The sequence below is a fragment of the Pseudomonas hunanensis genome (assembly GCF_013393325.1).
GTDB classification, from domain to species: Bacteria; Pseudomonadota; Gammaproteobacteria; order Pseudomonadales; family Pseudomonadaceae; genus Aquipseudomonas; species Aquipseudomonas putida_P.
On the sequence record NZ_QJRC01000071.1, the window covers coordinates 172494 to 230164 of the forward strand.

General features: G+C 60.4%; 52 protein-coding genes and 2 tRNA genes (2 of these 54 cut by a window edge). 37 read left to right on the forward strand and 17 right to left on the reverse strand.

Features of this window, described 5'->3' with window-relative positions; all coding sequences use genetic code 11:
• On the forward strand, positions 1–341 hold the 3' portion of the coding sequence (locus DM807_RS05100; RefSeq protein WP_060494187.1) for a lysozyme inhibitor LprI family protein. 61 nt of this gene lie to the left of the window's left edge; only the last 341 of its 402 coding nucleotides appear in the window; its start codon lies beyond the left edge, outside the window; the stop codon is at positions 339–341.
• Between the two features lie 81 nt (positions 342–422).
• Here the strand turns inward: DM807_RS05100 and DM807_RS05105 are convergent, their stop codons facing one another.
• Positions 423–1367: a GlxA family transcriptional regulator gene (locus DM807_RS05105; RefSeq protein ID WP_012270105.1), complete on the reverse strand. Its 945-nt coding sequence runs from the start codon at positions 1365–1367 to the stop codon at positions 423–425.
• Between the two features lie 146 nt (positions 1368–1513).
• Here DM807_RS05105 and choX point away from each other — a divergent pair, with 146 nt between their 5' ends.
• The 5 genes from choX (at position 1514) to DM807_RS05130 (ending at position 5462) form a co-directional block, all read left to right on the forward strand.
• Positions 1514–2458 carry a choline ABC transporter substrate-binding protein gene (gene choX / locus DM807_RS05110; protein ID WP_179027115.1) on the forward strand — a complete coding sequence of 315 codons (945 nt, stop codon included), beginning with the start codon at positions 1514–1516 and terminating at the stop codon, positions 2456–2458.
• A 125-nt stretch (positions 2459–2583) separates the two neighbouring features.
• A complete protein-coding gene (gene cdhC / locus DM807_RS05115; protein ID WP_012270103.1) occupies positions 2584–3468 on the forward strand; it encodes a 3-dehydrocarnitine:acetyl-CoA trimethylamine transferase CdhC in 885 nt (294 codons plus the stop codon).
• 18 nt (positions 3469–3486) lie between these two features.
• Positions 3487–4452, forward strand: a complete 966-nt coding sequence (locus tag DM807_RS05120; RefSeq protein ID WP_179027116.1) for an L-carnitine dehydrogenase — start codon at positions 3487–3489, stop codon at positions 4450–4452.
• Positions 4453–4462: 10 nt separating this feature from the next.
• The gene (locus tag DM807_RS05125; protein WP_012270101.1) at positions 4463–4939 is read left to right on the forward strand and encodes a thioesterase family protein; all 477 of its coding nucleotides are present in this window, start codon (positions 4463–4465) and stop codon (positions 4937–4939) included.
• A gap of 265 nt (positions 4940–5204) precedes the next feature.
• A complete protein-coding gene (locus DM807_RS05130; RefSeq protein WP_012270100.1) occupies positions 5205–5462 on the forward strand; it encodes a hypothetical protein in 258 nt (85 codons plus the stop codon).
• Positions 5463–5520: 58 nt separating this feature from the next.
• Here DM807_RS05130 and gbdR read toward each other — a convergent pair whose 3' ends face one another.
• A complete protein-coding gene (gene gbdR / locus DM807_RS05135; RefSeq protein WP_012270099.1) occupies positions 5521–6627 on the reverse strand; it encodes a choline metabolism transcriptional regulator GbdR in 1107 nt (368 codons plus the stop codon).
• 449 nt (positions 6628–7076) lie between these two features.
• Complete coding sequence (locus DM807_RS05140; RefSeq protein WP_012270098.1) at positions 7077–8453, reverse strand: L-serine ammonia-lyase; 1377 nt, start codon at positions 8451–8453, stop codon at positions 7077–7079.
• 442 nt (positions 8454–8895) lie between these two features.
• Between DM807_RS05140 and DM807_RS05145 the strand changes: the two genes are divergently transcribed.
• The 3 genes from DM807_RS05145 to choV all read left to right on the forward strand — a co-directional run bounded on the left by DM807_RS05145 (position 8896) and on the right by choV (position 11948).
• The gene (locus DM807_RS05145; protein ID WP_012270097.1) at positions 8896–9843 is read left to right on the forward strand and encodes a choline ABC transporter substrate-binding protein; all 948 of its coding nucleotides are present in this window, start codon (positions 8896–8898) and stop codon (positions 9841–9843) included.
• 81 nt (positions 9844–9924) lie between these two features.
• A complete protein-coding gene (gene choW / locus DM807_RS05150) occupies positions 9925–10773 on the forward strand; it encodes a choline ABC transporter permease subunit (protein WP_179027140.1) in 849 nt (282 codons plus the stop codon).
• On the forward strand, positions 10770–11948 hold the full coding sequence (choV, locus tag DM807_RS05155; RefSeq protein ID WP_012270095.1) for a choline ABC transporter ATP-binding protein: 1179 nt from the start codon (positions 10770–10772) through the stop codon (positions 11946–11948). Before choW ends, choV begins: the two co-directional genes overlap by 4 nt.
• A 119-nt stretch (positions 11949–12067) precedes the next feature.
• Here the strand turns inward: choV and hisF are convergent, their stop codons facing one another.
• The 6 genes from hisF to DM807_RS05185 all read right to left on the reverse strand — a co-directional run bounded on the left by hisF (position 12068) and on the right by DM807_RS05185 (position 16939).
• A complete protein-coding gene (hisF, locus tag DM807_RS05160) occupies positions 12068–12838 on the reverse strand; it encodes an imidazole glycerol phosphate synthase subunit HisF (RefSeq protein ID WP_008091498.1) in 771 nt (256 codons plus the stop codon).
• A gap of 10 nt (positions 12839–12848) precedes the next feature.
• Positions 12849–13586, reverse strand: a complete 738-nt coding sequence (gene hisA / locus DM807_RS05165; RefSeq protein WP_179027117.1) for a 1-(5-phosphoribosyl)-5-[(5-phosphoribosylamino)methylideneamino]imidazole-4-carboxamide isomerase — start codon at positions 13584–13586, stop codon at positions 12849–12851.
• Between the two features lie 27 nt (positions 13587–13613).
• Positions 13614–13874 (reverse strand): DUF2164 domain-containing protein, encoded by a 261-nt coding sequence (locus DM807_RS05170; protein WP_060494681.1) that lies wholly within the window; start codon positions 13872–13874, stop codon positions 13614–13616.
• The gene (gene hisH / locus DM807_RS05175) at positions 13875–14513 is read right to left on the reverse strand and encodes an imidazole glycerol phosphate synthase subunit HisH (RefSeq protein ID WP_060494682.1); all 639 of its coding nucleotides are present in this window, start codon (positions 14511–14513) and stop codon (positions 13875–13877) included.
• The gene (gene hisB / locus DM807_RS05180) at positions 14514–15107 is read right to left on the reverse strand and encodes an imidazoleglycerol-phosphate dehydratase HisB (protein ID WP_003255736.1); all 594 of its coding nucleotides are present in this window, start codon (positions 15105–15107) and stop codon (positions 14514–14516) included.
• 170 nt (positions 15108–15277) lie between these two features.
• A complete protein-coding gene (locus tag DM807_RS05185; RefSeq protein ID WP_060493521.1) occupies positions 15278–16939 on the reverse strand; it encodes an OFA family MFS transporter in 1662 nt (553 codons plus the stop codon).
• A gap of 307 nt (positions 16940–17246) precedes the next feature.
• On the opposite strand from DM807_RS05185, the gene DM807_RS05190 reads away from it, so the two are divergent.
• The 4 genes from DM807_RS05190 to DM807_RS05205 all read left to right on the forward strand — a co-directional run bounded on the left by DM807_RS05190 (position 17247) and on the right by DM807_RS05205 (position 20992).
• Positions 17247–19493: an AsmA family protein gene (locus DM807_RS05190; RefSeq protein ID WP_179027118.1), complete on the forward strand. Its 2247-nt coding sequence runs from the start codon at positions 17247–17249 to the stop codon at positions 19491–19493.
• Entirely contained in the window at positions 19490–20557 is a 1068-nt protein-coding gene (mutY, locus tag DM807_RS05195; RefSeq protein WP_179027119.1) for an A/G-specific adenine glycosylase, read from the forward strand. Before DM807_RS05190 ends, mutY begins: the two co-directional genes overlap by 4 nt.
• Positions 20554–20826, forward strand: a complete 273-nt coding sequence (locus tag DM807_RS05200; protein WP_003255742.1) for an oxidative damage protection protein — start codon at positions 20554–20556, stop codon at positions 20824–20826. The genes mutY and DM807_RS05200 overlap by 4 nt, the downstream gene beginning before the upstream one ends.
• A 90-nt stretch (positions 20827–20916) precedes the next feature.
• Positions 20917–20992, forward strand: a tRNA-Phe gene (locus tag DM807_RS05205).
• 136 nt (positions 20993–21128) lie between these two features.
• Here DM807_RS05205 and DM807_RS05210 read toward each other — a convergent pair.
• Positions 21129–21431, reverse strand: a complete 303-nt coding sequence (locus tag DM807_RS05210; protein ID WP_060493523.1) for an addiction module antidote protein — start codon at positions 21429–21431, stop codon at positions 21129–21131.
• Between the two features lie 9 nt (positions 21432–21440).
• A complete protein-coding gene (locus tag DM807_RS05215) occupies positions 21441–21731 on the reverse strand; it encodes a type II toxin-antitoxin system RelE/ParE family toxin (RefSeq protein WP_179027120.1) in 291 nt (96 codons plus the stop codon).
• 149 nt (positions 21732–21880) lie between these two features.
• Here DM807_RS05215 and ppk2 point away from each other — a divergent pair, with 149 nt between their 5' ends.
• Both ppk2 and DM807_RS05225 read left to right on the forward strand, forming a co-directional pair.
• Positions 21881–22861, forward strand: coding sequence for a polyphosphate kinase 2 (gene ppk2 / locus DM807_RS05220; RefSeq protein ID WP_060493525.1), 981 nt, complete (start codon positions 21881–21883; stop codon positions 22859–22861).
• Between the two features lie 60 nt (positions 22862–22921).
• Entirely contained in the window at positions 22922–23365 is a 444-nt protein-coding gene (locus tag DM807_RS05225; protein WP_012270086.1) for a hypothetical protein, read from the forward strand.
• Between the two features lie 76 nt (positions 23366–23441).
• On the opposite strand, the gene gabP is transcribed toward DM807_RS05225, so the two are convergent.
• Positions 23442–24827 carry a GABA permease gene (gabP, locus tag DM807_RS05230; RefSeq protein WP_179027121.1) on the reverse strand — a complete coding sequence of 462 codons (1386 nt, stop codon included), beginning with the start codon at positions 24825–24827 and terminating at the stop codon, positions 23442–23444.
• Between the two features lie 641 nt (positions 24828–25468).
• Here gabP and DM807_RS05235 point away from each other — a divergent pair.
• From DM807_RS05235 to DM807_RS05295, 13 genes are all read left to right on the forward strand, one after another.
• Positions 25469–26242, forward strand: a complete 774-nt coding sequence (locus tag DM807_RS05235) for an ABC transporter ATP-binding protein (protein ID WP_003257472.1) — start codon at positions 25469–25471, stop codon at positions 26240–26242.
• An 11-nt stretch (positions 26243–26253) separates the two neighbouring features.
• Positions 26254–27006 (forward strand): ABC transporter substrate-binding protein, encoded by a 753-nt coding sequence (locus DM807_RS05240; RefSeq protein WP_179027122.1) that lies wholly within the window; start codon positions 26254–26256, stop codon positions 27004–27006.
• A 54-nt stretch (positions 27007–27060) separates the two neighbouring features.
• A complete protein-coding gene (locus DM807_RS05245; protein WP_179027123.1) occupies positions 27061–27756 on the forward strand; it encodes an ABC transporter permease in 696 nt (231 codons plus the stop codon).
• On the forward strand, positions 27753–28442 hold the full coding sequence (locus DM807_RS05250; RefSeq protein ID WP_012270083.1) for an ABC transporter permease: 690 nt from the start codon (positions 27753–27755) through the stop codon (positions 28440–28442). The genes DM807_RS05245 and DM807_RS05250 overlap by 4 nt, the downstream gene beginning before the upstream one ends.
• Positions 28443–28506: 64 nt before the next feature.
• Positions 28507–29712 (forward strand): methyltransferase, encoded by a 1206-nt coding sequence (locus tag DM807_RS05255; RefSeq protein ID WP_179027124.1) that lies wholly within the window; start codon positions 28507–28509, stop codon positions 29710–29712.
• Between the two features lie 416 nt (positions 29713–30128).
• Positions 30129–30377: a hypothetical protein gene (locus DM807_RS05260; protein ID WP_060493557.1), complete on the forward strand. Its 249-nt coding sequence runs from the start codon at positions 30129–30131 to the stop codon at positions 30375–30377.
• 98 nt (positions 30378–30475) lie between these two features.
• A tRNA-Thr gene (locus DM807_RS05265) sits at positions 30476–30551 on the forward strand.
• 164 nt (positions 30552–30715) lie between these two features.
• Positions 30716–32044 carry a tyrosine-type recombinase/integrase gene (locus tag DM807_RS05270; RefSeq protein ID WP_179027125.1) on the forward strand — a complete coding sequence of 443 codons (1329 nt, stop codon included), beginning with the start codon at positions 30716–30718 and terminating at the stop codon, positions 32042–32044.
• Positions 32045–32936: 892 nt separating this feature from the next.
• Positions 32937–33917, forward strand: a complete 981-nt coding sequence (locus DM807_RS05275) for an integrase domain-containing protein (RefSeq protein WP_179027126.1) — start codon at positions 32937–32939, stop codon at positions 33915–33917.
• Positions 33918–34636: 719 nt separating this feature from the next.
• A complete protein-coding gene (locus tag DM807_RS05280; RefSeq protein ID WP_244965010.1) occupies positions 34637–35812 on the forward strand; it encodes a nucleoid-associated anti-phage protein in 1176 nt (391 codons plus the stop codon).
• A 34-nt stretch (positions 35813–35846) separates the two neighbouring features.
• Positions 35847–37523, forward strand: coding sequence for an AAA family ATPase (locus tag DM807_RS05285; RefSeq protein WP_179027128.1), 1677 nt, complete (start codon positions 35847–35849; stop codon positions 37521–37523).
• Positions 37516–38676, forward strand: a complete 1161-nt coding sequence (locus tag DM807_RS05290) for a hypothetical protein (protein ID WP_179027129.1) — start codon at positions 37516–37518, stop codon at positions 38674–38676. Before DM807_RS05285 ends, DM807_RS05290 begins: the two co-directional genes overlap by 8 nt.
• Before the next feature lie 852 nt (positions 38677–39528).
• On the forward strand, positions 39529–39735 hold the full coding sequence (locus tag DM807_RS05295; RefSeq protein WP_012270079.1) for a DUF3079 domain-containing protein: 207 nt from the start codon (positions 39529–39531) through the stop codon (positions 39733–39735).
• Positions 39736–39796: 61 nt separating this feature from the next.
• Here the strand turns inward: DM807_RS05295 and DM807_RS05300 are convergent, their stop codons facing one another.
• A complete protein-coding gene (locus DM807_RS05300; RefSeq protein WP_179027130.1) occupies positions 39797–42094 on the reverse strand; it encodes a TonB-dependent siderophore receptor in 2298 nt (765 codons plus the stop codon).
• A gap of 140 nt (positions 42095–42234) precedes the next feature.
• On the opposite strand from DM807_RS05300, the gene DM807_RS05305 reads away from it, so the two are divergent.
• From DM807_RS05305 to DM807_RS05315, 3 genes are all read left to right on the forward strand, one after another.
• On the forward strand, positions 42235–42957 hold the full coding sequence (locus DM807_RS05305; protein WP_179027131.1) for a response regulator: 723 nt from the start codon (positions 42235–42237) through the stop codon (positions 42955–42957).
• Position 42958: 1 nt separating this feature from the next.
• Positions 42959–44326: an ATP-binding protein gene (locus DM807_RS05310; protein WP_012270076.1), complete on the forward strand. Its 1368-nt coding sequence runs from the start codon at positions 42959–42961 to the stop codon at positions 44324–44326.
• A gap of 113 nt (positions 44327–44439) precedes the next feature.
• Positions 44440–46107 (forward strand): FMN-binding glutamate synthase family protein, encoded by a 1668-nt coding sequence (locus tag DM807_RS05315; RefSeq protein WP_012270075.1) that lies wholly within the window; start codon positions 44440–44442, stop codon positions 46105–46107.
• Between the two features lie 30 nt (positions 46108–46137).
• Here the strand turns inward: DM807_RS05315 and DM807_RS05320 are convergent, their stop codons facing one another.
• A complete protein-coding gene (locus tag DM807_RS05320) occupies positions 46138–47457 on the reverse strand; it encodes an OprD family porin (RefSeq protein WP_012270074.1) in 1320 nt (439 codons plus the stop codon).
• A 504-nt stretch (positions 47458–47961) separates the two neighbouring features.
• Between DM807_RS05320 and DM807_RS05325 the strand changes: the two genes are divergently transcribed.
• Positions 47962–50058, forward strand: coding sequence for a TonB-dependent receptor (locus tag DM807_RS05325; RefSeq protein WP_179027132.1), 2097 nt, complete (start codon positions 47962–47964; stop codon positions 50056–50058).
• A gap of 452 nt (positions 50059–50510) precedes the next feature.
• Here the strand turns inward: DM807_RS05325 and aguA are convergent, their stop codons facing one another.
• The gene (gene aguA, locus DM807_RS05330) at positions 50511–51617 is read right to left on the reverse strand and encodes an agmatine deiminase (protein WP_012270071.1); all 1107 of its coding nucleotides are present in this window, start codon (positions 51615–51617) and stop codon (positions 50511–50513) included.
• A 278-nt stretch (positions 51618–51895) separates the two neighbouring features.
• Between aguA and rfbC the strand changes: the two genes are divergently transcribed.
• From rfbC to DM807_RS05350, 4 genes are read left to right on the forward strand one after another with little or no spacing between them, the layout of a single operon-like run.
• A complete protein-coding gene (rfbC, locus tag DM807_RS05335; protein ID WP_012270070.1) occupies positions 51896–52441 on the forward strand; it encodes a dTDP-4-dehydrorhamnose 3,5-epimerase in 546 nt (181 codons plus the stop codon).
• Between the two features lie 42 nt (positions 52442–52483).
• A complete protein-coding gene (locus tag DM807_RS05340) occupies positions 52484–54298 on the forward strand; it encodes a sensor histidine kinase (protein WP_012270069.1) in 1815 nt (604 codons plus the stop codon).
• Positions 54295–55701, forward strand: a complete 1407-nt coding sequence (locus DM807_RS05345) for a sigma-54-dependent transcriptional regulator (RefSeq protein ID WP_060493554.1) — start codon at positions 54295–54297, stop codon at positions 55699–55701. Before DM807_RS05340 ends, DM807_RS05345 begins: the two co-directional genes overlap by 4 nt.
• Positions 55701–56156: a thioesterase domain-containing protein gene (locus DM807_RS05350; RefSeq protein ID WP_060493555.1), complete on the forward strand. Its 456-nt coding sequence runs from the start codon at positions 55701–55703 to the stop codon at positions 56154–56156. The genes DM807_RS05345 and DM807_RS05350 overlap by 1 nt, the downstream gene beginning before the upstream one ends.
• A 47-nt stretch (positions 56157–56203) precedes the next feature.
• Here DM807_RS05350 and cysQ read toward each other — a convergent pair whose 3' ends face one another.
• Positions 56204–57022, reverse strand: coding sequence for a 3'(2'),5'-bisphosphate nucleotidase CysQ (gene cysQ / locus DM807_RS05355; RefSeq protein WP_012270066.1), 819 nt, complete (start codon positions 57020–57022; stop codon positions 56204–56206).
• Positions 57019–57585 carry an ADP compounds hydrolase NudE gene (gene nudE, locus DM807_RS05360; RefSeq protein WP_012270065.1) on the reverse strand — a complete coding sequence of 189 codons (567 nt, stop codon included), beginning with the start codon at positions 57583–57585 and terminating at the stop codon, positions 57019–57021. The genes cysQ and nudE overlap by 4 nt, the downstream gene beginning before the upstream one ends.
• Before the next feature lie 64 nt (positions 57586–57649).
• Between nudE and yrfG the strand changes: the two genes are divergently transcribed.
• Positions 57650–57671: the beginning of a GMP/IMP nucleotidase gene (gene yrfG, locus DM807_RS05365; RefSeq protein WP_179027133.1), read on the forward strand. The gene runs 641 nt beyond the window's last position; only the first 22 of its 663 coding nucleotides appear in the window; it begins with the start codon at positions 57650–57652; the stop codon falls past the right edge of the window.

Genomic DNA, 57671 nt, shown 5'->3' on the forward strand with positions numbered 1-57671 from the left:
AAGAAAGCACCCCGTGCGACAACGTCGAAACCGACCAGCAGACCTACGCGTGCGCGGCGTTCAACAAGCAGACTGCCGAGCGCGAACTGAAAGCGGCGTATGACGACCTGATCCAGCGCATCCGCGATCAATATGCCGAAGAAGGCGACCAGGCCACCGCGCTGATCGGGCGCATGGACGCGGCCGAAAAACTGTGGACACAGTTGCGCGATGCGGATTGCAAGGTCGAGACCTATGCCGAAAAGCCAGGGAGCAAGGCGTTCCAGGCGGCTTGGGATACCTGCGTGGCGCAGCGCAGTGATGACCGGTCGGAATACCTGCAGAGCATTGGTCAGCAATAGGGGCTGCCGATGACGTGGGAGCGGCCCTGGGTCGCGAAAGGGCCGCAAAGCGGCCCCAGGTTTTGGGGCTGCCCAAGACCCTCATAGCGCCCGAGCCAAGCGATCCTCCCGCGGGCAACGCTGATACCGCGCCCGGTAGCAGCGGGTAAAGTACGAAGCGGACTCGAACCCGCAGGCTACCCCCACCTCCAGCACGCTCATGTCGGTCTGGCGCAACAGCTGCCGCGCCTTGTCCAACCGCAGGCGCAAATAAAACCCACTGGGTGTGTCGTCCAGGTGCACACGGAACAGCCGCTCCAGCTGGCGCCGGGTCACCTGCACCGCTTCAGCCAGCACCTGGGTATTGAGCGGCTGCTCGGTGTTGCGCTCCATTTCGCCAATCACCTTCACCAGTTTCTTGTTGCTGATGCCATAGCGGCTGGCAATCTGCATGCGCTGATGGTCCTGTCGCTGGCGGATACGCCCGAGCACGAACTGCTCCGACACCTGCACCGCCAGCTCGCTGCCATGGGCCTGTGCAATCAGGTCGAGCATCAGGTCGATCGATGCCGTGCCGCCAGCACAGGTGATGCGCCGTCGGTCGATCTCGAACAGCTCTTGGGTTGCCTGCAGGCTCGGGTAGTTTTCCTTGAACGCCTCCAGCGCCTCCCAATGCACGGTAGCCCGGTGGCCATCGAGCAAGCCAGCTTCCGCCAGCACCACAGCGCCGGTATCGATGCCGCCCAGAATCACCCCGTCATGGTCCAGGCGGCGCAGCGCCTGCTGCAGTGGCGGCCCATAGCAGGCCAACGGGTCGAAGCCAGCCACGATCAGCAAGATGCCGCCCGGCTCGCCGGCCGCCAACGCCGCATCGGCGTTCACCGACATGCCATTGCTGGCCTGCACAGCGCCACCGTCCAGGCTCAGCACCTGCCAGCGATAGGACGGGCCTTTGAAGCGGTTGGCCACCCGCAGTGGCTCAAGGGCACTGATGAAGCCCATTGCCGAGAAGCCTGGCAACAACAGGAAATGAATGATTTGCGGCATTGCATGCTCCACGGCAAAGGTGGTCGCCTCCGTGCAACTGTTGGTCGCCAGGGTGCGATTTTTCACCCTGCCAGCAGCGTAGCGTGTTCACACGGCCCAGAGAGGTCGGAACCCATAACAATATGCACTGCCGATGGAGAGCCACCATGCACAGCTTGATCCGCCGCAGCCTGTTGACCCTTGCCCTGAGCAGCATCGCCACTTCCCCGCTTTTCGCTGCAGAGCCTGCGGCCTGCAAAAACGTCCGCTTGGGCGTGGTCAACTGGACCGACGTCATCGCCACCAGCGCCATGGCCCAGGTGCTGCTCGATGGCCTGGGCTACCAGACCAAACAGACCAGCGCCTCGCAGCAGATCATCTTCGCCGGCATACGCGACAAACGCCTGGACATGTTCCTGGGTTACTGGAACCCGATCATGACCCAAACCATTACCCCGTTCGTCGATGCTAACCAGGTCAAAGTACTGGACAAGCCAAGCCTGGAGGACGCCCGCGCCACCCTGGCCGTACCGAAATACCTCTACGACAAGGGTTTGAAGACCTTCGCCGACATCCACAAGTTCGAGAAAGAGCTGGGTGGCAAGATCTATGGCATCGAACCCGGCTCCGGTGCCAACACCCAGATCAAGGCGATGATCACCAAGAACCAGTTCGGCCTGGGCAAGTTCCAGCTGGTCGAGTCCAGCGAGGCCGGCATGCTGGCCGCCGTCGATCGCGCCGTGCGGCGCAAGGAAGCCGTGGTGTTCTTCGGTTGGGCGCCGCACCCGATGAACGTGAACATCGACATGGCCTACCTGGGTGACAGCCAGGATGCGCTCGGCCCTGACGAAGGCCGCGCGACGGTGTGGACGGTGACTGCGCCGGATTACGCCGAACGCTGCCCCAATGCCCACCGCCTGCTGGCCAACCTGAACTTCAGCGCCGAGGACGAGAGCCGCATGATGCAGCCGCTGCTCGACCACAAGGATGCGCTGGAATCGGCCCGCCAATGGCTCAAGGACCACCCCGACGACAAGGCCCGCTGGCTTGAGGGTGTGACCACCTTCGATGGCAAGCCGGCTGCGGACAATCTGAAGCTTACCGCTAACTGATCCGGCGCTTTCGCAGCACAAGGCTGCTCCTACAGGCACAGCGCCAAGTTCAGGGTCACTGCTGACCCTGTGGGAGCGGGCTTGCCCGCGAAAAGGCCAGCACAGACACCACAAGGAACCGCACCATGAACCACGACGTCATCATCACCTGCGCCCTCACTGGCGCTGGCGACACCGCCTCGAAAAGCCACCTGGTCCCGGTCACCCCCAAGCAGATCGCCGAATCCGCCGTCGAAGCCGCCAAAGCCGGTGCCACCGTGGTCCACTGCCACGTCCGCGACCCGCAAACCGGCCGCTTCAGCCGCGACGTGGCGCTGTACCGCGAAGTCATGGAACGCATCCGCGAAGCCGATGTGGACATCATCGTCAACCTCACTGCCGGCATGGGCGGCGACCTGGAAATCGGCCCCGGTGAAACGCCCCTGGAGTTCGGCCCAGGCACCGACCTGATCGGCCCTCTGGAGCGCCTGGCCCACGTCGAGGCGCTGCTGCCGGAAATCTGCACCCTCGACTGCGGCACGCTCAATTTCGGTGACGGCAACTCGATCTACGTTTCAACCCCCGCACAACTGCGCGCCGGGGCCAAGCGCATCACCGAACTGGGGGTGAAGGCCGAGCTGGAAATCTTCGACACCGGCCACCTGTGGTTCGCCAAGCAGATGATGAAGGAAGGCCTGCTCGAAGACCCGCTGTTCCAGCTGTGCCTGGGCATCCCGTGGGGCGCGCCGGCCGACACCACCACCATGAAAGCCATGGTCGACAACCTGCCAGCCAACGTCACCTGGGCAGGCTTCGGCATCGGCCGCATGCAGATGCCCATGGCAGCACAAGCGGTGCTGTTGGGCGGCAACGTGCGGGTCGGGCTGGAAGACAACCTGTACCTGGACCGCGGTGTGCTGGCCAGCAACGGCCAACTGGTGGAACGCGCTGCCGAGATCATCACCCGCATGGGTGGCCGTGTGCTCAGCCCGGCAGAAGGCCGGGAAAAAATGAACCTCAAGCGCCGCTGATTCCTTCAGGAGACCGATATGCCCTTCATCACCGAGATCAAGACTTTCGCCGCCCTGGGTAGCGGCGTGATCGGCAGCGGCTGGGTCGCCCGCGCCCTCGCCCACGGCCTGGACGTGGTCGCCTGGGACCCGGCGCCCGGCGCCGAGCAAGCCCTGCGCAAGCGTATTGCCAACGCCTGGCCGGCGCTGGAGAAGCAGGGCCTTGCACAAGGCGCGTCACAGGACCGCCTGAAGTTCGTGGCCACCATCGAGGAATGCGTGCGCGACGCCGACTTCATCCAGGAAAGCGCGCCAGAGCGACTGGACCTCAAGCTCGACCTGCACGCGAAGATTAGCGCTGCGGCCAAGCCTGACGCCATCATCGGCAGCAGCACTTCAGGGCTGCTGCCCAGCGAGTTCTACGAGTCGTCCACTCACCCTGAGCGCTGCGTGGTCGGTCACCCGTTCAATCCGGTGTACCTGCTGCCACTGGTGGAAATCGTCGGTGGTAACCGCACTTCGCCTGAAGCCATCGAAGCGGCAAGAAGCATCTACACCGCCCTTGGCATGCGCCCGCTGCATGCGCGCAAGGAAGTGCCGGGGTTCATCGCCGACCGCCTGCTCGAAGCGCTGTGGCGTGAGGCGCTGCACCTGGTCAACGACGGTGTGGCGACTACCGGCGAAATCGACGATGCGATCCGCTTTGGCGCCGGCTTGCGCTGGTCGTTCATGGGTACCTTCCTCACCTACACTCTGGCCGGTGGCGATGCCGGCATGCGCCACTTCATGTCGCAGTTCGGCCCAGCGCTGAAACTGCCTTGGACCTACTTGCCAGCACCGGAGCTGACCGACCAGTTGATCGACGATGTGGTAGACGGCACTTCTGAACAACTGGGTGAACGCAGCATCGCCGCACTTGAGCGCTACCGTGATGACACGCTGCTGGCGGTGCTGGAAGCGGTGAAAACCAGCAAGGCCAAACACGGCATGGCTTTCGGCGACTGAGGACCACGCAATGCCCGCATTGATCACTTACCGCACCCCAGTCCAGGAGGACTGGGTCGACTACAACGGGCATCTGCGCGATGCCTTCTACCTGCTGATCTTCAGCTACGCCACCGATGCGCTGATGGAGCGCATCGGCCTGGATGCCGACAGCCGTGGGCAGAGTGGCAATTCGTTGTTCACCCTGGAAGCGCACATCAACTACCTGCATGAAGTAAAGCTAGGCACCGAGGTGTGGGTGCAGACGCAGATCATCGGTTTCGATCGCAAGCGCCTGCATGTCTACCACAGCCTGCACCGGGCCGGGTTCGACCAGGTGCTGGCGGCCAGTGAGCAGATGCTGCTGCATGTGGACCTGGCGGGGCCAAAGGCGGCGCCGTTCAGTGAGCAGAGTGCCGGGTTGCTACAAGGGTTGCTGGAACAGCAGCAGGATCTGCCACCGGCCGAGTTCGTGGGCCGGGTGATATCCCTGCCTGCAGCACGGTAAGAAAAAAATAGCCCCGGAAAGCCGTGAGCATCCGGGGCAAAGCGCGAGCAACATCCACTGTGCATGAGTGAGGGTGACCAAACCCTCGGTTGCTGTAGATGGCTTGAGTGTGCGCAGTTCCCGCCAGGTGGATTTAGCCGTAAACGACCTGTTCTTAGCCAAAGCAGCCATGCCGGCATTCTGTTGTTGCGGGCATGTCGTGGTCGTCACAGAATCGGTCGTAAATCACAGCAGCACTCTCTTAGCGATAAAAGGGACAACAGCCATGATGCATGCGGATTTGATTGATCAGGACGACCTGGCAGGCCACCTGCGCGCACGCGGGTTCGAGATACCCGCCGGGGCCAGTGCCGAACAAGCCTGCGAAGCGGTGGTGCGTGGGCTGACCGAGCCCAATGCACGGGCGCTGAAGGGGATGGTGGAGCAGATGTATACCGGTAGTGCGACGATTCTGCCGGCGGTGCGCCAAGCCATCGACAAACAGCTGTTGCCGGCGTTGGCGCAGTTCAACAAGCGCGCTTGATCGGGTTTTCCTGCACTGGCCTCTTCGCGGGTTTACCCGCGAAGAGGCCAGTGCTGTTTCATAGCCTTACACTGGCAAACGTCGATTCGTTGCGCGCCTGGCTCAGGGCCGCCATCGGCCCGCTGTGCGGCGACAGAGTCATGGCCTGCGGGATCGGCATCATCGCCACCTGCTGGGCGGTGTTGGAGCCCACGCGCTCGTCACGCGGCGGAATACCGAAGTACTCGCGGTAGCACTTGGAGAAGTGCGGGGTCGACACAAAGCCACACACCGATGCCACTTCGATGATCGACATCGGCGTCTGCTTCAGCAACTGGCGCGCACGGATCAGCCGCAGCTTCAGGTAGTAGCGCGACGGCGAGCAGTGCAGGTACTTCTGGAACAGCCGCTCGAGCTGGCGTCGCGACACCGACACGTACACCGCCAGTTCGTCCAGGTCGATCGGTTCTTCGAGGTTGGCCTCCATCAGCGCGACGATTTCCTGCAGCTTCGGCTGGTTGGTGCCGAGCATGTGCTTGAGCGGCACGCGCTGGTGGTCCTGCTCGTTGCGGATGCGCTCGTAGACGAACATCTCGGAAATGGCCGCCGACAATTCGCGGCCATGATCGCGGCTGATCAGGTGCAGCATCATGTCCAGCGGCGCGGTGCCACCGGAGCTGGTGAAGCGGTTACGGTCAAGGGTGAACAGGCGGGTGCTCATGTTCACCCGCGGGAAGGCCTCCTGCATCGCGGCCAGGCATTCCCAGTGCACGCTGCAGTCGAAGCCATCGAGCAGGCCGGCGCAGGCCAGCGCCCAGCTGCCGGTGCACACCGCGCCCAGCCTGCGCGACTGACGGGCCTGGGCTTGCAGCCAGGTAACGTGTTCACGGGTGACCGACCGCTGAATGCCAACCCCGCCGCAGACGATCACGGTGTCGATGGGCGGTGCATTGCTGATGGCGGCATCCGGGGTGATCTGCAAGCCATCGCTGGCCCATACCTGGCCACCGTCGACCGTCAGGGTGTGCCAGCGATACAACTCGCGCCCAGACAGCTGGTTGGCCATGCGCAGCGGCTCGACGGCCGATGCCAGGGAAATCAGGGTGAAGTTGTCCAATAGAAGAAACCCGATGGACTGGGGTGCTGTGCGGTTCTGGGTTGGGTTCCCGGAGGTGTACGACGTCATCGCGATTTCTCCTCACACAAATGCAGGGTGTGCCTCAGGCGGGCACTGATTTCTTGTTATTACCCCGATTCATGTGCCGGGGCTTGGTGGCCAATATCAACGCAAACGCCGTGCCTGAAATTGAACGGCTATCCAAAAAAACCTGAAAACGACGCCTTTATTCGGCAAATCAGGTGCTTTGATCGAGTTGGCCTGGTGTTCGCAAACGGGCGTGCTAGGCGCCATGCGTGTAACGGCTGAGCAATTTGGTGACACGCGCAGTGTAGGTTGCCCAGAAACGACACTCTTGAGTGTCACCGACAACACGAGTACTGATAACGACACCCGACGATCGGTAGGCGTCGTGCGCACCATAAAGAGGCATTGGTGATTGTGCTGCACCTGCATCAACCTCAAGGGCCTCTTCGCGGGTAAAACCGCGAAGAGGCCCTTGAGGGGGGATCAAACCATTAGCATTCGATAGCACTGACAGCCAGGCCACCGCGCGAGGTTTCTTTGTACTTGTCGTGCATGTCGGCCCCGGTATCGCGCATGGTGCGGATTACCTGGTCGAGAGAAATGAAGTGCTCACCGTCCCCGCGCAAGGCCATCTGCACCGCGTTGATGGCCTTCACCGCAGCAATCGCGTTGCGCTCGATGCACGGCACCTGCACCAGCCCGCCGACCGGGTCGCAGGTCAGGCCGAGGTTGTGCTCCAAGGCAATTTCAGCAGCGTTTTCCACTTGTGGCGGGGTAGCCCCGAGCACTTCGGCAAGGCCCGCTGCAGCCATGGCACAGGCCGAGCCGACTTCACCCTGGCACCCCACTTCGGCACCGGAGATCGAAGCGTTCTTCTTGCACAAGATGCCCACCGCAGCAGCACCGAGGAAGAAGTCGACCACGCTCGACTCGTCCACTTCATCGCTAAAACGCATGTAGTAGTGCAATACCGCCGGAATGATCCCGGCCGCGCCATTGGTAGGCGCGGTGACCATGCGCCCGCCGGCGGCGTTTTCTTCGTTGACCGCCAGGGCGAACAAGTTGACCCACTCCATGGCGCTCATGGTCGAGCCGATCACGTTGGGCTTGCCGATTTCCTGCAGGCTGCGGTGCAGCTTGGCGGCGCGGCGGCGCACATTCAGCCCGCCAGGTAGCGTGCCTTCGTACTTGAGGCCGTTGTTGACGCATTCCTGCATGGCCTCCCAGAGCTTGTGCAGGCCTGCGCGAATCTCTTGCTCGCTGCGCCAGACCTTCTCGTTGGCCATCATCAATTGCGACACGCTGAGGTCGTTTTGCTTGCACAGGCGCAGCAGTTCAGCGGCGCTGTTGAAGTCGTACGGCAGCACGGTCTGGTCGGCATCCAGCACGCCGCTGGCGGCCTGGGCAGCATCGACCACGAAACCGCCGCCCACCGAGTAGTAGGTGTCGCGGTGCAGCTCACCCTGCTCGCCTTCGGCAATCAGGGTCATGGCGTTGGGGTGGTATGGCAAGTTCTCGTCCAGCAGCAGCATGTCGCGGGCCCAGACGAATTCGATGGGTAGCCGGCCGTCCAGCTGCAGGGTGTCGGTTTCGCGCAGGTCGGCGATGCGCGGCACGATCTGGGTCGGGTCAATGGCGTCAGGCCATTCGCCCATCAGGCCCATGATGGTGGCGTTGTCGGTGCCGTGACCGATACCGGTGGCCGACAGCGAGCCGTAAAGACGCACCTCGATCCGTTTCACACGCTCCAGCTCGCCGCGTTCGCGCAGGCCCTGAACGAACAGGGCGCCAGCACGCATGGGGCCGACGGTGTGGGAGCTGGAGGGCCCGACACCGATCTTGAACAGGTCGAACACGCTGATGGCCATTGTCGAATCACCTCTTGCTGGGCTTGTCTCTGCGCGCCATGCGCAGGGCGGGGCAGCTGCTAGGCTGAAACAGCGGGCCGCCTTGAATGCCAGCATCATCGGGCTTTTACCGCCCCCCTCGCCGTCTGCAACCGACGTACTTTTGTCCAGCAGCGCCGCGCTGTTCGTTGCCTTATCCACGCCGTTTTCCAGCGGCCTGGTGACGCAAAAATGCGGCCGAAGGGGTGGAAAAATCCATAAGCGACATCGCCCGTACTGGATACGACCCGTTCCGTACTGGATACGACCCTACCAGTAGGCGATTGCCCGGCGCTGGAGGATTATCGAAAGCGACTCGTAAAGCACGGCCACGCATCCTGCCCTCTGCAGGCCTGGTCGACCGGACCTTCAGAAAGCCCGGCGACCCACGCGAACCCGAAGACAAAATCACAGGAGTCCATCCATGAAAGGTTCACCCTCGCTGTTGCTGGTTGCGTTGCTGTCCACGCCATTGCTGGCCCAGGCCGCCGAACCCGAGCAGTGTCAGACGGTACGTTTCTCCGATGTCGGCTGGACCGACATCACAGTCACGACCGCGACCACCAGCGTTGTGCTCGAAGCCCTGGGTTACAAAACCCACACCACCATGATCTCGGTACCGGTGACCTACAAGTCGCTGGCCACCGGCAAGGACCTGGACGTGTTTCTCGGCAACTGGATGCCGACCATGGAAAACGACATCAAGCAGTACCGCGACGCCGGCACGGTGGAAACCGTGCGCGCCAACCTGGAAAACGCCAAGTACACCTTGGCCGTGCCCCAGGCGCTGTATGACAAGGGCCTGAAGGATTTCAGCGATATTCCCAAGTTCAAGAAAGAACTCGATAGCAAGATCTACGGCATAGAACCCGGCAACGATGGCAACCGCACCATCCAGAGCATGATCGACAAGAACGCCTTCGGCCTGAAGGACGCCGGTTTCAAGATCGTGCAATCGAGCGAGGCCGGCATGCTGTCGCAGGTCGACCGCGCGCAGAAGCGTGGCGAAGCGCTGGTGTTCCTGGGCTGGGAACCGCACCCGATGAACACCCGCTTCAAGATGCAGTACCTGACCGGCGGGGACGAATTCTTCGGCCCCGACTTCGGCAAGGCCACCGTGCTGACCAACACCCGCAAGGGCTACGCGCAGGAATGCAGCAACGTTGGCCAGCTGTTGAAGAACCTGTCGTTCGAGCTCAAGGATGAAAGCACCATGATGGGCTATGTCCTGGACGACAAGATGAAACCCGAAGCCGCCGCCAAGAAATGGATCAAGGACAACCCAGGCAAGCTGGATGCCTGGCTGGCCGGCGTGACCACCGTGGATGGCAAACCTGGCCTGGAGGCGGCCAAGGCCAAGCTCACGCAATAACGAACCACGCAATAGCGCTACCTCGGGGCAGGACCGTGCCTGCCCCGGGTTGATTTCAATCTATGCAGGTGGAAGCTCGCTATCATGCTTATCGATCAGAAAATACCCCTGGGCCAGTACATCGCGTCGTTCGTCGAGTGGCTGACCCAGAACGGCGCGAATTACTTCGACGTCATCGCGCAAGGCCTGGAGTTCATGATCCATGGCGTCACCAGCGCCCTGACCTGGTTCAACCCGTTCGTTCTCATTGCCCTGTTCGCCGCCCTGGCGCACTTGATCCAGCGCAAATGGGCGCTGACCGTGTTCGTTGCCCTGTCGTTCCTGTTGATCCTCAACCTGGGCTACTGGCAGGAAACCATGGAAACCCTGGCCCAGGTCACCTTCGCCACGGTGGTGTGCGTGGTAATCGGCGTGCCGCTGGGCATCCTCGCCGCGCACAAACCGATGTTCTACACCGCCATGCGGCCGGTGCTCGACCTGATGCAAACGGTGCCCACCTTCGTCTACCTGATCCCAACCCTGACCCTGTTCGGCCTGGGCGTGGTGCCGGGGCTGATCTCCACCGTGGTATTCGCCATTGCCGCGCCTATTCGCCTGACTTACCTGGGCATCTGCGACGTGCCGCAAGAGCTGATGGACGCCGGCAAGGCCTTTGGCTGCTCGCGTCGCCAACTGCTTACCCGTATCGAACTGCCGCATGCGATGCCCAGCATCGCCGCCGGCGTCACCCAGTGCATCATGCTGTCGCTGTCGATGGTGGTGATTGCCGCCCTGGTCGGCGCTGACGGCCTGGGCAAACCTGTGGTCAACGCACTGAACACCGCCGATATCTCCCTGGGCTTCGAAGCGGGCCTGGCGATCGTGCTGCTGGCGATCATGCTCGACCGTATCTGCAAGCAACCGGAACTGCCGGTAAGGGGTGAGGCATGAGCATCATTCGTTTCGAAGACGTCGACGTCATTTTCTCCAACAAGCCACGCGAAGCGCTGTCGCTGCTGGACCAAGGCAAGACCCGCGAGCAGATCCTCAAGCAGACCGGCCTGGTGGTTGGCGTCGAGAAGGCCAACCTGGATATCAACAAGGGCGAGATCTGCGTGCTGATGGGCCTGTCCGGCTCGGGCAAGTCGAGCCTGCTGCGCTGCATCAACGGCCTCAACACCGTCAGCCGTGGCAAGCTGTTCGTCGAGCACGAAGGCAAGCACATCGACATTGCCCACTGCTCCCCGGCCGAGCTGAAGATGATGCGCACCAAGCGCATTGCCATGGTGTTCCAGAAGTTCGCCCTGATGCCCTGGCTGACGGTGCGCGAGAACATCAGCTTTGGTTTGGAAATGCAGGGCCGCCCGGAAAAGGAACGGCGCAAGCTGGTCGACGAGAAGCTTGAGCTGGTGGGCCTGACCCAATGGCGCAACAAGAAGCCGGACGAGCTTTCAGGCGGCATGCAGCAGCGCGTGGGCCTGGCCCGTGCACTGGCCATGGATGCCGACATCCTGTTGATGGACGAACCGTTCTCGGCCCTCGACCCGCTGATCCGCCAGGGCCTGCAGGACGAACTGCTGGGCCTGCAGGCCAAGCTGAGCAAGACCATCGTGTTCGTCAGCCATGACCTGGACGAGGCACTGAAGCTGGGTACCCGTATTGCGATCATGAAGGACGGGCGGATCATCCAGTACAGCAAGCCGGAAGAAATCGTGCTCAACCCGGCCGACGAATACGTGCGCACCTTCGTCGCCCACACCAACCCGCTGAACGTGCTGTGCGGCCGCAGCCTGATGCGCAGCCTGGACAACTGCAAGCGGGTCAACGGTTCGGTGTGCCTGGACCCCGGTATCGATTCGTGGCTGGACCTGGGCGAAGGCGGCGCGCTCAAGCGTGCTCGCCAGGGCCAGAACGGGCTGGACATGCAGAACTGGGCACCGGGGCAGGATGTGGAGCTGCTGGAGCGCAGACCGACCGTGGTGCACGCCGACATCGGCATGCGCGAGGCGCTGCAGATTCGTTATCAGACTGGCAACAAGCTGGTGCTGCAGGATAACGACAGGGTGGTGGGGATTCTTGGGGATACCGAGCTTTATCACGCGTTGCTCGGCAAGAATCACGGGTGATGCAATTGGGGCCGCTTTGCGGCCCATCGCGACACAAGGCCGCTCCTACAGAGATACGCATTACCCTGTAGGAGCGGCCTTGTGTCGCGATAGGAGGGCAAAGCCCTCCCAGCGATCTGTCAGCGAACGACGATCCCGCGCGAAGCCATGTAGGCCTTGGCTTCCGGTACCGTGTACTCGCCAAAGTGGAAGATACTGGCCGCCAGCACCGCGCTGGCATGCCCTTCCAGAATACCGTCAGCCAGGTGCTGCAGGTTGCCCACACCACCCGAGGCAATCACCGGAATACCCAGCGCATCACTGATGGCACGGGTAACGCCCAGGTCGAAGCCGTTCTTCATGCCGTCCTGGTCCATGCTGGTGAGCAGAATCTCGCCTGCACCCAGGCCTTCCATCTTCTTCGCCCACTCCACTGCATCCAGGCCAGTCGGCTTGCGCCCACCGTGGGTGAAAATCTCCCAGCGCGGCGTTTCACCCGGCCCGGACACTTTCTTGGCATCGATGGCGACAACGATGCACTGCGAACCGAAACGGTCCGCAGCCTCGCCCACGAACTCCGGGTTGAACACCGCAGCCGTGTTGATCGAAACCTTGTCGGCACCGGCGTTGAGCAGGTTACGGATGTCCTGCACGGTACGCACGCCACCGCCCACGGTCAGCGGGATGAACACCTGGCTGGCCATGCGCTCGACGGTATGCAGGGTAGTGTCGCGGCCATCGACGCTGGCGGTGATGTCGAGGAAAGTGATTTCGTCGGCACCCTGCTCGTTGTACCGACGGGCGATTTCCACCGGGTCGCCGGCATCACGGATGTTCTCGAACTTGACGCCCTTGACCACCCGGCCGTTGTCCACGTCCAGGCAAGGGATGATGCGCTTGGCCAGTGCCATGGTTCAGTCCTCAGCCTTGGTAGTTGTCGCAGAAGGCCTGGGCCTCGGCGACATCGAGCGTGCCTTCGTAGATGGCACGGCCTGTGATGGCGCCGACAATGCCTGGCGCCTTGGCGTCGAGCAGGGCCTTGATGTCGCCCAGGTTGTGAATGCCGCCAGACGCGATCACCGGAATGCGGGTGGCTTCGGCCAGCGCCTTGGTGAACGGCACGTTGCAGCCCTGCATCATGCCGTCCTTGGCGATGTCGGTGTAGACGATCGCCGAGACGCCATCGGCCTCGAAACGCTTGGCCAGGTCGATGACCTGCACCGAGCTGACTTCGGCCCAGCCGTCGGTGGCGACGAAGCCGTCCTTGGCATCCAGGCCAACGATGACCTTGCCTGGGAAGGCCTTGCACGCTTCGGCGACGAACTTGGGCTGCTTGACCGCCTTGGTGCCGATGATCACGTAGCTGACGCCAGCCTTGACGTAGTGCTCGATGGTTTCCAGCGAACGGATACCGCCGCCGATCTGGATCGGCAGAGTCGGGTAACGTTTGGCGATGGCGGTAACCACTTCACCGTTGACCGGTTGGCCTTCGAAAGCGCCGTTGAGGTCGACCAGGTGCAGGCGGCGGCAGCCACCCTCGACCCACTTGGCGGCCATGCTCACCGGGTCGTCGGAAAATACCGTGGAGTCTTCCATGCGGCCCTGGCGCAGGCGCACGCAGGCACCGTCCTTCAGATCGATAGCGGGGATAATCAGCATCTTGGGAACCTGTCTATTTGTTGGGTTTCAGGGCTTCTCGAGTGCCCACAGGTCGCTTTCGATGCTCTCGAACCGCTCCTTGAGGTGCAGCTGAACATCGGCAATCGCCCTGTTGTAGTAATGGGGTGCAATTTCCTTGCTGAACAGCTCGAGGACTTCGGCCACCTCGAACGACCCCAGCTGCAGCTCGAAGCGGTCTTCAAGGAAGCGCTTGAGCGTGTCGAGCGCATCGCGCTCCTGCTCGGGGGCCAGGGTCATGATCGGGGCCTTGGTCTTCGACCTGCTCATTTACCAGCGCCCGTCCCAGGCGACGAAGTTCTGCAGCAACTGCAGGCCATGGGTATGGCTCTTCTCCGGGTGGAACTGCACGGCAAAGCGCGAGCCATCAGCCAGCGCGGCGGCGAAATCGACGCCATAGTGGCCGCGACCGACCACCTGGCCCGCCTTGCCGGCATTGATGTAGTAGCTGTGCACGAAGTAGAAACGTGCGCGGTCGGGGATGTCGTGCCACAGCGGGTGGTCGATGGTCTGGGCAACTTCGTTCCAGCCCATGTGCGGCACCTTCAGGTGCTCGCCGTCTTCTTGCAGGTCTTTGCCGAAGAAACGCACCTGGCCGGGAAACAGACCGATGCAATCGACACCGGTGTTTTCTTCGCTGTGTTCGAGTAGCGCCTGCATACCGACGCAGATACCGAGGAACGGGCGGTCCTGGCTGACTTCACGCACCAGGCTGTCGAAGCCCAGGCGGCGGATTTCGGCCATGCAGTCGCGAATCGCACCCACACCTGGGAACACCACGCGGTCGGCCTCGCGGATCACTGCGGCATCGCTGGTGACCAACACCTTACCGGCACCTACGTGCTCAAGCGCCTTGGCCACCGAGTGCAGGTTGCCCATGCCATAGTCGATTACGGCTACCGTCTGCATTTACAGGCACCCTTTGGTGGAAGGCATTTGCCCGGCCATGCGCTCGTCGAGGGTAATGGCCATGCGCAGAGCGCGGCCGAAAGCCTTGAACACGGTTTCGATCTGGTGGTGGGTGTTGTGGCCACGCAGGTTGTCGATGTGCAGGGTGACCAAGGCATGGTTGACGAAGCCCTGGAAAAACTCCTGGAACAGGTCGACATCGAAGCCACCAACGCTGGCGCGGGTGTACGGCACGTGCATCTGCAGGCCTGGGCGGCCAGAAAAGTCGATGACCACGCGCGACAGCGCTTCGTCCAGCGGCACGTAGGCATGGCCGTAGCGGAAGATGCCTTTCTTGTCACCGATGGCCTGGGCGAATGCCATGCCCAGGGTAATGCCAACGTCTTCGACGGTATGGTGATCGTCGATATGCGTATCACCCTTGCACTCGATATCCAGATCGATCAGCCCATGGCGGGCGATCTGGTCCAGCATGTGTTCAAGGAAAGGCACACCGATATCGAATCGGGCCTTGCCACTGCCATCGAGGTTGATCGAGCACTTGACCTGGGTTTCCAGGGTATTGCGCTCGACGGAAGCCTTACGTTCGACCATCACCAGCTCCGCAAAATCATTGGGCGAAAAGGGCTCCATTATAGGCCCAGAACGCGCCAGCTTGAAACGCGGATGACATATGGCAAAGCGAGGAATTACGCGGGCTAGATGCCGCTACAGGTCTATACAACCAGGTAATTGGGGCTGCCTTGCAACCCCAAAGGAGCGGCTCAGTGGAACAGCACAGCTGTCTTCTGCAAGGTTACCCACACCCCCCAGGCCAACGGCACGACCACCACAGCCCAGGCCAGCAGCACCAGTGGCAGGCTGCCCGGCGCCGCTTTCCACTCCAGCGAGCGTGCACTGTCGGCGCCCTTGTCCTGGCTCAACGCCCGCTCGGCGGCCAGCTCTGCATCGCTCATGAAATGCTTGTCGGCCACCGGGCGTACCAGCATGTTGCAGATAAAGCCCAGCACAAGCAGGCCAGCGAGGATGTACAAGGTCATGTCGTAAGCCGCTGCCCGCTCCACACCCGCGGCCAACTGAGACTCACGCAGATAAGTGATCAACACCGGCCCCAGCACCCCCGCCGCCGCCCAGGCCGTCAGCAGACGACCATGAATGGCGCCGACCATCTGCGTACCGAAGAGGTCAGCCAGGTACGCCGGCACGGTCGCGAAGCCGCCACCATACATCGACAGGATGATGCAGAACGCGGCCACGAACAGCGCCACGTTACCCAAGTGCCCCATGTTCGGCACCAGGCTGTAAAGGCCAACGCCCAAGGCGAAGAAAGCGAAGTAGGTGTTCTTGCGGCCGATGTAGTCGGAGAACGACGCCCAGAAGAACCGCCCGCCAATGTTGAACAGGCTCAGCAAGCCAGTAAAACCGGCAGCGATCGCGGCAATCTGCGCCAGCTGGGCAGTGTTCAGCTGGCTGAAGGTCAGTTCGTTGCCCAGCAGCTTGCCGGCGAACACCTCCTGCAGCAGCGGCGAAGCCATGCCAAGAATGCCGATGCCTGCCGACACGTTCAGGCACAACACCAGCCAGATCAGCGCAAACTGAGGCGTCTTCCAGGCCACGCTGACGTGCACGTGACGGTCGGTGACCATGGCGTTGCCGGCCTTTTTCACCGGGGCCGTCCAGCCTTCAGGCTTCCAGCCGGTCGGCGGGACACGATATGCCAGAGCGCCGGCAGTCATGAACACGAAGTAGATCGCCGCCATGGCGACGAAGCTCTGCCACACGCCAACTTCATGCTCGTTGCCAAAATGCCCCATCAGCGCGGTGGCCAGCGGTGCACCCACCATGGCCCCGCCGCCAAAGCCCATGATCGCCATGCCGGTGGCCATGCCGCGCTTGTCCGGGAACCACTTGATCAGGGTCGACACTGGCGAGATATAGCCCAATCCCAGGCCGATACCGCCAATCACGCCGGAGCCCAGCCACATCAGCCATAGCTGGTGGGTTTTCACGCCGATTGCCGAAAGCAGCATGCCGCCACACCAGCACAGGGCCGAAACCAGGCCTGCCTTGCGCGGGCCGGCATGCTCCAGCCAACCGCCCAGCACCGCAGCCGAGCAGCCGAGAAAGACGAAGAACAGGGTGTAGATCCAGCTCAGCATCGAGATCGGCCAGTCGCATTCGGCGCTGAACATCCGGGCCATGAAGCTCATGTCTGCGGCACAGGCAACGGGGGCGGTGATGCCGAGGGCTTGCGACAAAGGCAACCAGAACACCGAGAAGCCATAGGCCATGCCGATGCACAAGTGAATGGCCAGGGCGGCGGGTGGCACCAGCCAGCGGTTGAAGCCCGGGCGGGCGATGATGCGCTCCTTCGACAGGAAGCCTGGCGCACTGGCCGAGGAGCCCGTCGCGACGGTACTGGTCATGGATCTGATCCTTGTTATAGGGAGGGTGCTCGCAAAGCGGCGCAAGGTTAGCAGAGCCAAGTAGCGTGAAAGCAATCTGATATCGTGATTTATTGCTTGGCTGAAACGGTCCTCTTTCCTGTGCCAGCCTCTTCGCGGGTAAACCCGCGAAGAGGCCGGCACAGGCGAACATCTGCCCGCCGAAAGCCGTACCATCTGCTGAAAACGTAGGATATGCCCTGTATCTCTGGTCGAATACGCAGGGACAACCCTCGCGGCGTTATACTCTGCCGCCTGAATTTCACTAACGGACTACAAGGACTCGCCCATGAAAGCGTTCGGCAAAATCCTGGGACTGGGGCTTCTCGGGTTGCTGCTGATCATCGTGGCGCTGGGCTTCGCCCTGACCCACCTCTTTGATCCCAACGACTACAAAGACGAGATTCGCCAGCTGGCACGCGACAAGGCTCACGTGGAGCTGACCCTCAACGGCGATATCGGCTGGAGCCTGTTCCCATGGCTGGGCTTGGAGCTGCACGAAGCCAGCATCGCCACCTTGGCCAAACCCAAGGAACCGTTCGCCGACCTGCAGATGCTCGGCCTTTCGGTCCGTGTACTGCCATTGCTGCGCCGCGAAGTGCAAATGAGCGATGTACGCGTCGAAGGCCTGAACCTGACCCTGGCGCGTGACGAACAGGGCCATGGCAACTGGGAAGACATCGGCAAGCCGCTGCCTGCGCAAAACGGCACAACCGCCGGTGCACCCGCGCAGCCACCTGCCGAGCAGAAGCCCACGACCGCCGACAACAACGACCGCGCCGTCAAGCTGGACATCGACAGCCTGACCGTGAACAACGCCCGCGTGCAGTACACCGATGCCAAGACCGGCCAAAGCTATAGCGCCGAAAGCATCCAGCTGAGCACCGGCCCGGTCCATGAAGGCGCCAACATTCCGCTCAAGGCCAGCGCCTTCATCAGCGCCAGCCAACCGAGCATCAAGGCCCGCACCGAGCTGGCCGGCGAACTGCGCTTCGACCGCAAGCTCAAGCGCTACAACTTCGAAGACATGCGCCTGTCGGGCGAAACCTCGGGTGAACCCACTGGTGGCAAGACCGTGACCTTTGCCGCCCAAGGCCAACTGCTGGTAGACCTGGCTGCCAATGTGGCTTCGTGGAACGGCCTGAAAGTCTCCGCCAACCAGCTGCGCGCCCTCGGTGAGCTGAACCTGCGTGACCTGGACAAGGCACCCCAGCTGAGCGGCGGTCTGTCCATCGCCCAGTTCAACCTGCGCACCTTCCTCGACAGCATCGGCCGCCCACTGCCGGCCACCAACGACCCGGCCGCCTTCGCCAAGCTGGAGCTGGTGACTCGCCTGCAGGGCACGCCCAACAGCCTGGCCCTGGAAGACCTGGCGGTGAAGCTGGACGACAGCACCTTCAGCGGCCGCGTGGCCGTCGAAGACTTCGCCAAGCAGGCCCTGCGCCTGCAGCTCAAAGGCGACACCTTCAACGCCGACCGCTACCTGCCGGCCAAGAGCGAAGAAGCCAAGGGCGCCACCGCTGCGCGCCAGGCCGAGGTGAAGCAACAGGAAGCCAGCGCCGTGGCCGGTGCCGGCACCACGCCACTGCCCAATGCCCCAACTCAGGTGGCCTGGAGCGACGACAAACTGCTGCCGGTGGACCGCCTGCGCGCCCTCGACCTGCAGGCCGACCTGGCCTTCGGTTCGTTGACCCTGGACAAGTTGCCGATCGAAGACGCCCAGCTCAAGGCCATTGGCCAAGCTGGCCTGTTGACCCTGCAAACCCTGCGCGGCGAACTGTACAACGGCACCTTCGAAGCCAAGGGCACGGTCGACGTGCGCCCTGCCGTGCCACAACTGGGCGTGAACACCAACATCCAACGGGTGCCGGTGGAGCACTTCATCAAGACCGAAAGCAAGGAGCAGACGCCACCGGTCAAGGGCCTGCTGACCCTGACCAGTGATCTGACGGCCACCGGTAACAGCCAGAAGGCACTGGTCGACACCCTGAACGGCAGCGCAAACTTCACCATCAACGACGGTGTGCTGGTCAATGCCAACCTGGAACAGCAGCTGTGCCAGGCCATCGCCACCCTCAACCGCAAAACCCTGAGCGGCGAACCACGCGGCAAGGACACCCCGTTCCAGGAGCTGCGCGGCAGCCTCGTGGTACGCAATGGCGTCGCCAGCAACCCGGACCTCAAGGCCCGCATCCCAGGCCTGACCGTCAACGGCCATGGCGACCTCGACCTGCGCGTGCTGGGCATGGACTACAACGTGGGTGTGATCGTCGAAGGCGACCAGCGCGCCATGCCGGACCCTGCCTGCCAGGTCAACGAACGGTATGTTGGCGTTGAAGTGCCGCTGCGCTGCCGCGGCCCGCTGGAACTTGGCGCCAAGGCCTGCCGCCTGGACCAGAACGGCCTGGGCAAGGTGGCGGCCAAGCTGGCCGGCAACCGCCTGCAAGACAAGATCGACGAAAAGCTTGAAGAAAAACTTGGAGACAAAGTGAGCCCGGAAGTGAAAGACGCGCTCAAGGGGCTGTTCAAGCGATGAGCCCCGAGCAGTTCTCCAGCGCTGTGCTGGATTGGTATGACGAGCACGGCCGGCACGACCTGCCCTGGCAACAGGGCATCACCCCGTACCGGGTATGGGTGTCAGAAATCATGCTGCAGCAGACCCAGGTCAGCACCGTGCTCAACTACTTCGACCGCTTCATGCAGGCCCTGCCGACCGTGCAGGCCCTGGCCGAGGCGCCGGAGGACGAAGTGCTGCACCTGTGGACCGGGCTGGGCTACTACACCCGTGCCCGCAACCTGCAAAAGGCCGCGAAGATCGTCGTCGAGCAACATGGCGGCGAATTCCCGCGCAGTGTCGAGCAGCTTACCGAGCTGCCCGGCATCGGCCGCTCCACGGCAGGTGCCATCGCCAGCATCAGCATGGGCATCCGCGCGCCGATCCTCGACGGCAACGTCAAGCGCGTGCTGGCCCGCTACAGCGCCCAGGCGGGCTACCCCGGCGAGCCCAAGGTGGCCAACCAGCTGTGGGCCACCGCCGAGCGCTTCACCCCACAATTGCGCGCCAGCCACTACACCCAGGCGATGATGGACATGGGCGCCACGCTGTGCACGCGCAGCAAGCCCAGCTGCCTGATCTGCCCGCTGCAGCGCGGCTGCGAAGCGCACCTGCACGGTGAAGAAACCCGCTACCCCGAGCCCAAGCCGCGCAAAGCGCTGCCGCAACGGCGCACCCTGATGCCTCTGCTGACCAACCCCGAAGGCGCCATCCTGCTGTATCGCCGCCCTTCCAGCGGCCTGTGGGGTGGTTTGTGGAGCCTGCCGGAGCTGGATGACATTGCCCAACTCGAAGACCTGGCCTATCAGCACGGCCTGCGCCTGGCTGGCAGCCACGCCATGGATGGCCTGACCCACACCTTCAGCCACTTCCAGCTGGCGATCGAGCCCTGGCTGGTGCGCGTCGACCCGGTCGGCGAGCACATGGCCGAGGCCGACTGGCTCTGGTATAACCTCGCCACCCCGCCGCGCCTGGGCCTTGCCGCCCCGGTGAAAAAGCTGCTTGAACGCGCGGCCGACGAACTGATTGCAGGAGACGCCCGATGACCCGCACCGTGATGTGCCGCAAGTACCAAGAAGAACTCCCAGGCCTGGAACGCCCGCCCTACCCAGGCGCCAAGGGCCAGGACATCTTCGAACACATCTCGCAGAAAGCCTGGGCTGACTGGCAGAAGCACCAGACCATGCTGATCAACGAAAAGCGCCTGAACATGATGAACGCCGAGGACCGCAAATTCCTCCAGGCCGAGATGGACAAGTTTTTCGCCGGCGAAGAATACGCCCAGGCCGAAGGCTACGTTCCACCGGCCGAATGACCCCAAAAATCGTAAGCGACGGAATTAATTTAAAATTTTTTCAAAAAGTCGTTGACGAGCGGTCCGGAAATCTATTTAATTCACCTCGTCGCCCAGATAGCTCAGTCGGTAGAGCAGAGGATTGAAAATCCTCGTGTCGGCGGTTCGACTCCGTCTCTGGGCACCACCTTCAAGCTTCTGGTGGTTGCAAAGTTACCCGAAGCGACAACAAGAAACCCGCCTAGTGCGGGTTTTTTGTTGCCTGTGATTTTTGCTGCAGGCTTGGCAGCCAACTGACTTAGCTACCAAATTCAATCCGGACGTTACCCTGCAGTGGGTGGTAGCACCTCGGCATGAAGCCTCACCCCAAGCGCCGCCATCACTTTCATGATGGTCGCCAAGCTGGGGTTACCTTCAGCAGACAGCGCCTTGTACAACCCCTCCCGCGTGAGCCCGGTATCGCGCGCCAGTTGAGCCATACCACGAGCACGAGCGATATCACCCAAGGCAGCAGCAAGCAGTGCAGGGTCGTTTTCCTCCAGACAGGCTTCGAGGTACAAGACCATGTCCTCCTCTGTCTTCAAATGGTCCACAGCATCCCATTTGGTCAATTTGATATTTTTCATGATGGCCTCCTAGAGGTCGCGAGCCAGCTTGAGAGCCGATTTGATATCCCTGGCCTGACTAGCCTTATCGCCACCCGCCAGGAGGATGATCACTTCATAACCTCGTCGAACGAAATACACCCGATAGCCCGGACCATAGTCGATCCGAAGCTCGGATACCCCTTCAGCAACCGGCCTACAGTCACCCATCACTCCAAGACCCACCCGTCGTAACCGGACAGTTATGCGTGCTTTCGCACGCGGGTCCCGCAAAGCAGCGAACCACGTTCGGTAGGTGTCGGTTTGAATTAATGTATGCATGGGAGGAATGTAAACCGTAGTTCACACTACAGCCAATTGGTAGCTGTTTCAAACTGTTTATAGGCACCCAGTTGACCAGCATCAAATGGCCATCACTCGCCACAATTTAAGGTGCTGGATGGACATCCGAATCGACTAGCAAGGACCCCATGAGCGAAGAATCCCCCCTACTGCTCCCCGCCCCCGGCGAACCTGCCGTCACCCCAGTCCGCACGCGCCGCCCACGCCAGCGCAAGCCGGAACCGACGATCACCCGCATCAGCCAGCAACCCGCAGCGCTGGAAGTGGCTACCGCCCCCAGGGGCAGCAATGAAGACAGCACCTCGGCGCGCCTGCCGGCCAGCTACCCCTACCGCACCCGGCTGCGCCGCCAGGACTACGAGAAGGCCAAGCACGCGCTACAGATAGAGCTGCTGAAGGTGCAGAGCTGGGTAAAGGACACCGGCCAACGTGTGGTGATTCTGTTCGAGGGGCGCGATGCCGCCGGCAAGGGCGGCACCATCAAGCGCTTCATGGAGCACCTCAACCCACGTGGCGCTCGAATCGTTGCGCTCGAGAAGCCTTCCGAGCAGGAGCAGGGCCAGTGGTATTTCCAGCGCTATATCCAGCACCTGCCCACGGCGGGTGAAATGGTGTTCTTCGACCGCTCCTGGTACAACCGCGCCGGGGTAGAGAAGGTGATGGAGTTCTGCACGCCACTGCAGTACCTGGAATTCATGCGCCAGGCGCCGGACCTTGAGCGCATGCTGTGCAACAGCGGCATCCTGCTGTTCAAGTACTGGTTTTCGGTGAACCGCGAAGAGCAGCTGCGCCGCTTCATCTCGCGCCGCGACGACCCGCTCAAGCACTGGAAGCTGTCACCTATCGACATCAAGTCGCTGGACAAGTGGGAAGACTACACCGCCGCCAAGGAGGCGATGTTCTTCCATACCGACACTGCCGATGCGCCGTGGACAGTGATCAAGTCCGATGACAAGAAGCGTGCGCGGCTCAACTGCATCCGCCACTTCCTGCACTCACTGGACTACCCGGGCAAGGACCATAGTGTGGCCCATGCGCCGGATGAGCTACTGGTCGGCAGGGCATCGCACGGGTTCGAAGAGGATGAGTCCGCCCCGCTGGCGAGTTGAAACGCCGAGGCAGCTGCGCTTCAATACGCGCAATTTCCGAACACCCCAAGGATTCACCCCATGGCCACCCCTACCAAGCAACAGAAACGCGCCAAACGCGCCGCCAGCAAGGCCAAGCAGAACCGCATGGTGCGCAGCGGCCAGGCGGTCAAGGCCAGTGCCGGCGACAGCGCCAGCGTCGAGCAGGTGTACAACAAGGCCATGGAGTCGGGCAGCTACGACGCGATGTTCAACAAGATGAAGGAAGCCCAGGAGGGCGGCCTGGTACCGATGATCTCGGTGTTCCTGGTGGACCCGCTACTGGCCCTGGTACTCAAGGGGCACAAGGAAGAGCACGCCACCGACTACATCGTGCTGGTGTTCAACGCCTACCGCAAATGGCTGGACGGCGCTGACGAAGAGGCCACCATGGCCTGGCTGGAGAGCGATGAGTTCCAGGAGGCCTATATCGCCGCTTCCGAACTGGTTGCCAAGCAGCAGCAACAGCAGAAGCAGTTCGGCTGACAGGGCCGTTTAACCTGCCAACGAAAAAGGCCGTGCCCCTCACAGGGCACGGCCTTTTCATTTCAGCCAGCGCGGATCAGTTATCCAGCACCACCCGTCCGGCAGCCTCACGCTTGCGGTGCACCAGCAAGCCAGCTGCCACCACACCAATACTCAGCAGCGCAGTCGCGATGATTTCGGCGCGGTGATCTTCACGCAACGCCATTACCACCAGAATGGCAACGATGAAGGCAATGGTCGCCCAGGTCAGGCCCGGGAACAGCCACATCTTGAATGTGATTTTCTCGCCGCGGGCTTCACGCTGGGCACGCATGCGCAACTGCGACACGGCAATCACCAGGTACACCAGCAGCGCAATGGCGCCCGAACTGGCCAGCAGGAACTCGAACACCTGGGCCGGGGCCACGAAGTTGGCGAACACGCAAAGGAACGCCGCTGCCGTGGACAGCAAAACCGCCACGTGCGGGGTAGCCGCCTTGGTGGTGCGCTGGGCGATGGCCGGTGCGTCGCCACGCTTGCTCAGCGAGAACAGCATACGCGACGAAGTGTACAGCGCCGAGTTCAGGCAGCTGGTCACTGCGATCAACACCACGATGTCGACGATCAGCTTGGCATTCGGTACGCCGATACGGCTCAGCACGGTCTGGTAGGAACCGGTTTCGGCCAGCGCTGGGTCGTTCCAAGGCACCAAGGCGACGACCAGGAAGATCGACACCAGGTAGAACAGGCAGATACGCCAGATCACCGAATTGGTGGCACGGCTGATCTGCTTGCCCGGGTCCTTCGACTCGGCAGCGGCGATGGTGACGATTTCAGTACCCATGAACGAGAACATGGTGGTCAGCATCGCGGCCAGCACAGCGCCCAGGCCGTTCGGCATGAAGCCTTGGGTATCGAACAGGTGGCTGGCACCGCTCACCTGACTGTTTGGCACGAAGCCGAACAAGGCAGCACAGCCCACGGCGATGAAGCCGATGATCGCCAGCACCTTGAGCAGGGCGAACCAGAACTCGAACTCACCGTAGTTCTTAACGCTGCACAGGTTGGTCAGCGTCAGCGCCAAGGTAATGATGAGGGAGAATGCCCACAGGTCGACCGCAGGGAACCACGCATGCAGGATGGCTGCGGCGGCATTGGCCTCCAGCGGTATCACCAGCACCCAGAACCACCAGTACAGCCAGCCAATGGTGAAACCGGCCCAGCGCCCGATGGCGCGGTCGGCATATGTGGAGAACGAACCGGTGTCAGGCGAGGCGACAGCCATTTCACCCAACATGCGCATCACCAGCACCACCAGGGTACCGGCGGCGGCATATGCCAGCAGCACGGCAGGGCCGGCAGCTGCGATGGCGTGGCCGGAGCCTACGAACAGGCCGGCACCGATGACGCCAGCGATGGACAGCATGGTCACATGCCGTTGTTTGAGCCCCTGAGCGAGGTCATTGGAATTGTTACCGCTCATTGAAACTACCTTTGTAAGGAGTGGACCACTCCGACTGCGGGTACAAAGCGCACCAAGGGTTGGCCTAGGCGTCGCTGCAATCGGCGGTTTCCTACTGGCAATAAGCGCGCCATGTGCTGAATGCATTCGTCAGAAGTTTCTGCGGGCCTTTTAGGACGCGGCTTGGAGGGCTTTCGGCCAAGACTTGACCGAAAGAGCACCAAATCATCGGATTACTGAAATACCCACTTACAAATGCACCACAGGTGCTCCCCGGTAACACCTGTGCACCACCGCAATGCAAAAAAGTGCAACCTTGAGGTACAACCTTTAAAGCTAGCGACGCATTCGCGGGTAAACCTGCCCCCACTGGAATCGTTTGACCTAAAGGTCGGCTTTACCCCGCCAATGGGCCAAAACCGCTTCCATGAGCGGCCCAAAGGTGGCACCATCGCGCCTTTTTTCATCAAGGCTCTGGTGCTGGGCGACACCTTCGCGGACATCTGCGCGACGTTACGCTGTAGCGATGCGACAAACTGCCCCACCAGTGCCCACAGTCCCCGGCGACCCTGTTGGCCGTCATAATGCCGCTATGCTAGCTTGGCGCACGCCAGGAAGGCCGCCAATAGCTGGGAACGCACCCGAACACATGAGGACCGCACATGGCTCAGGCCACGCCCGCGCTGGAAATCCGCAATCTGCACAAACGCTACGGCGAGCAGGAAATTCTCAAGGGCATTTCGCTGACCGCACGCGACGGTGACGTGATCTCCATCCTGGGGTCGTCCGGCTCCGGCAAGTCCACCCTGCTGCGCTGCATCAACCTGCTCGAGAACCCGCACCAGGGCGAAATCCTGGTCGCCGGCGAAGCCCTCAAGCTCAAGGCCGCCAAGAACGGCGACCTGGTCGCAGCCGACAACCGCCAGATCAATCGCCTGCGCAGCGAAATCGGCTTTGTCTTCCAGAACTTCAACCTGTGGCCGCACATGTCGATCCTCGACAACATCATCGAGGCGCCACGCCGCGTGCTCGGCCAAAGCAAGGCCGAGGCCATCGAAGCCGCCGAAGCGCTGCTGAACAAGGTCGGCATCTACGACAAGCGCCACAGCTACCCCGCCCAGCTTTCCGGTGGCCAGCAACAGCGCGCCGCCATTGCCCGTACCCTGGCCATGAAGCCCAAAGTGATCCTGTTCGACGAGCCCACCTCGGCGCTCGATCCGGAAATGGTCCAGGAAGTGCTAAACGTTATCCGCGCATTGGCCGAAGAAGGCCGTACCATGCTGCTGGTGACGCACGAGATGAGCTTTGCCCGCCATGTGTCCAGTGAAGTCGTCTTCCTGCACCAAGGCCTGGTCGAAGAGCAGGGATCGCCGCAGCAGGTCTTCGAAAACCCGACCTCGGCGCGTTGCAAGCAATTCATGTCCAGCCACCGCTAACGGAGCAATACATGCACACTTACAAGAAGTTCCTCCTGGCAGCTGCTGCCACGCTGGTGATGTCGGCAAACGCCATGGCCGCAGAAAAACTGCGCATGGGTATCGAAGCCGCCTACCCACCGTTCAACAACAAGGATGCCAGCGGTAACGTGGTTGGTTTCGACAAAGACATCGGTGACGCCCTGTGCGCCAAGATGAAAGTCGAATGCTCGGTCGTTACCTCCGACTGGGACGGCATCATCCCGGCCCTGAATGCCAAGAAGTTCGACTTCCTGGTGTCGTCGCTGTCGATCACCGACGAGCGCAAGCAGGCCGTGGACTTCACCGAGCCGTACTACTCCAACAAGCTGCAGTTCATCGCGCCGAAAAACGTCGATTTCAAAACTGACAAAGAGTCGCTGAAAGGCAAGGTAATCGGCACCCAGCGCGCCACCCTGGCCGGCACCTACCTTGAAGACAACTTCAAGGGCGTCGACGTGAAGCTGTACGACACCCAAGAAAACGCCTACCTGGACCTGGTGTCCGGCCGCATCGACGGCATCCTGGCCGACAAGTACGTACAGTACGAGTGGCTGAAGAGCAAAGACGGCTCGAAGTTCGAGTTCAAGGGCGAGCCGGTGATGGACAGCGACAAGATCGGCATTGCCGTGCGCAAAGGTGACACCAAGCTGCGCGACGACCTGAACAAAGCCCTGGCAGAAATCAAAGCCGACGGCACGTACAAGAAGATCAACGACAAGTACTTCCCGTTCAGCATCGAATGACCCGCCCTGACCGGCGCGCCCTTGCGGCGCGCCAGTCCCTAGAATGACCTGCCCATGAATATCGACCTGCACGGATTCGGTCCGGCCATGATGGCCGGCACCTTGATGACCGTAAAACTGGCGCTTTGCGCCTTGCTGCTGGGGCTGGTGCTGGGCCTGCTCGGCGCCCTGGCCAAGACCTCCCCGCTCAAGCCGCTGCAATGGCTTGGCGGCTTTTACTCGACCCTGGTTCGCGGCGTGCCCGAACTGCTGTGGGTGCTGCTTATCTATTTCGGCACCGTCGGGCTGATGAACAGCCTCGGCGAAGCCCTGAACATGCCTGGCCTTGAGCTGAGTGCCTTCGCGGCCGGCGTGATCGCCCTGGGCCTGTGCTTCGGCGCCTATGCCACCGAGGTGTTCCGTGGCGCCATCCTGGCGATTCCCAAGGGCCACCGTGAAGCGGGCCTGGCACTGGGCCTGTCCAAGGGCCGCATCCTGTCGCGGATCATCCTCCCGCAGATGTGGCGCATCGCCCTGCCCGGCCTTGGCAACCTGTTCATGATCCTGATGAAGGACACCGCACTGGTGTCGGTAATCGGCCTTGAAGAGATCATGCGTCATTCGCAGATAGGCGTGACCGTGACCAAAGAGCCGTTCACCTTCTACATGGTCGCGGCCTGCATTTACCTGGGCCTGACCGTCCTTGCCATGACCGGCATGCACTTCATGGAAAAACGCGCCGCTCGCGGCTTTGCGAGGGCCGAATCATGAATTGGGAAGTCATCTTCAAATGGCTGCCACGCCTGGCCGAAGGCGCAACCCTTACCCTGGAGCTGGTGGCCATTGCCGTGGTTGCCGGGTTGATCCTGGCCATCCCGCTGGGCATCGCCCGCTCCTCACGCCATTGGTACGTGCGTGCGGTGCCGTTCAGCTACATCTTCTTCTTCCGTGGTACGCCACTGTTGGTGCAGCTGTTCCTGGTCTACTACGGCCTGGCGCAGTTCGATGCCGTGCGCTCCAGCTCGCTGTGGCCGTACCTGCGCGATCCGTTCTGGTGCACGGTGCTGACCATGACCCTGCACACCGCCGCGTACATCGCCGAGATCCTGCGTGGCGCGCTGCAGTCGATCCCCAAGGGCGAGATCGAAGCGGCACGCGCGCTGGGCATGTCACGGGGCAAGGCACTGTTCTACATCATGCTGCCACGTGCTGCGCGCATCGGCCTGCCGGCGTACAGCAACGAAGTGATCCTGATGCTCAAGGCCAGCGCCCTGGCCAGTACCGTGACCCTGCTGGAACTGACCGGCATGGCCCGTACCATCATTGCGCGGACCTACCTGCCGGTGGAAATCTTCTTCGCGGCCGGGGTGTTCTACCTGGTGATCTCGTTCTTGCTGGTGCAGGGCTTCAAGCTGCTGGAGCGCTGGTTGCGCGTGGATGCCTGCCAAGGCCGCTGAGCCGTCCCGGCCTCTTCGCGGGTGCAACCGCGAAGAGGCCCTAAAACCCAACACACGTCCTCCCATGCCCAGTCACCTCCACAGCCACCACCTAAGCACCCGCTTCCAGGCACTCGACCAGTTCCTGATCGAGCACCAACAGCTGTGGAAACCCCGCCCCTTCACTACCCTGCACCTGGGCTGGGAAACCACCCACCCCGAACTGGCCACCCACCTGCGCCAATGCTCCCTGGCAGACGCCGAAGCCGATAGCACCGCTGACCACTTGCCCGCCCCATTCCCGCAACTGGCCCAGCAAGCCCAGCAGCTCTCCACCCTTGGCAGCCTCCCTCAGAGCGCTCTACCCTCCGCCGCCCACCGCCTGGACGTTGCTGTCCCCGGCCGCAAATGGCAGCAGATCGAAGCTTTCGCCAGCCACCTGGCCTTCCGTGAACCGCCGCAACACTGGCTGGACTGGTGCTCCGGCAAAGGCCACCTGGGCCGCCGCCTGTTGCAACCCGGCCAGCAACTGACCTGCCTTGAGTACGACGCCGACCTGGTCGCCGCCGGCCAGGCCCTGAGCGCGCACCACCACGTGCCAGCGCAGCATGTGCACCAGGATGTGATGGCCAGCGACAGCGTCCGCCACCTGGCAGGCGACAAGAGCGTGGTCGCCCTGCACGCCTGTGGCGACCTGCATGTACGCCTGATGCAACTGGCCAGCCGGCAAGGTTGCCGGCAGTTGGCCGTAGCCCCCTGCTGCTACAACCGCACAGCCGTGCAGCAATACCAGGCGTTATCCACAGCCGCGCAAGCGTCCAGCCTGCAGCTGTCGCTGGACGACCTGGGCCTGCCCTTGAGCGAAACCGTCACCGCTGGCGCCCGCGTGCGGCGCCAGCGCGACACCTCGATGGCCCGGCGCCTGGGCTTCGACCTGCTACAACGCCAGCAGCGCCAGAGCAGCGAATACCTGCCGACGCCGTCGCTGCCGGTAGCCTGGCTGGAAAAGCCTTTCGAGCACTACTGCCGCGACCTGGCAGATCTGAAACAACTGCCTTTGCACGGCAACCCGGATTGGGCCGCCCTGGAGGCCGCGGGCTGGCAGCGCCTGGCCGAGGTACGCAACCTGGAGCGCGTGCGCAACCTATTCCGCCGGCCGCTGGAACTATGGCTGGTGCTCGATCGCGCCCTGTTTCTCGAAGAACAAGGCTATGAGGTGCGCCTTGGCCTGTTTTGCGACTACCCACTGACCCCGCGCAACCTGCTCATCCTTGCGGAACGCGACCGTTAGCCGCAGCACATCCTGTGGATAAGTCTGTGAACAAGCTTGTGATTACCTGTTGGAGCCAAGCGCTATTTCAAGCGCTTGGCTTATTCCAGCTTACGCGTCAAGCCCAACAAAAACAGGCGTTTGCGCAAAGACCAGCGGCGTAGCGATCCGGCATGCCTTTCGCGCAAGTCGGCAATGCCACTTGTGCATAAACATTTCTTGTGGTTGATGCAAGCGCTGTTTGCGCGGTCATTTGTGGGTGTGAGAATTCCCGCGAAGAGCGCCTGACAGGTAACACAAGGCTAATGCCCAACCGCCGTAACGGTGTATCATCCGCCCCCCAAATCATTAAAAAGTGACGTCGCGCGCTGCCCGCCAGCCCCGCGACCTTCTGGCGTTGCGCCAGAACCGACAATGGACCAACGGACTTGACCATCGTGACCCGAGCCACCCCCCTCGCCCTGTTGACCTTCGCTCTGGCCCTGACCGGCTGCACCAACGGCACCGCGCCCCACTCCAACAGCAACCTGGGCTGGAACCACCCCGGCATGCAGCTGGGCGGCGACAACGGCCTGCCCCTGCGCACCGAAAGCCCTTGCCGCAAGCGCGGCTGCGACAATGACAAGCTGTTCTTCAACCCAGGCAAAAGCGAGCCAAGCGTCAACACCATCCACCGCGGCTGGTAAGAAAATTCTCCTTTTGGGCCGGTAACTTAGGTCTTTTGCGAACAATCGCAAGGAAGTGGTTTACAGGCGCCAAACGATCGCTATAATGACGCCCCATTGCCGGTATAGCTCAGATGGTAGAGCAACTGACTTGTAATCAGTAGGTCCCGGGTTCGATTCCTGGTGCCGGCACCATATCCAGCTCCATCGCATTCCACCGAATGCCTTGGAAGCCCCTAAAACCCGCCCTTTGGCGGGTTTTTTCGTTCCAGGACCCTCCGTCGGGATCCAACAAAATACCCCATCCCCGGGGGTATTTTTAGGGTACAGCGTCTTGCCTGCATGGAGAACGTACCCTTATGCCACGCCTAGCCGTTCCTCTCAGCGACCTCAAATGCCGTACGGCGAAACCTCGCGAACGTGCCTACAAGCTATTCGACGGTGGCGGCATGTACCTCTTCGTGAAACCCAATGGCGTGAAAACGTGGCGATTGCGCTACCTCAAGCCCAGCGGCAAGGAAGGCACGCTGATCATCGGCAACTACCCCATCATCTCGCTGGCCGTTGCGAGGACCAAGCGCGATGAAGCCAAGGCCCTACTGCTCGACAACCTCGACCCAATGGAAGAGAAGAAGAAAGCGAAGCTAGCGGCTCAACGAGCTTCCCTGCTTTTTGAAACCGTCGCCCTGGAGTGGCACTCCGAAATGTCCCGCCGCTGGACGGAGGGACACGCCAAGACTGTCATGAGTCGGTTGCGCACCCATGTCTTCCCCCTGATCGGCCAACGCCCCATTGCTGAACTCGATACTCATGACCTGCTTGAGGTCACTCTGCGTATCAAAGATCGCGGCACCATGGACGTCGCCCTGCGCGTGCAGAACTATCTCTCCACGATCATGCGGGGCGCGAAGCGGGCGCGGCGGATCAGCCAGAATCCGGCGCTCGATCTGGCAGGGTCGATTCATGCCCCGCGCACCGTGCACCGCCCTGCCCTCTCACTCAACCGCCTCCCCGAACTACTCAGCCGGATCGACAACTACAACGGCCGTGAGCTAACCAAGCTGGCTGTATTGCTGACGCTGCACGTGTTCGTGCGCTCCAGCGAACTGCGCTTTGCGCGATGGGATGAGTTCGACCTGCAAAGGGCGATGTGGGAAATCCCCGACACCCGCAAGCCAATCGACGGCGTGCGCAATTCCACCCGTGGCACCAAGATGAGCGGAGACATACAGATGGTGCCGCTATCACCCCAAGTCATCGCGATCCTTGAGCGGCTACGCGGCTTGAGTCGCTTCTCCGAACTGGTGCTGCCCGGTGACCACAAGTACTGGAGACCAATGTCGGAGAACACGGTTAACCAAGTGCTGCGCAACGTTGGCTATGACACATCCAAGGAAGTATGCGGGCATGGATTCAGGACAATGGCCTGTAGCGCCTTGCTGGAGTCAGGGCTCTGGACAGACGCGGCTATTGAGCGGCAGATGAGCCATAAGGAACGCAATCGCGTCCGCGCCGCCTATATCCACAAGGCCGAATTTCTGGAGCAGCGTCGGCTGATCATGGCGTGGTGGAGCAATTACATCGATGCCAACAGATCCGGGCATGTCACCCCACACGAGTTCGCCCATCCATCTGGCGACAACATCACTCCATTGCCAAGTGGGCGTGGCGCATTCAATCGTCGGTGAACCCTCCAGATCACCGTTGGCCGCTCTTTAATTCGGGTCCATCCAAACAGGGCTGCAAAGCCGCCCTGTTTGGATGGACCTCGCTTTGCAAAGCTAAAAGCCGACACAAATCCTTTGGATACCACTGATTTCCACCGGTGGATAATTTCATGCACAGCCCCAGAGGCCACGAGGAATGGGGCGTTGACCAAAATTATCCACAGGCGTAGAACTGACCGTGCAACCGCTGCCTTAGGCAGCACCCCAGGTGACCCGAACCTTCAAGGTCACGCCGCTCTCGCGGTGGTTCTCCCCAAAGGCGATTCGCATCCGGCAGCTCGCCCGGTCACTACCCATGTGATGGATGCTCTTACACATATAGCGCTCGTGCGCCAGATACACCGTACCTCGCTGCCCTGCAGCAACCTATCCGCTTGGCCGAATCCTGCGCCAACCTGTGCCCGTCTCTTTCTCTGGAAAGAGACGGGCACTTCTACCACTGCTGCAGCCCTGATCGCACATGGCTTTGCGGCAATTCTCCTCGTGACAATTGGCGTGACAAACGCCGATGTCACCAGCAACAGCCATGTAGATGATGGTGCCGCAGACCAAGGAATGGACTGCACCTGACTGACAGTCAGGCATGCCCCGGTCATCGCTTTGCTGCTTGCACCTGGCTCAGGATCTCGCGGCATTGGTCTCGTCAGCCAATGCAGCCTCCACCCGCCCACCGGTAACGGTGCTCAGGAGGCCAGATCATGAGATGCCCTTGCTCTTGGTCGTAAAGAGCCGCCAGTCCCGCGTTAGAGGACATCCCCACAGGTCGCAGGGGCCTTGATCCCTGATAACACTCAGCATTCTTGGCGGGATGACGTGGGGCGAGGATCGGAGAACGAACGATGAGGTGACAGACATGGCATTGGTGGGTAGGCGCGACGGCCGCAATTTTGGCTACGGCAGGCAATTGAGCTATGCAGGGCCGCAGGCACTGAAAGATATGTTCGGCGGTGGCCATTACGGAACGGTCAAAGCGCACTGTGACCGGTGGTTGGCATTCGTAAAGTGGTGCCGCTCCGAACAGGGGCCCGGTATCAATGATGCGCGGCAGATCGATCGAAAGGTATTGGCCGACTACGCGGCGTATCTGCGCGACGTGGTTAGGCGCGGTGACCTCGCTGTGAGCACTGCACAAAACCGCCTATCCAGCGTTAACAGGACCATGGCGGCGCTTCGCGGTGATCAGCATGTGAAATTGCCCAGCCCGAGCAAGGCGTTGGGAATGCAGCGCACCGGGGTTCGGCAGTCGGTGCCGCAGGGCCAAGGCCGCAAACAGATTAAGCAGATCGTCGACGCGCTTTGTGGTCGTGATCAGCTGCGAGCCGCAGCGATCGTTCTATTGGCACGAGCCACCGGCATGCGCTTGCGTGAGGCCATCCTAGCCGACTTGCCACGGCTGAGCCGTGAGGCTAAAGACCTAGGCAAAATCAACATCCAGGATGGCACCAAAGGCGGCCGAGGTGGTGCTTCAGCCCCACGATGGATTGCAGTTGATGAACATATTCGGGATGCACTGAGGTTTGCGGTAAAGGTGTCGCCGAACGGTAGCCGTAACTTGATCACGCCAAGCGAGAGCTATGCGAACGTATTGCAACGAGTAGCCGAGGCATCACGAGAAGTCCTGCATAAGAGCGCCCTGAATGGATTTCATGAGTTGCGCGCGGCTTATGCCTGTGAGCGCTACGAGCAGATTACCCAGCATGCTGCACCGCTTAATGGTGGTCATTGCTATGCCATAGATCCGCGCCTCGACCGTGAGGCTCGAATGCAGATCAGCCAAGAGCTGGGGCATAGCCGGATCGATGTGGTCGCGGCCTACATTGGGGGACAGGTATGACCAAAGCGTTTGATATGGAGGTGTTCTTGGCTGGCGTACTAAAGGGGTCACATGCGACTCGGAAGCGGCACTTGCGGCAGGCAAGAGCTATCCAGGCGGCTATAGCTGGGCGGTGGCAGCGAAAGACGCCTTGGGGTTGGCAGAGGAAGCATCTCGATTGGTTTTTGAAGAATCGCTTGAAACAGTGTAGTGATGACACGCGATATTATTATCTACTCACCGTCAAACTGATCGTTCGACGCTTGGGGGAGTCGTGGGCGTTCGGCCTTTGAGTAGATACAGCGCTTCATCGAGACAGACCGAAATAGAGCTATTGCTGCCCAATACCATTGCCGAAATCGGCAGAAGCGCCCCTTCGATCCTTCCGTCATTTCAAGAACCTGCCGCGTGACCGTTGAGCACCTTAACAAGAACGCGCCCCTACCGATTGGTGCACCAGCATCACGGTAGAATAGCTACACATTGACAGATGAGCTGAGCAGCACTGCACGCTGGAATACGGAGCCCACCCGCAACGGTTCTAAGGTCCCGGCAGGCCGCTAGGCGCGGCATGAAGAACCTCATGAGGCCGCCAAGTAGGCATTGGCGTGATGAAGGCAAAAGGCTATTCTCGCTTCGACATGGCTATCATGGAGCGTCCGCTTGATACCGCTCGCTTCACCCTTTCCGGCGTCTAGCCCTTAATTTTAAAGCTTTTTAAAAAGGAATTTATCTTGAATATGCCTGAAGAAAAGATTGTTTCAACAAACGCTACTCAATCATCACTAAACCAGATGATCGTCTTGAATGCAGTTACAGCAGATCTATTCAAAATTCAGAACGGAGCATTGACATATTACGATGCAAAGATAGGAAAAAATTGGGACCTTAGAAAAGATACGGCGCTAGACTTTGTCAACGTAATCGAGAGAAAGTTTGCAAAAAACAATAAATTTCACGGTTACTTCTCTCCCAAAAGTCAACATATGGCTCCAATAGTTCTGCAGAAATTTGTAGATGGAGAAATCCAATTCGAGCAGCTTGTTAAGGCGTTTGTTGACAACGCTTGCGATGAGGCTAACTTACCCACTCGTGGGACTTTGACTTTGGGCCACTTGGTAATGGTCCATTACAAGACCCAGAACGATGCCGATGATGTCGGTAGATTTCTGGCTGTGCTTGTGGGTAAGCAAGATGGATTTGACTTCGATTCCGACCTCCAACCAATAGATCTGACTAGCATAAATACTAGCGAGCTTCGCCATGCGGCAATGTTCGACTTAACCCTATTCAAAGAGACCTTCCCTAAAAATGACGGAGATGCATATTTAAAGTTCATTTCCGGAAAATCAAAGAGTGCATTTTTGAAAGACGCTTTTGGGTGTGCTGATCACATACCTAATCGAGATAGTGTGGAGCAGGTGCGTGCCGCTGTATTAGACTTCTTAAACGACCCCTCTATTCCAGAGGCGCGGCGCCTAAAGATCGTAGATGGAGTAACTATGCATCTTGTGGTTGCCGCAAAAAGAAATATCTCTGTGTCTATTCAGGACATTCAGAAGGTAATAAATGACTCCCTACCTTTGGGCTCAAATAAGATAGATAGCTTTAGTGGCTTTGTAAACGATGGCGGCTATACGATTAGCGAGCGATTTCAGCCAACCCGTGTAAGCGCACAACTTTTGCAAAGTGTAGACATCACCGACCCTCAAGTTGGATTTAAGTGTAGCGTTAATCTTCAGGCCATTAGCTACGCTGACGCTGAAAACAAAAAAATTATAACGGTAGATGAAGACCTTACCAGCATCAATATACCACTCACTCCTCAGGCGCGAGAGGTCATCAAAAAGATCCTCGGTGAAAAAGCAAAACTAGTCCAGCAGCTAACAGATACCGCCGACAACGATCAACCCTAGTAAACATCAATAATTCGGCGAGTTAGATCTGCCTATGAAACTGGTTCATATTTATATAAACGAACATAAGGGCGTTCGAAATTTAAATGTTTCCCTAGGTGGGGAAACCGTATTTGATGTTAACGGACATAATCTCAGCGTAGAGTATAGGATTGACACCTCCAGCTATTACAATGGGTATCACTGCTCTGCGATCATCGGAGCTAATGGAGTTGGGAAAAGTACGATTCTAGACTTCCTAGAATCTGCTTACTTCCCAATAGACTCCAGCGGAGCCCTCATTTTCTTGGATGAAAGTTCAAAAATTCACGTTTGCCAAATTAACTACCAAATAGTCCACTGCCCAGAACCAATCGAAAAACATGATGACTACGAGGCGTTCGCAAAATTATTTAACACTGTCCTGGTCAAAATAAATAACGTATCAGCAGCTCAATCTAGATTGGGGTACGAAAGGAAATACAAGCACTCTCTGATTCAAGAAAGGTCATTGGAGCACTATACTACTGGTGCTAGCCGAAAGAAAATGTACTTTGATAACTTGCTTGGCTACCTTAGATGGAGCCAATCAAGCAATAATATTGTTCAGGATGTTGGTTTTGAGTTCAGATTTCAGAACTCATTTAGACGCATGAAGTCGTTAGTTCGACCTGATATGTACCATCCTAATCGACAGGTAGAACTAGAGAGTGCCTACAAGACTGTCCAGGAGAAGAGGAAGACACCGAACCTAAGTGGTCGGGAGGATATATTTGAGTTTCTAGTTTCAGCGCTATCGACATCAATTATTGTCGAGCTCGCAGCAAGCTCAGGCGCTGCACGCCCAGTAGTATTGGCTGTCCTGCATGTACATTTCATGAACGCGCTTGCTATCGGCAATTTAGATTTTCGGGGCAGTATTTCTCAGTCACTAGAAGCTCTAAGGTATGATGAAAACTGGGACGTATTTATCAAAGATAAGCAAGACGGAGGCATCCACTCCATTAGCTCAATCGACGTTGACATCAATAGGATGCAAGCGATTTATTCTGAATGCTTAGAGTCTCTTCGCGACATTTCTGACGTCTTAGCTTCCGGTCGCCGCATATCTGTCGACGAAAGCGAATCCTTGATTGTTCTAGTAGACGAATTCTCGTTCGCAAGCAAAGCGGTTTATTTATCCACAAGACTCCCGAGAAATATACTTTCAAATATAAATTGGGGTTGGCGTGGTATTAGCACGGGAGAAATGGCTTATACTCATCTTTTCTCCGAGACTTACAACTGCGCAAAAAAATCAAAAAATGCAAGCTATGTAATAGTTATCGATGAGGCAGACCTTTACCTTCACCCCGAGTGGCAACGAGGCTTTCTTGACTCCTACCTTGAGTTGCTATATAGATTGGATTGGAAGGGCGCGCGACCGCAGATAATAATAACCACTCACTCTCCCATTATTGTAAGTGATTTTTTACCGCAAGACATTGTGTCGTTAGCAAAAAATGCCAGCGGTAAGATTGAGGTTAAAAAATCACTTGGCTTTGGAACCAACATTACAAATTTGTTCATTGATGGAATGCACTTAACCGCGACGGTCGGCGAGCACTCGAGGAAAGCCATTGTCTCGCTTGTAGAGAAATCCGAATCTCAGAAATTAAGCTCTTTAGATAAGGAGCTAATCAAAGGGATGGGGAACAAATTTGTCAGGGAGTACCTTCTGCAGAATGATTAAATTCGACTTCTTGCCTAGCGCCGACCTTAAGGCCAAGTACGACCTTCACGTTATTGCTAGAGCTAAGCAAAAAATGAATGCGTATATTCTTACGCTTCCAGTGGAGCATCAAGCTAGATTTGGCTTTTTTGATGAAGCCAAAATACATGAGTTATTGAGCTGCCAACCATGCGAAATTCTTGGCCATATATATGATATATATGAGAACTTCCCAGAACTAGCAGATAGATATTGGCCAGCATATCTCATAAAAAATGCTCCCATCCCTCCAGACGTCGATAAATATCGTGCCCAAACGCGTGAAGAGAAGGCTATTTTAGATGAATTGTCGGCGCAGGCAATCGCTTACTTAGAGCCAATTTCTAAGCCGCAGCTGACTTATATAAATCACTTATTGAATTCGCTGAAAGCGGCCGAAAACTATTCTACTAAAAGAAGCATCCTAGCGGACATAGTTAAAGCCGCGCAGGGAGAAAATCTAGCGACAGAAAAATTTAAAGATTTATTTTATGACTGGATCAACGATTTCGAGAAGGTTTTCAGCTACTCGGCACTTTCCTCGGATATCGGCCACGACATTACTGACGAGTGGAAGATACACATTTGTCTGTATTGCAATGATGAACCCATACAAACAAAAGGGGATCGTGTAAAATTTAGAACGGATCTTGATCACTTCTATCCAAAAACTAAATTTCCGTTCCTGGCTGTGACGTTATCCAATTTAATTCCAGCGGGCAAGACCTGCAATCAATCCTACAAAGGAAATAAGGATATGATTGAATACGAGCATCCTTTTGTCAGAGGTGTCGGCCCGTCTCGTGTATTCCATCTAAACTCTCCATTTGGAGAGGTAGTTACGGAGGATAACTTCTCAGTACGTGTCTTGGAACAGGGCGGCAAACTAGATTTAAATTTATCCGAGTTTGAGATCAGTCATAATTATGAGAATAGTGATGAAATTAAAACTTGGGTGGCTGATGCGGCGGGCACGGTTGAGCTCATTATCGGTTGCAATAATCCGCAGATCAAAAGTGCATTAATGAAAGGATTGATCAAGGCTGACAAGCCAGCTCATCGAGAGCGGCACAAGAAATTCAAGACTGATTCAATCAATCAGTTTGCTGGCAAAGAAATTATATTATTCCCTTAAGAGAATTTGCGCACCACGGGGGCTAGCAGAGTGAAATTTTAAATAATGCGATCTCTATACTAGAGATAACTCTAGAATTTTTCTCTCTTGAATATGTCGGTAAATACTTGTCGAAAACAAAAGCATCACAAGAGTAACGGACAACTTCTACATTTGCCCAACCCTTTGGACCGCCTAGCTTAGCTTTGTACATGCGCTTTTTGAAAGTCAAACTCTCACAATTGCTCAAAGCGTATGTATATACCTCCGTCTGAAAACTCGATTGCTGCATATACGGTTGGGTCCATTCCTTCGTGAATAGTACCTTCGGCTGAATCCTGCCAGTTGCAAACGATCTCACCGAGGCACGTCTCCGATGCCCGCCTCGTCATTTAGATGCCCCGCAAAGCTGCCAACGAAGGCCGTCGATGCTGACTATCGAGGCGAAACCACCCCATCTGCCACTGCCTAGGCTGAACTCCTGAATCATGCCCAACAGCAATGGCGATTAGCATCTCCCCGATTCGATTCCACCAAACGCCATAACTAGCTGATTTATTTATAGCTACCCTATGAGGTACGCCAATAAATCCACCAAATTCCATTCCCGCAAATCTCCTACCCTCACAGCAAGAAACCGTTCGTCTGGTGCCGCACCATACGCAGTATCAAAAAGGCTCACCGAAAGGTGGGCCTTTTTTGTTTGTACCGTTTTTCTTTGAATACCCACATCAAACACCCTGCAGTCGCCAAAAGACTGCAGCCTTCCCCCTCAGCGTGCTCGTGCAATTACTGCAGCGTTTGATTTCGATCAAGCTCCCTGCAGCCATGAGGCATAGCCTGTTTTCAGGCAGCCCTTGAGGGAAGCACCCCATGGCCAAGAAATTCCCCACAAACCCCAGCCATCCCGAGCGTATCTGCTGGGGCTGCGACCTCTACTGCCCAGCCAAAGCCCTAGCCTGTGGCAACGGTGCAGATCGAACAATGCATCCGATAGAGCTGTTTGGCGAGGATTGGGAGAGCTTGGAGGGCCGGCTGGAGAAGCCGGTTGTTCGGGGGCAAGAGGCAGAGCCCGGGTGAAGAAGGGCCGCTGCGCGGCCCATCGCGACACAAGGCCGCTCCTACACTTGACCGTGCCTGATCAGAAGGCAGTGCTGACCGTCAGCGAAAGGTTACGCGGGTCGCCATAGATTGCCCCGGCGTAGAACCCGTACTGGGTGTAGTAGTGCTTGTCGAACAGGTTGTTGGCGTTGAGGCTGACGCTGGTGTCGTCGGTCAGCTGGTACTTGGCCATGGCATTCCAGATGGCATAACCAGACCAGTTCACGTCAGTGGCACCATTGCTCACGCCATTGGTGGGCTGACCTGCCGGGCTGGAAATGGCGCGAATGTTGGTTTGCGCGGTCACGCCTGCGCCCAGGGTGAGGCGGTCGAGCGGGCCGCTCAGGCGGTAGGTGGTCGAGGCCTTGAACAGGTGCGACGGGTCGCTGCGACCGTCGCTGTCGACGCGGCGGAAATGCAGATAGGTGTAGCCGGCATACACGTTCCAGTTGGGGCTCAGGGCACCCGCGACTTCCAGGTCGATACCGTCGGTTTCCTGCCCGGAACCGGCCTTGTAGGCATTGCCACCAGTCGGGGTGGTCAGGTCGCCATCCAGCACGGCCTTGTTTTCCTGCTTGGTGCGGAAGTACGCCGCCGAGGCGTTCAACCGGCCATCGAACCACTCACCTTTGATGCCGGTCTCGTAGCTTTGCCCGCGAATCGGCTCGACCTTGCTGCCGCTGCTGGTTTCAGAAGTTTGCGGTGTGAAGATGTCGGTGTAGCTGGCATACACCGAGTAATTCTCGTTGAGGTCGTACACCGCACCCAGGTAAGGGGTGACGATGCCGTTCTCTTCCTGGCTGCTGCGCACGCCGGCCACGCTACGGGTAACGGACGAGTAGTTGCTGGTGCGCACGCCGACGATCACCGACAGCGGGTCGGTGACGCTCAGGCGGGTGGCGGCGTACATGCCCTGCAGGCGGGTGGTGGTCTTGCTGTGGCGGCCGGTGCGCGAGGCGAGGATGTCGTAGTCGTCATCCACTCCATTGCGCCAGTCGGTCAGCGGGAAGCCGTTGTTGGCGCGGAACTGGCAGCCCAAAGCAGGCGCGCTGGCCATGCCGTCACCGACCATGGTGCAGGAGTATTCCGGCGACCAGCCCACCGTGCGGCTGTCGTTGTAGCCAACCATGGCCTGGTGGGTACGGCCGAACAACTGGAACGGACCGGACAGGTCGATTTGCGCCGATTGCTGGGTGGTGTCGCTGGAGCTGTGCAGGCCATTGAGCACGGCGCCGCTGCCATCCTGGTCCCAGTAGCCGCCGTAGCTGCCACGGCCCGCCGAGTTGACCTTCGCCAGGCCACGGTGGTTCAGGGCTTCGGTAGTGGCCTGGGCGCCTTTCAGGTCCAGGGTCCAGTCGTTGTCGAAGCGGTGCTCCAGCGAGCCGAACGCAGTGCGGGTGGTGTACTCGCCAAAGCTCCAGCTGGGCACCACGTTGGTGCTACGTGGCAGGTCGGTCTTGCTGCCGTCGCGGTACCACAGCGGGATGTTCGCCCCCCAGCCGCCACCAACCACCTTGTTGTACTCGTACTGGTAGCCAGCGCCGAGGGTGGTCGCCTCGTCCAGATCGAATTCGAAATTGGCCAGCGCGGCGCGGGAGCGCTCGGACTGGTTGTCGCGGAACGAGTTGGCGTCCTGCTGGGTCATGACGAAGCGCGAGCGCAGCCGGCCGTCTTCGGACAATGGCAGGTTTAGGTCGGCACCCAGACGGCGTTTGTCCCAGCTGCCGTAGGTGGCGTAGGCGCTGCCGCCGAAGGTTTTGGTCGGTGCCTTGCGGATCAGATTGACGGTGGCCGACGGGTCGCCGGTGCCGCCCAGCAGACCGTTGGCGCCGCGCACGATGTCGATGCGCTCGTACAGATCCATGTTCAGCGCATTGCCGCTGCCGCTGAAGTCAGAGCCGCCCTGGGTCTGCAGGCCATCGACCTTCCAGTTGCTGATCGAGTAACCACGGGCACGGTAGTCGGTACGCCCACCCACTTCGGACTTGTTGGCCGTTACGCCCGGCGTGGTTTGCAGCGCCTGCTCGATGGTGTGGATGTCGCGGTCATCCATCTGCTGACGGGTGATGGTGGTGACCGATTGTGGCGTCTGTCGCGGCGTCAGATCGAGGCCGGTGGAGCTGCGAGTGCGCTCGACCGTGTAGCCCAACTGGCCGGCATCGTCGGCTGGCAGTAACGCGCTGTCTTCGATCTGCGTGGCATCCAACTCGAGGGGTTTACCGTCGGCAGCCATGGCGCCACCGCTGATGGCAACGGCAACGAAGAAGGCCAGCGGCTTGAGACGACTGCCACTTGGGCTGCTGGGGGTGAAGACTTTCGGGGTGCTCATAGGATTCATTTGGGAAGACTTCGTATTTGCAGATGATTTTTTGTTAGGATTCTAGGGATCGGCCCTCCGGGCTCCAGACCCGACATGTACGGGGATGTAATTGAACGTAATGAGCGCCACCGGCCCTCACCGAACAGGTGTTTTTCCGCATGAGCACGACCCTGCTGGTTGTCGATGATGACGACGAGATCCGCGAACTTCTTTGCGATTACCTGAAAGATGCCGGCTACACCGTGTTAGCTGCGGCCGACGGTGAACAGATGCGCGAGCAGCTGGCCCGGCAAAAAGTGGAGCTGGTGGTGCTCGACTTGATGCTGCCTGGCGAGGACGGTCTGAGCCTGTGCCGTCAGCTGCAGGCCACACCTGGGCTGGCGGTGATCATGCTGTCGGCCAAAGGCAGCACGCTGGACCGCATCATCGGCCTGGAGGTGGGTGCCGACGACTACCTGGCCAAGCCCTTCGAGCCACGCGAGCTGATCGCCCGGATCAAGGCCGTGCTGCGTCGCCCGCAACGCCTGGACGTACAGGCCGAAGAGCCCGCCGTGGTGGATGCGCAGCTGTTCGCCGGGTTTCGCCTGGAACACGTAAAGCGCCTGCTGACTCGGCCCGATGGCGAGACCCTGACCCTGCCGCGCTCCGACTACCGCGTACTGCGTGAACTGCTGGAAGCCAACAACCGCGTGGTCTCCCGCGACCAGCTGACGCGCAGTGCGTTCGGCCGCGACCACCTGCCCGACGACCGCTCAGTGGACATGTGCGTCAGCCGCCTGCGTCAGCAACTGCGCCGTGCACCGGCGGGGGCCGCGCAAATCCTTACCATCCGCAACGAAGGCTACCTGCTGAGCATCGCCAGCCACGAGGCCGATACCTGACATGCGCTGGCTTCGCCGGCTGTGGCCACGCACCTTGTTTGGTCAGTTGCTGCTGATCATGGTCAGCGGCACGCTGGTGATTCAGTTGATGTCGAGCAGCATCTGGTTCGATGTGCGTTTCGCCCAGGTGCTCGAGGCGCCTGTGCGGCTGGTCGCTGCGCGCAGCGCTCCACTGATTGCCCAGGCCGACTGCCACGGCGGCATGCTGCAGCCACCAGCCCATTACCAGCTACGCTGCGCCGAAAGCCTGCCCACGCCGGAGCATGACGAGCGCCGCGGGCGCAGGCGCATCGAGCTGTTGCTGCAGCAGGCCCTCAAGTACGAGCTGGGGCATGCCCAGGACGTGCGCCTGATGAAGGTGCAACTGACCGATGAACTGGGCCAGCCGATCGTCTGGCGCAGCTTGTTCGGCCTGCGCACGGCCCAGGCGCATATCCAGTTCGCGGTGCCGTTGGCCGATGGTCACTGGCTGACCGTCGACGGCCAGGAACTGCAGGGTTGGAGCGGCGAGTCGGCTTGGGTGCTGATCAGCGACTACCTGTTGCGGGTATACGCCCTGCGGATTGTCGCGGTATTGCTGGTGTGCCTGATTGCCGTGCGCCTGTGCCTGCGCCCGCTGCGTCGCCTGGCCGATGCCGCACGCGGCCTGGGCGCTAACCTCGAGCAACCGCCCTTGGCGCTGGATGGCCCGGAGGAAGTGCGTCAGGCGGCGCAAGCGTTCAACGCCATGCAGCAGCGGCTGATAGCCATGGTCAACGACAAAGCCTACTTCCTGGCTGCCGTATCACACGACCTGCGCACACCACTGACCCGAATGCGCCTGCGCCTGGAGCGCCTGCCCGACGACGAACACCGCCAACGCCTGCGGCAGAACATCACACAGATGGACGACATGATCGGCCAGGTCCTCGATTACCTGCGTGCGGGGGAACAGCAGAATTTGCAGCAGGTGGACCTGGACCGGCTGGTGGCGCGCCAGTGTGCGGACCTGGCCTGCGCCGAGGAACCACTGCCAGTACACGGCCAGGCAGGCAGCTTGCGGGTGGATGCCCTGCTGTTGCAGCGTTGCCTGCAAAATTTGTTGGTGAATGCGTTGCGCTATGCCCAAGACATTTCGGTCACGCTGGAGCGAGCGAGCACAGGGGTATTCATCCATATCGACGACCGTGGGCCGGGGATCGCGCCCGCGCTGCTGACGACCATTACCGACCCGTTCGTGCGCGGCGAAGGCTCGCGTAACCAGGCCTCGGGAGGGTATGGGCTGGGGTTGAGCATTGCCCAGCGGATTGCAACCAGCCATGGCGGTGAGCTGATGCTGTCGAACCGTGAGGGCGGTGGATTGCGGGTCAGCATACTGCTCCCCATCTGACGGCGAGCGCTCTGGCATACGCAATCAGGTAATAGTCTTTTACCAATTCCCCAGGTTTTCCCTGCCCCGCCTTTGCCTATCCTATGCCCGGTCATCCTGCCTGCGATGGACCCATGAAACACTCTCTGCCCAGCCGCTACGCCTGCCTCGCGCTCTGCCTTGTCTTCAGCTTCGCCAGCCTACCGCTGCTCGCCCAACATGCCTGGCTGTGGCCAGTAACGCTGATCACCGCATTGCTTAGCCTGGTCGGCCTGAACGACCTGCGACAAAGTCACCACGCGGTACGCCGCAACTACCCGATCCTCGGCAACATCCGCTACCTGATCGAAACTATCCGCCCGGAAATCCGCCAGTACCTGATCGAGGGTGACGACGACAAGCTGCCGTTTTCCCGGTCGCAGCGCTCGCTGGTCTACGCACGGGCCAAGAACGAAAGTGCCGAGAAAGCCTTCGGCACACTGAACGATGCCTACAAGCCCGGTTTCGAATTCATCAGCCATTCGATGCTGCCAGTGGCTACGCCAGACCCGGCATCGTTTCGCATTGCCATCGGTGGGCCGCAATGCCGCCTGCCCTATTCGGCCTCGATCTTCAACATTTCGGCCATGAGCTTCGGTGCCCTCAGTGCCAACGCCATCGCCGCGCTCAACCGCGGCGCACGCATGGGCCGGTTTGCCCATGACACCGGCGAAGGCAGCATCAGCCCGTATCACCGTGAACACGGCGGCGACCTGATCTGGGAAATCGGCAGCGGCTACTTCGGCTGCCGCACCGAGGACGGTCGCTTCGACCCACAGCGCTTTGCCGAACAGGCCAAGTCGCCACAAGTGAAGATGATCGAAATCAAGCTCAGCCAAGGCGCCAAACCAGGCCACGGCGGCATTTTGCCGGGGCACAAGGTCAGCCCTGAAATTGCCCAGACCCGCGGCGTGCGCGCAGGCGAGGACTGCATCTCGCCGGCAGCGCACAGCGCCTTCCGCACACCAGTCGAGTTGCTGCAGTTCGTGGCCAGCCTGCGCAAGCTGTCAGGCGGCAAACCTGTAGGCTTCAAGTTCTGCCTGGGCCACCCGTGGGAGTTCATGGGCATTGCCAAGGCCATGCTCGCCACCGGCATCACCCCGGACTTCATCGTCGTCGATGGCAAGGAAGGCGGTACCGGCGCGGCACCACGCGAATTCAGCGACAACATGGGCGTGCCGATGCGCGAAGGCCTGATGTTCGTGCACAACACCCTGGTTGGCCTGAACCTGCGCTCGAGCATTCGCATCGGCGCAGCAGGCAAGATCGTCAGCGCCTTCGACATTGCCAGCGTGTTGGCCATCGGCGCTGACTGGGTCAACTCGGCACGCGGCTTCATGTTCGCCATTGGCTGCATTCAGTCGCAAAGCTGCCATACCAACAAGTGCCCGACCGGCGTGGCCACGCAAGACCCACTGCGCCAGCGCGCCCTGGTAGTGCCGGACAAGGCCGAGCGGGTGGCCAGCTTCCACCGCAACACCCTGCACACCCTGGCCGAGATGCTGGCTGCCGCGGGCCTGGAGCACCCTTCGGAGCTCAAGCCCAAGCACCTGGCACGGCGTATCAGCCCCAGCGAGATCGGGTTGTTTTCAGACTTGCACACCTTCCTCAAGCCGGGCGAATTGCTCAGCGGCTCGATCGAAAGCGAGTTTTATGCACGGATGTGGCGGATGGCGCGTAGCGACAGTTTTGCACCGGAAACCGCAGATGCAACACCGGCTCCGGCAGTAACCTTGCGCCGAAAAGAAACAGCCCCGGCATAGGCCAGGGCTGTTGGGTACATCACATCAGCATCAGAAGATGCTGATCGGGTACTCGACGAATACGCGGACTTCGTTGCCGTCGTCGTTGTAACCGTTCTGCTGCACGGCGTTGTTGGTACGCACGAACGAGCTACGCAGCTTGATGGACAGGTCCTTGGCCGGGCCGTCCTGCACCACGTAACGGATCTGGTTGAAGATCTCGCGCTCTTTACCTTCGCCAAAGCCCTGCGGGTTGGCAACGTTGCGGGTGTTGATGTTGTCACCCACCACGTAGGCCAGCTTGTAGGTCAGGCCCGGAATGCCGTAGGCACCGAAGTCCAGGCCGTAGCCCAGCTGCCAGGAGCGCTCGTCTTCGGCATTGAAGTCGGACCAGTACGAGTTGGCCAGGTAGATGGTCGAACCACCGTCACCCACGCCACCGGCGTTCTGGTAGAAGCCGTAGTTGTAGCCAGTGCTGCCGGTGCTGCGCTGGTGAGCGAGGGTGAACGAGTGGGCACCGTACGCGTAGGTGGCGGCCAGGCTCCAGATGGTGTTGGAGTCGCCGTTCAGGCCAGCGGCTTGTACGTACTTGTGGTCGATGTCCGACTTGTAGCCGTTGAAGTCCAGGGTCAGGGACTGGTCGCTGGCGATCGGGAAGACGTAGTTCAAGCCCAGGTAGTGCTTCTTCATCACGTCTTCGTTGTCGGCGGTGTACAGCGAAGCGGTGAAGTTGTCGGTGAACTTGTAGCTACCACCGAAGACGTTGATCGACTTCAGGCCACCGCTATCACGCCCCTCTGCGCTCTTGCGCGCTTCCTGGGTGAAACGACCGGCGTTCAGTTCCAGGCCCTGGATTTCTTTGGAAGTGATCAGGGTACCGGTGAAGCTTTCTGGCAGCAGACGTGCATCGTCGTACTGCAGCACAGGCAGTGCTGGCATCTGGTCACCGTACTTCAACACGGTGTTGGAGATGCGGAATTTCACTGCAGCACCACCACGGGCCAGGTTGTGCGGCGAGCTGGCGTTGCCTTCGGCGTTGGTGGTTTCGTGCGGTTTGAAGAAGTCGACGCCGCCGCCACCGTTGTGGCCTTTGCCGCCATCGAGGCGCACCGCGTACAGGCCAAATGCGTCGACACCGACGCCGACGGTGCCTTGGGTGAAGCCGGAGGAGAAGTTGGCGATGAACGCCTGGCCCCATTCGATCTGGTCGTCGGTGCCGTGCTTCTTGTCACGGTTGATGTAGGCGTTGCGCAGGAGGACGTTGGCGTGGCTGTCCTCGATGAAGCCCTTGCTGTCGGCCTGTTCATTGGCCTGTGCCTGGGTCGCGGCGATCATCGCCAAGGCGACCAGGCTGATCCTGGTTTTCAACATGTTGTTTTCCTTATTTCTTAATCAAAAACGCTCTGCAATATGACGCCAGGAACCAACGCCCCTTCGTAGGTTCGACGCTATGCGGATCCAGCCGGGCGGGCCAACCGGTAATACACGGCGGCCCTTGGCAGCAGCTTGGCCAAGATCATGGCCAGCAGGCGTTGGCCGAATCCTAGCCGTGTGCGATTACAAATGTCAAAAAATCGTGAAATGCAGGTTGATATAACCAAAATCACCGGTGAGCCTGGTGCATTTCCATACAGGTTTGCGCTATCAGCGGGCATTTTATCTTGTGTGGGAAAAAGCCTTTTGATCGCACGGACAACTTCCCGTGGAGCCGTTTTCACAGCACAAGGTTGCCCCAACAGGCAAAGTCGCTGCGATCAGGGATGTTACAAACAGACACATATGTAAAGACAAGCCTTTACAAATACCCAAGCAAGAGTAAATAGCAAGCATTACCATTCGCGCCTTTCTTTTCACCTGCCCGGTCCGGATGTGCCCATGCTTGTACCCTGCCGCCTTTCACCCCTGACGCTTGGCCTGTCGCTGCTGTTCAGCGTCGACCTGGCGACTGCCGCCACCACCACGCTGCCAGAGTCGTCGATTACCGCCGACAGCGAGCGCGAGAAGGACAACCCACGGGTCAAGGAGGTAAGCACCGCCACCCGCACCTCGACGCCGGTGCGCTATGTCCCCCAGGCCATCGACACGGTGAAGACCGTCAACGTGCTGGATTACGGCAGCAACACCTTGGGCAAGGCGCTGGAGGGCATCCCCAACGTCAGCAGCGGCGCCGATACCCGCTTCGACAGCGTGCGCATCCGCGGCTTCGAGGCCAGCAACGACTTTTACCTGGACGGCGTTCGTGACGACAGCCAGTACATCCGCGACCTGCACAACATCGAACGCGTCGAGGTGCTGAAGGGGCCTGCGGCGGTGCTATACGGCCGTGGCAGCCAGGGCGGTATCGTCAACCGGGTCAGCAAGGCACCGGAGCCGGGCCGACGCTCGACCCTCGAAGCGCAGGCCGGCAGTGAAGACCTGCGCAGCCTGTATGCCGACCTCAGCGCCGACCCCAGCGACACCGTCAGCCTGCGCCTGAACATGGGCAACCAGGACAACAACAGCTTCCGCGATGGTGTTCACGGCAGCCGCCAACTGTTCGCCCCGTCGATCAGCTGGCAGATCAACCCCGACCTGAACTGGCTGGTGCAATACGAATACAGCCGTTACAACCGCACACCCGACCGGGGTATCCCCGGGGTCAACGGCCGCCCGGCCGACGTGAGCCGCGGCACCACCTACGGTGACCCGCGCGACTATATCGATGATCACGCCCAGTCCCTGCGCTCACGCCTGAACTACCAGCTGAACGAAACCTGGCAGCTGCGCCATACCCTGGGCCTGTTCAAGCTCGACAGTGAGTTCGACAACACCTATGTCGTCGGCTACAACGCCGGCACCAACACCGTGACCCGCCAGCGTTGGCAGCAGGACCTCAACACCCGCAACCTGTTCAATAACCTGGAGGCCGAGGGCGACTTCGACACCCTGGGGTTGGAACACAAGCTGCTTGTAGGCCTGGAGTTCGGTAACCAGCGACGTGACCCTCTGCTGTACACCGCCTTGCCTGTTGCGAAGGGTGGCCAGGCGGTTCCAGGCCTGGACCTGAACAACCCCGACCGCAGCCAGCAGCACAATGGCCCTATGACGGTGTCGAGTGACAACCACACCGTGGTCGATAGCCGTGGCCTTTACCTGCAGGACCAGATCCGCCTGAACGATCAGTGGCAGATCCTTGCTGGGGTACGCTTCGACCAATTCGACGTGCAAACCACCAACAAGGATGGCGTGCGCGAACCACAGGACAGCAACAGCACCAGCCCGCGCCTGGGCGTGGTCTACACGCCGTGGCGCGACCATTCGTTCTACGCTTCGTGGAGCAAGACCTTTTCGCCGGTGGGCGGCGGCCTGATCGGCATCACTCCAGATGCGCCGGGCAACGGCAACGACGCCAAGCCGGAAGAAACCCGTCAAAAGGAAATCGGCGTGAAGAGCGACTGGCTCGACCAGCGCCTGACCACCACCTTGGCCATTTACGAGCTGGAGCTGTACAACCGCCGCACCCGCGACCCGCTGATCCCGGAAAACATTTTGCTCAGCGGCCTGCAGCGTTCGCGCGGCATCGAGCTGACCGCCACCGGCAATATCGTTGGCAACTGGTATGTACGCGGCGGCATCGGCCTGCAGGACGCCATCATCGTCAAGGACAACAACGGCCAGGAAGGCAACCGCATCAATGACGTGGCCAAGCGCAACGGCAGCTTGTTCGTGACCTGGAAGCCAGAGCTGGGCTGGTACGCTGAAACCGGCCTGACGTTGGTGGGTGAACGTTATGCGGACAACCAGAACACCACGGTATTGCCGGGGTATGGCCGTTGGGATGCATTGGCGGGGTACCGCACCCATGACTGGGATGCACGGGCGGCGCTGAGCAACATTGCCGACAAGACCTACTACAGCTCAGCGACCAGTGCGGCGCAGATTCAGGTAGGGGACCCGCGTAGCCTGGTGGTGACGGGTAGCTACAGCTTCTGATCTTGGTTGACTGCACCGGCCTCTTCGCGGGCATGTCCGCGAAGAGGCCGGTGCAGGTAGAACCGATTCGATCAGTGCCACACCGCCATCAGCGCCTGCATTTCTGCTTCGCTGATCAGCCCCTGGGGGTATCGCCCGGCAAGCAGACGTCGTGGGTCGGTCGTCCTGACCCTGATGCTTCCATGGTGTTTCAACCACTTCGCCACAACCCTGAGCGATTGGTGATTCACTGCCGATGGGCGCAAAGCCGACTCACTTGCTACGTTCATGTCCACACGTACTCCCTGGCCCGTGAGCGGCTAATTTACGTAAGTATTGTTACAGATCAGATACCCCGGCCTGGCCAAGCTATCTATTTGAAAAACAATACAAAACATATGCCAGTCCAGGCCCCGGACGTCGCCCCAAAAAAAAGGCCCGTCACACGACGGGCCTCTTCATTCACTTCACGCTCAGCGCTTGACCGGCGCCGGCTGCTGCTGGGTCAGGCAGTGGATATTGCCGCCACCCAAGAGCAACTCGCGGCCCGGGATCATCACCACCTCATGGTCGGGGAAGATCTTCGCCAGGATCGCTCTAGCTTCGGCGTCTGCAGGGTCGTCGAAGCTTGGCGCGATGATGCCACCGTTGACGATCAGGAAGTTCACGTACGAACCGGCCAGGCGCACCGACGGGTCACGCTCCTGGCTGCCGGCCACCTGGTCGACACCGGCGCACTCTTCGGCGGTGGCGAACAGTGGGCCCGGAATCGGCATCTTGTGCACGATGAACTCACGGCCCTTGGCGTCGCGAGTGTTCTTCAACACCTCCATGGCCGCGTGGCAGCGCGCATAGTTGGGGTCGTTGGAATCATCGGTCCAGGCCAGTAACACTTCGCCCGGGCGCACGTAACAGCAGAAGTTGTCCACATGGCCGTCGGTTTCGTCGTTGAACAAGCCATCCGGCAACCAAACCACGGTGTCCACCGCCAGCTGATCGCGCAGCACCGCTTCGATCTGCTCGCGGTTCATGTGCGGGTTGCGGTTGCGATTGAGCAGGCATTCCTCGGTGGTGATCACGGTGCCTTCACCGTCCACGTGGATCGAGCCACCTTCAAGCACGAAGCCTTCGGTCTGGTAGCGCTGGCAGCGCTCCATTTCCAGCACCTTGGCGGCCAGTTCCTCGTCGCGGTTCCACGGCGCGTACAGGCCGCCATCGAAGCCGCCCCAGGCATTGAAGCCCCAATCCACACCGCGCACTTCGCCATGGTCGTTGATGACGAAGGTTGGGCCGGTGTCACGCACCCAGGCGTCGTCGTTGCTGATTTCGACCACACGAATGTTCGGCTGGTCGAGCTGGCGACGGGCATTTTCGTACTGGCCGGCGGAGGCCGCGACGGTGACAGGCTCGAAGCGGGCAATGGCCTTGGCCAGGGTTACGTGGGCGGCCTGCGCCGGCTTGCCGCCGAGGCGCCAGTTGTCCGGGCGCTCTGGCCAGACCATCCACACCTGGGTCTGCGGGGCCCACTCGGCGGGCATGTGGAAACCATCGGCACGGGGTGTGGAATTGAGGGTTTTCATGGGTGACCTCTGTGATGGCCCTGAGCCGGAGTGCGCTGGGGCGTTTGCCAATTTATAACCGATATATATCGATATTTAAAGCCGATCCGGTAGAAATTACGGGGCCGTTCGGCGCATTTAAATCGATAACAATCGGCACAAGCTAACCTTAGCCTGGTGAAAGGAGCAGCCTGCCGTCTACCATAGCCACACCTTATGCATCCTGTTGCAGCTACACACGGAAAATTCCGACAAGTACGACTAGGGTCAATACGTGAGCAACGGGCCAGCGAGCCGCTATGAACATCATCCCTACCGCAATCCCTGAAGTACTGATCATCGAACCGAAAGTGTTCGGTGACAGCCGTGGTTTTTTCTTCGAGGCATTCAACGCCCGTGAGTTCGCACGGCAAACCGGCGTGAACGTGGAATTCGTCCAGGACAACCACTCGCGCTCCATCAAGGGCGTGCTGCGTGGGCTGCACTACCAGGTGGCAAACACCCAGGGCAAACTGGTGCGCGTGGTGCATGGCGAGATCCGCGATATTGCCGTGGATGTGCGCAAAAGCTCGCCAACCTTTGGCCAATGGGTTGCCGTGCACCTGTCGGCCGACAACCACCGCCAACTGTGGATTCCACCCGGTTTTGCCCACGGTTTTGCGGTGATGAGCGAATCGGCCGAATTCCTCTACAAGACCACCGACTACTACAACCCCGGCGCCGACCGCTGCATCCGCTGGGACGACCCACAACTGGGCATCGACTGGGGGCTACGGCAGCCACCGGTACTGTCGGACAAGGACAAGGTCGGCCTGCCACTGGCAGAGGCGGAACTGCTCCCTTAACTAGCGCATAATTGCGCCAGACTTTTCTGGCGCCTATACGTGATGATCGCAAAACCCACGCCCCCACGCCGTCCCCGCTGGCGCAGCCTGGCCTTGCTGGCCCTGTGCCTGGCACCGTTACTGTGGCCACTGCACCATCTGGCCGAACGCTACTACCAGCAAGAGCTGGCCTCGCAGAACCGCCAGACCCTCGACCTGTATGTCGCCAACCTGCTCGGCACCCTGCACCGCTACGAGACCCTCCCGCAAATCCTCGGCGACCTGCCGGCATTGCGTGGCGTGTTGGCCGACCCGTTCCGCCTGGAAGCGGTGACCAACGCCAACCGCCTGCTCAAAGACATTGTCCAGCAGACCGGTGCCGAGGTGATGTACCTGATGGACGTCAGCGGCAACACCCTGGCCGCCTCCAATTGGGACAAGCACGACAGCTTCGTCGGCCGCAATTTCGCCTTCCGTCCCTACTTCAACGAGGCCATGGCCGGGCATCTGGGCCGTTTCTTCGGCCAGGGCACCACGTCGGCCAAACGCGGCTACTTTTTCGCCGCAGCAGTACGGGACCGTGAGCGGACCGTGGGCGTGCTGGTGGTCAAGGTCGACCTGGATCACACCGAAACCCTGTGGGGTCGTACCCCTGAGCAGTTGTTGCTGACCGATCACAATGGCGTGGTCATCCTCACCTCGCGGCCCGACTGGCGCTTCCGTGCCACCCGTGTGCTGAGCGAGGCCGAGCGCCAGGCCATCATCGCCATCCAGCCCTACCCGACCCAGGCCCCGCAACCGCTGGTACTCAGCCCGGACGCCTGGATCTCCCAAACCCGCGACATCAAGGAAACCGGCTGGCAAGTGAGCATCCTTGCCCCACGCACACTGGTCGACCGCTCGGTACAGACGGTGATGGCAATCGGCGCCGGCACCTTGCTGGTGGTAATGCTGCTGGCCGGGCTGGTGATGCAGCGGCGGCGCCATTACATCGACCGCATCGACTTCGAGGCCCGTGGCCGCCAAGAGCTGGAAAAACGTGTAGCCGAACGTACCGCCGACCTCGAAGGCCTGAACACCCGCCTGAAAAGCGCCGTGCTGGAACGCGAGAACGCTCAGCAGGAAGCCGTGCGCGCCCAGGACGAACTGGTGCAGGCCGGCAAGCTGTCGGTACTGGGCACCATGTCGGCCAGCATCAGCCATGAGCTGAACCAGCCGCTGGCGGCCATTCGCAGCTACGCGGAAAACGCCGAGATCCTACTCGACCACCAACGCACCGAAGACGCACGCGGCAACCTCAAGCTGATCGGCGAGCTGACCGGGCGCATGGCCTCGATCATCGCCCACCTGCGCGCCTTCGCCCGCCGCGACCGCCACGCCCCGGAAAGCGTGGCCCTGCAGCCGGCCCTGGACGATGCCCTGGCGCTGCTGGCCAAACGCCGCCGGGCAATGGCCGTAGAGCTGATCCGCGACCTGCCTGAAGCCACTTTGTGGGTACAGGCCGGTGAAACCCGACTGCGCCAGGTGCTGGGCAACCTGCTGGCCAATGCCCTCGATGCCCTGACCGAAAAGGCCAACCCGCGCCGTTTGTGGCTAAGTGCCGAGCAACGTGATGGCTGCGTCTACCTGTACATCCGCGACAACGGCCCCGGTTTCAGCCGCCAGGCCCTGGAGCACGCCAAGGAGCCGTTCTTCACCACCAAGACCCGTACCCAGGGCTTGGGCCTTGGCCTGGCCATCTGCGAAAGCCTGATGCGCGCCCTGGGCGGTGAACTGCTGCTGGCCAACCACCCGGAAGGTGGCGCACTGCTGACCCTGCAGCTGCGTGTGGCCGCGCCTGGCGCTACTTTGCCCAATTCGGAGGACCCCTCGGCATGACCACCGAGACACTGATCGACAGCCGAGCCCAGGTCATCCTGGTCGACGATGACCCCCACCTGCGCCAGGCCTTGAGCCAGACCCTGGACCTGGCAGGGCTCAAGGTAGTCGCCTTGGCCGATGCCCAAGGCCTGGCCGAGCGAATCGAGGCCGACTGGCCGGGCGTGGTGGTCAGCGACATCCGCATGCCCGGTATCGATGGCTTGCAGTTGCTGGAACAACTGCACAGCCGCGACAGCGAGCTACCGGTGCTGCTGATTACCGGCCATGGCGATGTGCCGCTGGCAGTGCAGGCAATGCGCGCCGGGGCTTATGACTTCCTGGAAAAGCCGTTTGCCACGGACGCCCTGCTCGACAGCGTGCGCCGCGCCCTGGCCCTGCGCCGCCTGGTGCTGGACAACCGCAGCCTGCGCCTGGCGCTAAGCGACCGTCAGCAGCTGGCCACCCGCCTGGTGGGCCATTCACCGGCCATGCAGCGCCTGCGCGAGCAAATCGGCGCCTTGGCCGGCACCCGTGCCGATGTGCTGATTTTGGGCGAAACCGGCGCAGGCAAAGAGGTGGTGGCCCGTGCCCTGCACGACCTTTCCAGCCGCCGCGACGGCCCGTTCGTGGCGATCAACGCGGGGGCACTGGCCGAGTCGGTGGTCGAAAGCGAGCTGTTCGGCCATGAGCCCGGCGCGTTCACCGGCGCGCAGAAGCGGCGCATCGGCAAGTTCGAATTTGCCAACGGCGGCACGCTGTTTCTCGATGAAATCGAGAGCATGAGCCTGGATGTTCAGGTGAAACTGCTGCGCATGCTGCAAGAGCGGGTGGTCGAACGCCTGGGCGGCAACCAGCTTATCCCGCTGGATATCCGCATCATCGCTGCCACCAAGGAAGACCTGCGTCAGGCCGCAGACCAGGGGCGCTTCCGCGCCGACTTGTATTACCGCCTTAACGTCGCACCGCTGCGTATTCCGCCGCTGCGCGAACGCGGCGATGACATTCTGGTGTTGTTCCAGCATTTCGCCGATGCCGCCAGCCAGCGGCATGGCCTGTCACCGCACGCGCTGCAGCCAGCACAACGAGCCCTGCTGCTGCGTCACGACTGGCCGGGTAATGTGCGCGAACTGCAGAACGCCGCCGAGCGCTTCGCCCTTGGCCTGGAACTGGCCCTGGATGGCCAGGCACCTCCGGCAGCAGCACCCGCAGCACCATTGCTGAGCGGCAACCTCAGCGAGCAGGTGGAGCAGTTCGAACGCTCGCTGATCGCTGCCGAACTGGCCCAGCCACACAGCTCCATGCGCAGCTTGGCCGAGGCGCTGGGCATCCCCCGCAAAACCCTGCACGACAAACTGCGCAAGCATGGCTTGAACTTCGACGGAGGCAGTGGCGGGCATGACGAACAAGAGGACAACCGTTAATGAGCACCGATAGCCAGTATCTGCAGTCCGTACTGCACAGCGACATCCCCCTGACCCGCGAAATGGGCCTGGAAGTGATCGATTGGCAGCAGCACACCCTGCGCCTGCAGCTGCCGCTGGCGGCCAACGTCAATCACAAAAGCACCATGTTCGGCGGCAGCCTGTACTGCGCAGCGGTGCTGGTGGGGTGGGGCTGGTTGCACCTGCGCCTGCGAGCGCTGGGGATCGATGACGGGCATATCGTCATTCAGGAGGGGCAGATCAGTTATCCACTGCCAGTTACCGGCACGGCGGTGGCGCGTTGTGCAGCGCCGGACGAGAAGACCTGGGAGCGATTCCTGAACATGTACCAACGGCGCGGGCGGGCGCGGTTGACGCTGGAGACCACGGTAAGCAATGCCGGTAGTGACGAGCCTGCCGTTACCTTCAGCGGCCAGTACGTTCTGCACCGCTAGCCCAACAGCCTTGCGCAAAATCCAAAGGCTCCCACAGCAAAACCCCGTCAGATCAGGTTAAGGAACGCCTGGCGCCAGGCAGCATTTGCCGGCAACGCCAGGAAATACGGGTTAAGCAACGACTCGCGCGGTGGATACCGGAACGGCAACCCATCCAGCCCGATGACCTCGCCCCCGGCCCCTTCCACCACACCCTGCGCCGCCGCAGTGTCCCACTGCGAAGTCGGCGCCAGGCGCGGATAGCAATCGGCGCTACCCTCAGCCAACAGGCAGAACTTCAACGAGCTGCCAACGTTGGCCAGTTCCAGCTCCCCCACCGCAGCACCCAGCCCGGCCAGCAGCGCTTCCTGCTCCGGGCTGGAGTGCCGGCGGCTGGCAACCACGGTGAAACACTCACCTGCAGGAGGCGCGTTACGCACCTGAATCGCCTTGGCAGCCTCACCCGCGTCGGCCCGCCAGGCACCCAGGCCGCGACCACCGAAATAGCAGCGCCCGTTGGTCGGCATCGACACCACGCCGAACACCACCTGGCCGTTTTCGATCAGGGCGATGTTGACCGTGAACTCTTCGCTGCCGGCGATGAATTCCTTGGTGCCATCCAGCGGGTCGACCAGCCACCAGCGGCCCCAGCCCTGACGCTCGGCCAGGGGAATATTGCAATCCTCTTCGGACAGCACCGGTATGTGCGGCGCCAGCGCCAACAGGCCATCGGCAATCACCCGGTGCGCCGCCAGGTCGGCAACGGTAACCGGCGAATCGTCGGCCTTGTTGGTCACCGCCACATCGGCGCGCCAGAACGGCAGGATCGCCTCGCCTGCCGTCAGTGCCAGCTTGACCACTTCGTGCATCAGTTGCAGGTCGTTCATAGCTCCAGCAAACCCCGCTGAATCAACAGGTCACGGGCCAGGTAAAGCGCCGCCAGGGCGCGCCCCTCGGTGAACTGCGGGTGCATGGCCAAGGCCGAAAGCTCACGCAGGTTGACCTTGTCGACCCGCATCGGCTCCGGCTCGTCGCCTTCCAGGCGCTCTTCATACAGCTCGCTGGCCAGCACCACCTGGATCTTCTGGCTCATGTAGCCCGGCGACAACGACAGCTCGGTCAGGTGCTCCAGCTGGCGTGCGCCAAAACCGGCTTCTTCCTTGAGCTCCCGGTCGGCGGCCGCCAGCACGTCTTCGCCAGGCTCGATCAAGCCCTTGGGCAACGACAACTCATATTCATCGGTGCCGCCGCAGTATTCTTCCACCAGCACGGCATGCTCGGCGTCGAGCATGGCCACGATCATCACCGCACCGTAGCCATTCCCCCGGCCGACCAGGCGCTCGTAGGTGCGCTCGTTGCCATTGCTGAAGCGCAATTGCACGGCTTCGACGCGAAACAGGCGGCTACTGGCGACGATTTCGCGGCTGAGTACGGTGGGTTTCTGGCGCATGGGGCGGCTCCTTGGCGTGAACGGGTTACTATACCGTGGCTTGCCGACTGATCGAGAGTTTCCCATGCCTGTTCTTCCCTGGTCCG

Bases quoted from the DNA above. Each gene is read 5' to 3' on its own strand.
- DM807_RS05290 (WP_179027129.1), top strand. From the start codon at position 37,516: ATGATTAAATTCGACTTCTTGCCTAGCGCCGACCTTAAGGCCAAGTAC.
- DM807_RS05340 (WP_012270069.1), top strand. From the start codon at position 52,484: ATGATCGCAAAACCCACGCCCCCACGCCGTCCCCGCTGGCGCAGCCTG.
- DM807_RS05350 (WP_060493555.1), top strand. From the start codon at position 55,701: ATGAGCACCGATAGCCAGTATCTGCAGTCCGTACTGCACAGCGACATC.
- mutY (WP_179027119.1), top strand. From the start codon at position 19,490: ATGAGCCCCGAGCAGTTCTCCAGCGCTGTGCTGGATTGGTATGACGAG.
- hisA (WP_179027117.1), bottom strand. From the start codon at position 13,586: ATGCTGATTATCCCCGCTATCGATCTGAAGGACGGTGCCTGCGTGCGC.
- DM807_RS05105 (WP_012270105.1), bottom strand. From the start codon at position 1,367: ATGCCGCAAATCATTCATTTCCTGTTGTTGCCAGGCTTCTCGGCAATG.
- cdhC (WP_012270103.1), top strand. From the start codon at position 2,584: ATGAACCACGACGTCATCATCACCTGCGCCCTCACTGGCGCTGGCGAC.
- DM807_RS05145 (WP_012270097.1), top strand. From the start codon at position 8,896: ATGAAAGGTTCACCCTCGCTGTTGCTGGTTGCGTTGCTGTCCACGCCA.
- DM807_RS05245 (WP_179027123.1), top strand. From the start codon at position 27,061: ATGAATATCGACCTGCACGGATTCGGTCCGGCCATGATGGCCGGCACC.
- DM807_RS05170 (WP_060494681.1), bottom strand. From the start codon at position 13,874: ATGAGCAGGTCGAAGACCAAGGCCCCGATCATGACCCTGGCCCCCGAG.
- rfbC (WP_012270070.1), top strand. From the start codon at position 51,896: ATGAACATCATCCCTACCGCAATCCCTGAAGTACTGATCATCGAACCG.
- DM807_RS05255 (WP_179027124.1), top strand. From the start codon at position 28,507: ATGCCCAGTCACCTCCACAGCCACCACCTAAGCACCCGCTTCCAGGCA.
- cysQ (WP_012270066.1), bottom strand. From the start codon at position 57,022: ATGAACGACCTGCAACTGATGCACGAAGTGGTCAAGCTGGCACTGACG.
- DM807_RS05280 (WP_244965010.1), top strand. From the start codon at position 34,637: ATGCCTGAAGAAAAGATTGTTTCAACAAACGCTACTCAATCATCACTA.
- hisB (WP_003255736.1), bottom strand. From the start codon at position 15,107: ATGGTCGAACGTAAGGCTTCCGTCGAGCGCAATACCCTGGAAACCCAG.
- DM807_RS05140 (WP_012270098.1), bottom strand. From the start codon at position 8,453: ATGGCCATCAGCGTGTTCGACCTGTTCAAGATCGGTGTCGGGCCCTCC.
- choV (WP_012270095.1), top strand. From the start codon at position 10,770: ATGAGCATCATTCGTTTCGAAGACGTCGACGTCATTTTCTCCAACAAG.
- DM807_RS05345 (WP_060493554.1), top strand. From the start codon at position 54,295: ATGACCACCGAGACACTGATCGACAGCCGAGCCCAGGTCATCCTGGTC.
- DM807_RS05235 (WP_003257472.1), top strand. From the start codon at position 25,469: ATGGCTCAGGCCACGCCCGCGCTGGAAATCCGCAATCTGCACAAACGC.
- hisH (WP_060494682.1), bottom strand. From the start codon at position 14,513: ATGCAGACGGTAGCCGTAATCGACTATGGCATGGGCAACCTGCACTCG.
- DM807_RS05125 (WP_012270101.1), top strand. From the start codon at position 4,463: ATGCCCGCATTGATCACTTACCGCACCCCAGTCCAGGAGGACTGGGTC.
- choX (WP_179027115.1), top strand. From the start codon at position 1,514: ATGCACAGCTTGATCCGCCGCAGCCTGTTGACCCTTGCCCTGAGCAGC.
- DM807_RS05225 (WP_012270086.1), top strand. From the start codon at position 22,922: ATGGCCACCCCTACCAAGCAACAGAAACGCGCCAAACGCGCCGCCAGC.
- DM807_RS05320 (WP_012270074.1), bottom strand. From the start codon at position 47,457: ATGTTGAAAACCAGGATCAGCCTGGTCGCCTTGGCGATGATCGCCGCG.
- hisF (WP_008091498.1), bottom strand. From the start codon at position 12,838: ATGGCACTGGCCAAGCGCATCATCCCTTGCCTGGACGTGGACAACGGC.
- nudE (WP_012270065.1), bottom strand. From the start codon at position 57,585: ATGCGCCAGAAACCCACCGTACTCAGCCGCGAAATCGTCGCCAGTAGC.
- DM807_RS05190 (WP_179027118.1), top strand. From the start codon at position 17,247: ATGAAAGCGTTCGGCAAAATCCTGGGACTGGGGCTTCTCGGGTTGCTG.
- DM807_RS05285 (WP_179027128.1), top strand. From the start codon at position 35,847: ATGAAACTGGTTCATATTTATATAAACGAACATAAGGGCGTTCGAAAT.
- DM807_RS05185 (WP_060493521.1), bottom strand. From the start codon at position 16,939: ATGACCAGTACCGTCGCGACGGGCTCCTCGGCCAGTGCGCCAGGCTTC.
- DM807_RS05325 (WP_179027132.1), top strand. From the start codon at position 47,962: ATGCTTGTACCCTGCCGCCTTTCACCCCTGACGCTTGGCCTGTCGCTG.
- DM807_RS05240 (WP_179027122.1), top strand. From the start codon at position 26,254: ATGCACACTTACAAGAAGTTCCTCCTGGCAGCTGCTGCCACGCTGGTG.
- DM807_RS05215 (WP_179027120.1), bottom strand. From the start codon at position 21,731: ATGCATACATTAATTCAAACCGACACCTACCGAACGTGGTTCGCTGCT.
- DM807_RS05130 (WP_012270100.1), top strand. From the start codon at position 5,205: ATGATGCATGCGGATTTGATTGATCAGGACGACCTGGCAGGCCACCTG.
- DM807_RS05270 (WP_179027125.1), top strand. From the start codon at position 30,716: ATGCCACGCCTAGCCGTTCCTCTCAGCGACCTCAAATGCCGTACGGCG.
- DM807_RS05315 (WP_012270075.1), top strand. From the start codon at position 44,440: ATGAAACACTCTCTGCCCAGCCGCTACGCCTGCCTCGCGCTCTGCCTT.
- DM807_RS05250 (WP_012270083.1), top strand. From the start codon at position 27,753: ATGAATTGGGAAGTCATCTTCAAATGGCTGCCACGCCTGGCCGAAGGC.
- gbdR (WP_012270099.1), bottom strand. From the start codon at position 6,627: ATGACGTCGTACACCTCCGGGAACCCAACCCAGAACCGCACAGCACCC.
- DM807_RS05210 (WP_060493523.1), bottom strand. From the start codon at position 21,431: ATGAAAAATATCAAATTGACCAAATGGGATGCTGTGGACCATTTGAAG.
- DM807_RS05275 (WP_179027126.1), top strand. From the start codon at position 32,937: ATGGCATTGGTGGGTAGGCGCGACGGCCGCAATTTTGGCTACGGCAGG.
- DM807_RS05295 (WP_012270079.1), top strand. From the start codon at position 39,529: ATGGCCAAGAAATTCCCCACAAACCCCAGCCATCCCGAGCGTATCTGC.
- DM807_RS05300 (WP_179027130.1), bottom strand. From the start codon at position 42,094: ATGAATCCTATGAGCACCCCGAAAGTCTTCACCCCCAGCAGCCCAAGT.
- DM807_RS05305 (WP_179027131.1), top strand. From the start codon at position 42,235: ATGAGCACGACCCTGCTGGTTGTCGATGATGACGACGAGATCCGCGAA.
- aguA (WP_012270071.1), bottom strand. From the start codon at position 51,617: ATGAAAACCCTCAATTCCACACCCCGTGCCGATGGTTTCCACATGCCC.
- gabP (WP_179027121.1), bottom strand. From the start codon at position 24,827: ATGAGCGGTAACAATTCCAATGACCTCGCTCAGGGGCTCAAACAACGG.
- DM807_RS05200 (WP_003255742.1), top strand. From the start codon at position 20,554: ATGACCCGCACCGTGATGTGCCGCAAGTACCAAGAAGAACTCCCAGGC.
- ppk2 (WP_060493525.1), top strand. From the start codon at position 21,881: ATGAGCGAAGAATCCCCCCTACTGCTCCCCGCCCCCGGCGAACCTGCC.
- DM807_RS05120 (WP_179027116.1), top strand. From the start codon at position 3,487: ATGCCCTTCATCACCGAGATCAAGACTTTCGCCGCCCTGGGTAGCGGC.
- DM807_RS05310 (WP_012270076.1), top strand. From the start codon at position 42,959: ATGCGCTGGCTTCGCCGGCTGTGGCCACGCACCTTGTTTGGTCAGTTG.